At 70.1% G+C, this 55,750-nt stretch carries 53 protein-coding genes (2 of these 53 running past the window's edge); 26 read left to right on the plus strand and 27 right to left on the minus strand.

Features of this window, described 5'->3' with window-relative positions; translation table 11 throughout:
* The 3 genes in view from O9255_RS11825 to O9255_RS11835 are tightly spaced (at most 29 nt apart) and all read right to left on the minus strand, a layout consistent with a single transcriptional unit that may run on beyond the window.
* Positions 1-675: the 5' portion of an ABC transporter permease gene (locus O9255_RS11825; protein WP_297867065.1), read on the minus strand. It extends 588 nt beyond the left edge of the window; only the first 675 of its 1,263 coding nucleotides appear in the window; the start codon lies at positions 673-675; its stop codon lies off the left edge, out of view.
* 13 nt (positions 676-688) lie between these two features.
* Complete coding sequence (locus O9255_RS11830; protein WP_297867128.1) at positions 689-1,375, minus strand: ABC transporter ATP-binding protein; 687 nt, start codon at positions 1,373-1,375, stop codon at positions 689-691.
* Between the two features lie 29 nt (positions 1,376-1,404).
* Complete coding sequence (locus tag O9255_RS11835) at positions 1,405-2,652, minus strand: efflux RND transporter periplasmic adaptor subunit (RefSeq protein WP_297867066.1); 1,248 nt, start codon at positions 2,650-2,652, stop codon at positions 1,405-1,407.
* A 171-nt stretch (positions 2,653-2,823) separates the two neighbouring features.
* Here O9255_RS11835 and O9255_RS11840 point away from each other — a divergent pair, with 171 nt between their 5' ends.
* Entirely contained in the window at positions 2,824-4,047 is a 1,224-nt protein-coding gene (locus O9255_RS11840; protein ID WP_297867067.1) for a cation:proton antiporter, read from the plus strand.
* Between the two features lie 21 nt (positions 4,048-4,068).
* Here the strand turns inward: O9255_RS11840 and dxs are convergent, their stop codons facing one another.
* Positions 4,069-5,970, minus strand: coding sequence for a 1-deoxy-D-xylulose-5-phosphate synthase (gene dxs / locus O9255_RS11845; RefSeq protein WP_297867068.1), 1,902 nt, complete (start codon positions 5,968-5,970; stop codon positions 4,069-4,071).
* Positions 5,971-6,100: 130 nt separating this feature from the next.
* Positions 6,101-7,009, minus strand: coding sequence for a hypothetical protein (locus O9255_RS11850; protein WP_297867069.1), 909 nt, complete (start codon positions 7,007-7,009; stop codon positions 6,101-6,103).
* 209 nt (positions 7,010-7,218) lie between these two features.
* Here O9255_RS11850 and O9255_RS11855 point away from each other — a divergent pair, with 209 nt between their 5' ends.
* Genes O9255_RS11855 through O9255_RS11865 form a run of 3 tightly spaced genes read left to right on the plus strand, consistent with a single transcriptional unit; the run spans position 7,219 to position 20,326 of the window.
* Positions 7,219-15,930, plus strand: a complete 8,712-nt coding sequence (locus tag O9255_RS11855; protein ID WP_297867070.1) for an SdrD B-like domain-containing protein — start codon at positions 7,219-7,221, stop codon at positions 15,928-15,930.
* Positions 15,930-19,310: a hypothetical protein gene (locus O9255_RS11860; RefSeq protein ID WP_297867071.1), complete on the plus strand. Its 3,381-nt coding sequence runs from the start codon at positions 15,930-15,932 to the stop codon at positions 19,308-19,310. The genes O9255_RS11855 and O9255_RS11860 overlap by 1 nt, the downstream gene beginning before the upstream one ends.
* Before the next feature lie 14 nt (positions 19,311-19,324).
* On the plus strand, positions 19,325-20,326 hold the full coding sequence (locus O9255_RS11865; protein ID WP_297867072.1) for an OmpA family protein: 1,002 nt from the start codon (positions 19,325-19,327) through the stop codon (positions 20,324-20,326).
* Here O9255_RS11865 and O9255_RS11870 read toward each other — a convergent pair whose 3' ends face one another.
* Positions 20,327-20,983 (minus strand): HNH endonuclease, encoded by a 657-nt coding sequence (locus O9255_RS11870; protein WP_297867073.1) that lies wholly within the window; start codon positions 20,981-20,983, stop codon positions 20,327-20,329.
* Between the two features lie 93 nt (positions 20,984-21,076).
* Here O9255_RS11870 and pip point away from each other — a divergent pair, with 93 nt between their 5' ends.
* Entirely contained in the window at positions 21,077-22,018 is a 942-nt protein-coding gene (gene pip, locus O9255_RS11875; RefSeq protein WP_297867074.1) for a prolyl aminopeptidase, read from the plus strand.
* Positions 22,005-22,589 carry a hypothetical protein gene (locus O9255_RS11880; RefSeq protein ID WP_297867075.1) on the plus strand — a complete coding sequence of 195 codons (585 nt, stop codon included), beginning with the start codon at positions 22,005-22,007 and terminating at the stop codon, positions 22,587-22,589. Before pip ends, O9255_RS11880 begins: the two co-directional genes overlap by 14 nt.
* A 40-nt stretch (positions 22,590-22,629) precedes the next feature.
* Here the strand turns inward: O9255_RS11880 and O9255_RS11885 are convergent, their stop codons facing one another.
* Genes O9255_RS11885 through O9255_RS11895 form a run of 3 tightly spaced genes read right to left on the minus strand, consistent with a single transcriptional unit; the run spans position 22,630 to position 24,666 of the window.
* A complete protein-coding gene (locus O9255_RS11885; protein WP_297867076.1) occupies positions 22,630-23,184 on the minus strand; it encodes an NUDIX hydrolase in 555 nt (184 codons plus the stop codon).
* Positions 23,185-23,194: 10 nt separating this feature from the next.
* On the minus strand, positions 23,195-24,103 hold the full coding sequence (locus O9255_RS11890) for a 5'-3' exonuclease H3TH domain-containing protein (RefSeq protein ID WP_297867077.1): 909 nt from the start codon (positions 24,101-24,103) through the stop codon (positions 23,195-23,197).
* On the minus strand, positions 24,100-24,666 hold the full coding sequence (locus tag O9255_RS11895) for a nitroreductase (protein WP_297867078.1): 567 nt from the start codon (positions 24,664-24,666) through the stop codon (positions 24,100-24,102). The genes O9255_RS11890 and O9255_RS11895 overlap by 4 nt, the downstream gene beginning before the upstream one ends.
* 123 nt (positions 24,667-24,789) lie before the next feature.
* Between O9255_RS11895 and O9255_RS11900 the strand changes: the two genes are divergently transcribed.
* Both O9255_RS11900 and O9255_RS11905 read left to right on the plus strand, forming a co-directional pair.
* On the plus strand, positions 24,790-27,048 hold the full coding sequence (locus O9255_RS11900; RefSeq protein WP_297867079.1) for a DUF1631 family protein: 2,259 nt from the start codon (positions 24,790-24,792) through the stop codon (positions 27,046-27,048).
* 59 nt (positions 27,049-27,107) lie between these two features.
* Complete coding sequence (locus O9255_RS11905) at positions 27,108-28,205, plus strand: NAD(P) transhydrogenase subunit alpha (RefSeq protein WP_297867080.1); 1,098 nt, start codon at positions 27,108-27,110, stop codon at positions 28,203-28,205.
* A 21-nt stretch (positions 28,206-28,226) separates the two neighbouring features.
* Here O9255_RS11905 and O9255_RS11910 read toward each other — a convergent pair whose 3' ends face one another.
* From O9255_RS11910 to O9255_RS11925, 4 genes are all read right to left on the minus strand, one after another.
* Positions 28,227-28,670, minus strand: coding sequence for a DUF3106 domain-containing protein (locus O9255_RS11910; RefSeq protein WP_297867081.1), 444 nt, complete (start codon positions 28,668-28,670; stop codon positions 28,227-28,229).
* A complete protein-coding gene (locus tag O9255_RS11915) occupies positions 28,667-29,146 on the minus strand; it encodes a hypothetical protein (RefSeq protein WP_297867082.1) in 480 nt (159 codons plus the stop codon). The genes O9255_RS11910 and O9255_RS11915 overlap by 4 nt, the downstream gene beginning before the upstream one ends.
* The gene (locus O9255_RS11920; protein ID WP_297867083.1) at positions 29,143-29,688 is read right to left on the minus strand and encodes an RNA polymerase sigma factor; all 546 of its coding nucleotides are present in this window, start codon (positions 29,686-29,688) and stop codon (positions 29,143-29,145) included. The genes O9255_RS11915 and O9255_RS11920 overlap by 4 nt, the downstream gene beginning before the upstream one ends.
* Positions 29,689-29,769: 81 nt before the next feature.
* The gene (locus O9255_RS11925; protein WP_297867084.1) at positions 29,770-30,099 is read right to left on the minus strand and encodes a hypothetical protein; all 330 of its coding nucleotides are present in this window, start codon (positions 30,097-30,099) and stop codon (positions 29,770-29,772) included.
* Positions 30,100-30,246: 147 nt separating this feature from the next.
* Between O9255_RS11925 and O9255_RS11930 the strand changes: the two genes are divergently transcribed.
* Both O9255_RS11930 and O9255_RS11935 read left to right on the plus strand, forming a co-directional pair.
* On the plus strand, positions 30,247-30,534 hold the full coding sequence (locus O9255_RS11930; protein ID WP_297867085.1) for an NAD(P) transhydrogenase subunit alpha: 288 nt from the start codon (positions 30,247-30,249) through the stop codon (positions 30,532-30,534).
* Positions 30,534-31,985: an NAD(P)(+) transhydrogenase (Re/Si-specific) subunit beta gene (locus tag O9255_RS11935; RefSeq protein ID WP_297867086.1), complete on the plus strand. Its 1,452-nt coding sequence runs from the start codon at positions 30,534-30,536 to the stop codon at positions 31,983-31,985. The genes O9255_RS11930 and O9255_RS11935 overlap by 1 nt, the downstream gene beginning before the upstream one ends.
* A gap of 19 nt (positions 31,986-32,004) precedes the next feature.
* Here O9255_RS11935 and O9255_RS11940 read toward each other — a convergent pair whose 3' ends face one another.
* Positions 32,005-32,433, minus strand: a complete 429-nt coding sequence (locus O9255_RS11940; protein WP_297867087.1) for a hypothetical protein — start codon at positions 32,431-32,433, stop codon at positions 32,005-32,007.
* 134 nt (positions 32,434-32,567) lie between these two features.
* On the opposite strand from O9255_RS11940, the gene sufT reads away from it, so the two are divergent.
* Complete coding sequence (sufT, locus tag O9255_RS11945; protein ID WP_297867088.1) at positions 32,568-33,119, plus strand: putative Fe-S cluster assembly protein SufT; 552 nt, start codon at positions 32,568-32,570, stop codon at positions 33,117-33,119.
* A 31-nt stretch (positions 33,120-33,150) separates the two neighbouring features.
* On the opposite strand, the gene corA is transcribed toward sufT, so the two are convergent.
* The 7 genes from corA to miaB all read right to left on the minus strand — a co-directional run bounded on the left by corA (position 33,151) and on the right by miaB (position 39,793).
* A complete protein-coding gene (gene corA, locus O9255_RS11950) occupies positions 33,151-34,164 on the minus strand; it encodes a magnesium/cobalt transporter CorA (protein WP_297867089.1) in 1,014 nt (337 codons plus the stop codon).
* A 7-nt stretch (positions 34,165-34,171) separates the two neighbouring features.
* Positions 34,172-35,413, minus strand: a complete 1,242-nt coding sequence (locus O9255_RS11955; protein WP_297867090.1) for a DUF4105 domain-containing protein — start codon at positions 35,411-35,413, stop codon at positions 34,172-34,174.
* A complete protein-coding gene (locus O9255_RS11960; protein WP_297867091.1) occupies positions 35,397-36,251 on the minus strand; it encodes a transporter associated domain-containing protein in 855 nt (284 codons plus the stop codon). The genes O9255_RS11955 and O9255_RS11960 overlap by 17 nt, the downstream gene beginning before the upstream one ends.
* Positions 36,252-36,341: 90 nt before the next feature.
* Entirely contained in the window at positions 36,342-36,803 is a 462-nt protein-coding gene (gene ybeY / locus O9255_RS11965; protein ID WP_297867092.1) for an rRNA maturation RNase YbeY, read from the minus strand.
* 17 nt (positions 36,804-36,820) lie between these two features.
* The gene (locus tag O9255_RS11970; protein ID WP_297867093.1) at positions 36,821-37,486 is read right to left on the minus strand and encodes a haloacid dehalogenase-like hydrolase; all 666 of its coding nucleotides are present in this window, start codon (positions 37,484-37,486) and stop codon (positions 36,821-36,823) included.
* Positions 37,473-38,450 (minus strand): PhoH family protein, encoded by a 978-nt coding sequence (locus tag O9255_RS11975; protein WP_297867094.1) that lies wholly within the window; start codon positions 38,448-38,450, stop codon positions 37,473-37,475. Before O9255_RS11975 ends, O9255_RS11970 begins: the two co-directional genes overlap by 14 nt.
* Positions 38,450-39,793, minus strand: coding sequence for a tRNA (N6-isopentenyl adenosine(37)-C2)-methylthiotransferase MiaB (miaB, locus tag O9255_RS11980; protein ID WP_297867095.1), 1,344 nt, complete (start codon positions 39,791-39,793; stop codon positions 38,450-38,452). Before miaB ends, O9255_RS11975 begins: the two co-directional genes overlap by 1 nt.
* Before the next feature lie 72 nt (positions 39,794-39,865).
* Here miaB and O9255_RS11985 point away from each other — a divergent pair, with 72 nt between their 5' ends.
* From O9255_RS11985 to O9255_RS12010, 6 genes are all read left to right on the plus strand, one after another.
* A complete protein-coding gene (locus O9255_RS11985) occupies positions 39,866-40,849 on the plus strand; it encodes a lytic transglycosylase domain-containing protein (protein ID WP_297867096.1) in 984 nt (327 codons plus the stop codon).
* A 122-nt stretch (positions 40,850-40,971) separates the two neighbouring features.
* Positions 40,972-41,583, plus strand: coding sequence for a ubiquinol-cytochrome c reductase iron-sulfur subunit (gene petA, locus O9255_RS11990; RefSeq protein WP_297867097.1), 612 nt, complete (start codon positions 40,972-40,974; stop codon positions 41,581-41,583).
* Positions 41,583-42,830 carry a cytochrome bc complex cytochrome b subunit gene (locus O9255_RS11995; RefSeq protein WP_297867098.1) on the plus strand — a complete coding sequence of 416 codons (1,248 nt, stop codon included), beginning with the start codon at positions 41,583-41,585 and terminating at the stop codon, positions 42,828-42,830. The genes petA and O9255_RS11995 overlap by 1 nt, the downstream gene beginning before the upstream one ends.
* Complete coding sequence (locus O9255_RS12000; RefSeq protein ID WP_297867099.1) at positions 42,823-43,545, plus strand: cytochrome c1; 723 nt, start codon at positions 42,823-42,825, stop codon at positions 43,543-43,545. Before O9255_RS11995 ends, O9255_RS12000 begins: the two co-directional genes overlap by 8 nt.
* A gap of 215 nt (positions 43,546-43,760) precedes the next feature.
* Positions 43,761-44,399, plus strand: coding sequence for a glutathione S-transferase N-terminal domain-containing protein (locus tag O9255_RS12005; RefSeq protein WP_297867100.1), 639 nt, complete (start codon positions 43,761-43,763; stop codon positions 44,397-44,399).
* Positions 44,400-44,422: 23 nt separating this feature from the next.
* Positions 44,423-44,824, plus strand: a complete 402-nt coding sequence (locus tag O9255_RS12010) for a ClpXP protease specificity-enhancing factor (protein ID WP_297867129.1) — start codon at positions 44,423-44,425, stop codon at positions 44,822-44,824.
* A 19-nt stretch (positions 44,825-44,843) separates the two neighbouring features.
* Here O9255_RS12010 and O9255_RS12015 read toward each other — a convergent pair whose 3' ends face one another.
* On the minus strand, positions 44,844-45,182 hold the full coding sequence (locus tag O9255_RS12015) for a DUF3301 domain-containing protein (protein WP_297867101.1): 339 nt from the start codon (positions 45,180-45,182) through the stop codon (positions 44,844-44,846).
* Between the two features lie 134 nt (positions 45,183-45,316).
* On the opposite strand from O9255_RS12015, the gene O9255_RS12020 reads away from it, so the two are divergent.
* A complete protein-coding gene (locus O9255_RS12020) occupies positions 45,317-46,141 on the plus strand; it encodes an FHA domain-containing protein (protein WP_297867102.1) in 825 nt (274 codons plus the stop codon).
* Here O9255_RS12020 and nadC read toward each other — a convergent pair.
* Positions 46,113-46,976 carry a carboxylating nicotinate-nucleotide diphosphorylase gene (gene nadC, locus O9255_RS12025; protein WP_297867103.1) on the minus strand — a complete coding sequence of 288 codons (864 nt, stop codon included), beginning with the start codon at positions 46,974-46,976 and terminating at the stop codon, positions 46,113-46,115. The genes O9255_RS12020 and nadC overlap by 29 nt on opposite strands.
* The gene (locus O9255_RS12030) at positions 46,976-47,245 is read right to left on the minus strand and encodes a Trm112 family protein (protein WP_297867104.1); all 270 of its coding nucleotides are present in this window, start codon (positions 47,243-47,245) and stop codon (positions 46,976-46,978) included. Before O9255_RS12030 ends, nadC begins: the two co-directional genes overlap by 1 nt.
* Positions 47,246-47,311: 66 nt before the next feature.
* Between O9255_RS12030 and purE the strand changes: the two genes are divergently transcribed.
* Both purE and O9255_RS12040 read left to right on the plus strand, forming a co-directional pair.
* Positions 47,312-47,827: a 5-(carboxyamino)imidazole ribonucleotide mutase gene (purE, locus tag O9255_RS12035; RefSeq protein WP_297867105.1), complete on the plus strand. Its 516-nt coding sequence runs from the start codon at positions 47,312-47,314 to the stop codon at positions 47,825-47,827.
* Positions 47,824-48,963 carry a 5-(carboxyamino)imidazole ribonucleotide synthase gene (locus O9255_RS12040; protein WP_297867106.1) on the plus strand — a complete coding sequence of 380 codons (1,140 nt, stop codon included), beginning with the start codon at positions 47,824-47,826 and terminating at the stop codon, positions 48,961-48,963. The genes purE and O9255_RS12040 overlap by 4 nt, the downstream gene beginning before the upstream one ends.
* 37 nt (positions 48,964-49,000) lie before the next feature.
* On the opposite strand, the gene O9255_RS12045 is transcribed toward O9255_RS12040, so the two are convergent.
* On the minus strand, positions 49,001-49,738 hold the full coding sequence (locus O9255_RS12045) for a 16S rRNA (uracil(1498)-N(3))-methyltransferase (RefSeq protein ID WP_297867107.1): 738 nt from the start codon (positions 49,736-49,738) through the stop codon (positions 49,001-49,003).
* Positions 49,729-51,111, minus strand: a complete 1,383-nt coding sequence (locus O9255_RS12050; RefSeq protein WP_297867130.1) for an adenosylmethionine--8-amino-7-oxononanoate transaminase — start codon at positions 51,109-51,111, stop codon at positions 49,729-49,731. Before O9255_RS12050 ends, O9255_RS12045 begins: the two co-directional genes overlap by 10 nt.
* Positions 51,112-51,189: 78 nt before the next feature.
* Here O9255_RS12050 and nudE point away from each other — a divergent pair, with 78 nt between their 5' ends.
* The 5 genes from nudE (at position 51,190) to O9255_RS12075 (ending at position 54,429) form a co-directional block, all read left to right on the plus strand.
* Positions 51,190-51,747 (plus strand): ADP compounds hydrolase NudE, encoded by a 558-nt coding sequence (gene nudE, locus O9255_RS12055; protein WP_297867108.1) that lies wholly within the window; start codon positions 51,190-51,192, stop codon positions 51,745-51,747.
* A gap of 26 nt (positions 51,748-51,773) precedes the next feature.
* Positions 51,774-52,583, plus strand: coding sequence for a 3'(2'),5'-bisphosphate nucleotidase CysQ (cysQ, locus tag O9255_RS12060; protein ID WP_297867131.1), 810 nt, complete (start codon positions 51,774-51,776; stop codon positions 52,581-52,583).
* 1 nt (position 52,584) lies between these two features.
* Positions 52,585-53,412 (plus strand): nucleoside triphosphate pyrophosphohydrolase, encoded by an 828-nt coding sequence (mazG, locus tag O9255_RS12065; RefSeq protein ID WP_297867132.1) that lies wholly within the window; start codon positions 52,585-52,587, stop codon positions 53,410-53,412.
* Positions 53,409-54,047: an HAD-IB family hydrolase gene (locus O9255_RS12070; RefSeq protein WP_297867109.1), complete on the plus strand. Its 639-nt coding sequence runs from the start codon at positions 53,409-53,411 to the stop codon at positions 54,045-54,047. The genes mazG and O9255_RS12070 overlap by 4 nt, the downstream gene beginning before the upstream one ends.
* A gap of 64 nt (positions 54,048-54,111) precedes the next feature.
* Positions 54,112-54,429: a DUF962 domain-containing protein gene (locus O9255_RS12075; protein ID WP_297867110.1), complete on the plus strand. Its 318-nt coding sequence runs from the start codon at positions 54,112-54,114 to the stop codon at positions 54,427-54,429.
* Between the two features lie 9 nt (positions 54,430-54,438).
* Here O9255_RS12075 and O9255_RS12080 read toward each other — a convergent pair whose 3' ends face one another.
* Positions 54,439-55,020, minus strand: a complete 582-nt coding sequence (locus O9255_RS12080; protein WP_297867111.1) for a TetR/AcrR family transcriptional regulator — start codon at positions 55,018-55,020, stop codon at positions 54,439-54,441.
* 58 nt (positions 55,021-55,078) lie between these two features.
* Here O9255_RS12080 and O9255_RS12085 point away from each other — a divergent pair, with 58 nt between their 5' ends.
* Positions 55,079-55,750 carry the 5' portion of an SDR family NAD(P)-dependent oxidoreductase gene (locus O9255_RS12085; protein WP_297867112.1) on the plus strand. It continues 27 nt past the right edge of the window, so 672 of the gene's 699 nt are visible here — the first part of the coding sequence; its start codon is at positions 55,079-55,081; its stop codon lies off the right edge, out of view.

The following is a 55,750-nucleotide window of genomic DNA, read 5'->3' on the forward strand; positions in this document are numbered from 1 at the left end:
GCGCTCGCTCTCGCCCGGATCGGCCACCTGGACGACGAACACGCCGGCGAGGCCCCGTGCCCCGGGGACCCGACCTTCATCGAACTGGCCGTAGTTCAGGTACATCAGGTTGGCGCGCTTCTGCCACTCGGCGTCCTTGCCGTCGAAGATGCCGACGAGCCGCCACTCCCAAAGCCGCGAACCGTCGGCCTTGGTCCAGATGAAGCTGTTGAGCGGGATGATGTCGCCCACCTTCCAGCCGTTCTGCTCGGCGAGCAGGCGTCCGGCGATTGCGCCGTCCTGCGTCGAGGTGAAGTTGCGCCACGCGTCTTCCGGCATCACCCACTCGGGGTAGGTCTCGCGCAGGCGCCGCGGATTCACTGCGAACTGCGGGAAGAAGCTGCGGCCTTCGCCGTACTGGCCGCCGAAGAACTGCGAGTGGCTGACCGCCGTGACGCCGGGCACGGCTTCGATCTGCGGCATCAGCCGCATCGGCAGCGCCTGCGTGAAGCTGGTGCTGGCCTGCGTGATCAGCCGGTTGGCGCCGAGGAAATCGGCGGCACCGGAGAACAGCGAGTTCACCGCCTGCAGCAGGCCCAGCAGCGTGAACGCCGCCGCCAGCGAGAGGAAGGTGAGGGTGGTGCGCAGCTTCTTGCGGGTGAGGCCCGAAAGCACGAGCCCGACGTACTTCAGCATGGGATGCCCGCGCTCAGTGCGCGGCCTCCTTCACCAACGCGCCCTTGTCGAGGTGCACGGTGCGCTTGGCGTACTCGGCGGCCTTCGGGTCGTGGGTGACCATGATGATGGTCTTGCCGAATTCCGAGTTCAGGCGCTGCAGCAGGCGCAGCACCTCGTCGGCGGTCTTGCGGTCGAGGTCGCCGGTGGGCTCGTCGCAGATCAGCAGGGTGGGGTCGCTGACCAAGGCGCGGGCGATGGCCACGCGCTGCTGCTGGCCACCGGAGAGTTCGTTCGGCTTGTGGCCGGCGCGATCGCCGATGCCGACGAGGTCCAGCGCGATGCGTGCGCGCTTGGCCCGCTCGGAAGCGCCCATCTCGGTCAGCAGCAGGGGCAGCTCGACGTTCTTCTGCGCGCTGAGCACCGGCATCAGGTTGTAACTCTGGAAGATGAAGCCCACCGTTTCGGCGCGCCACTTCGCCAGTTCGTCGGCGCCGTAATCGTCGATGCGCTGGCCGCCGACCTTCAGGACGCCTGAAGTCGGCGAGTCGATGCCGCCGATCAGGTTCAACAGGGTGGTCTTGCCCGAGCCGGACGGCCCCATCAGGGCGACGAAATCGCCCTCGGGGATGTCGAGCTGGATGCCGTGCAGCACTTCGACGCGCTGCTTGCCGCGCACGTAGGTCTTGGTGAGGTCGCGGATCTCGACCAGAGGGAACATCGACGGCGTGCTCATGGCGGCGGGATCGCTCAGCGGCCGGCGGCGGCGTTGACCACCACGCGCGCACCGTCGGCGAGGCCCTTCGGCGGCGCGACGATCACCGCCTCGCCACCGTTGAGGCCGGCAGTGACGTGGCGTTCGGCGTTCGCTTCCTCGCCCAGCGTCACCTCGATGCGCTTCGCCACGCCATCTTCGACCACGAACACGGCGGGACGGCCGGGCTCCTCGCCTTCCGCGGCGGGCGCGGGCTGCACGATGGCGGCCTCCGGCACGAAGGCGCCGGTGGGCTTCGGCGCATCGGCATCGACCGGAGCGAGGAAGCTCACGCGCACGCCCATGTCGGGGACGATGCGCGGGTCCTTGCTGTCGAGCGCGATGCGCACCTTCACCGTGGCCTTGGTGCGGTCGGCGGTGGGCACGATGGCGATCACGCTGCCCGGGATCGTCCAGTCCGGGTAGGCGTTGAGCACGGCGTTCACCACCATCTTCGGCTGCACGCGGCCGATGTAGGCCTCGTTGACGTCGACGTTCACTTCCAGCGAATCCATGTCGACCAGCGTGCCGATGCCGGTGCGGGTGAAGCCGCCGCCGGCCGAGACCGGCGAGATCATCTCGCCCGGCTGCGCGGCCTTGGCCACGATCACGCCGGCGAAGGGGGCGCGGATCTGCGTGTTGTCCACGCCGATGGCGGTGAGCGCCCGCTGGTCGCGGGCAACTTCGACGGCTTTCTCCAGGCTGGCGAGGCGCGCCGCGCGGGCGTCGCGGTCGGCCTTGGCCTGGTCGAACGCCGACTGCGCGACCAGCTGGCGGCCGATCAGCTCCTGCTGGCGCTTCAGCGTGGTCTCGGCCAAGGCGAGCTGCGTGCGCGCTTCGGCAAGCTGCGATTCGCTCGATGCCTGCTGCGCGCTGGCGAGCTCGAGCTGGGCGCTGGCGTCGGTGGCGTCGAGGCGGGCCAGCAGCTGGCCTTCCTCAACCTTCATGCCTTCCTCGATCAACACTTCGGCCACGCGGCCGGTGACCTTCGAGGAGACCGTGGCGATGCGCCGGGCGGTGACGAAGCCGGAGGCGTCGAGCAGGGTGGGCGGGCCGGCGTCGGCCGCGCTGCGCGCGACCGAGGTGTCGACGGGCGTCGGCCGGCCAGACATCAGCACCGCGCCGACGGCGACCACCGTGACGATCGCGCCGAGCACGATCCACTTGCGGTTCGAGGTCGGGCGCGCGGCGCCGGGACGGCGGTCGATGCGCAGGTCGCGCAGGTGGTCTTCGGGACGGCTCATTCAACACCTCGGTTCAGGGCGATCGCAGCATGCGGCGCCCGGCATGAAGGCACTGTGCCAAGTCCCGGGGCGGCGCGTCACTGACGAAAGTCAGTCGTTGGTGTGCCGCGGCTGCCCCGGCCCACGGCCATGCCCTAGGATGACGCCTCTTCAAGCACCCTCCACCGCGCCATGACCGAGCTGATCCAGCCCAAGACCGCCTACCTGATCGTGATGCTCGGCATCTTCGCCCTGCCGTGGCTGGTCTGGCGCCTGGCGCGCACCGAGGACATCGCGCCGCTGGTGGTGGTGCAGATCGTCGCGGGCATCCTGCTCGGGCCGGGCGTGGCGGGGGCGGTGTTCCCCGAGGTGCACCAACAGCTGTTCCAACCCACGGTGGTGGCCAACCTCAACGGCCTCGCCTGGTGGGCGGTGATCATCTTCCTGTGGCTGGCGGGCATCGAGCTCGACCTGCGCTCCGCCTGGGCCGGCCGTCGCGAGACCGCCATCACCGCCGGCCTGGCGATGGTGATGCCGCTGCTGGTCGGTGCCGCCGCGGCCTGGGCCCTACTGCAATGGATGCCCGGCCTACTCGGTCCCAAGGCCACGGAGCTGCAGTTCGTCGCGGCACTCGGTATGGGCGCGGCGGTGACCGCGCTGCCGATCCTGATGCTGCTGATGGAAAAGCTCGGCATCCTGCGCACGCCGCTCGGGCAGCGCGTGCTGCGTTACGCCAGCCTCGACGACATCGCGATCTGGATCGTGCTGGCGCTGATCCTCGTCGATGGCGACCGCCTTCTGCATCAGGTGGGCTTCCTCGTGGCCTTCGCCGTACTCGCGCCCTTCGTGCGCCGTCGGCTGCGTGCCGTGGGCGAGTTCGACCGCTGGGCGCTGGGCCTGATGTGGCTGCTGGCATGCGCGCTGGGTTCGGACGCGTCGGGCCTTCACTTCATGGTCGGCGCCTTCCTCGCCGGCGTCATCATCGACCGACATTGGTTCGCCGAGGAGCGCTTCGACCTCGTCCGCAACACCGTGCTGGTCTTCATGATGCCGGTGTTCTTCCTCAGCACCGGGCTGCGCACGGAATGGGATGCAGGCGGCAGCGCCGTGTTCATCGCTGCGGGCGTGCTGCTGGTGGCCTCGGTGATGGGCAAACGCCTCGGCATCACCATCGCCGCGAAGATCCTCGGCTGGAAGCCCGGCGAGGCCTACCTGATCGGCTGGCTGCTGCAGACCAAGGCGCTGATCGAGATCATCTTCGCGACCATCCTGCTGGACAAAGGCATCATCTCCGCCGACGCCTTCACCGCGCTGCTGCTGATGGCGGTGGCGAGCACGATGCTGACCATCCCGATGGTGCGGCGGCGCTACGGCGCCGCAGGCATTCCGGAATCGATGAAGTCCGCCGGGCACTGACCCGGCGGCCTCGCGCGGGGCTCAGCCCGCGGCCTTGAGCTCGGGCGTGGCCAGCGCCGGCCAGCGCTTCAGCACGCTGGCGCGGATCGAGGCGGCGTCGAGGCCGGCTTCGGCCAGCAGCTCCTCGCGCGCGGCGTGGTCCTGGAAGCGGTCGGGCAGGCCGAGCAGCAGGGTGGGCTTGATGACGCCCTCCTGCGCGAACAGCTCCAGCACCGCCGAGCCTGCACCACCCATCACCACGTTGTCCTCGAGGGTGACGAAGCCGTCGTGCGTGGCTGCGAGCTCGAGCAGCAGCTCGCGGTCGAGCGGCTTCACGAAGCGCATGTTCACTACCGTGAGGCCGAGTTCGGCGCCGACCTGTTCGGCGGCCGGCACCAGCGCACCGAAAGCGAGGAGGGCGACGCCCTTGCCGCGACGGCGCACTTCGGCCTTGCCGATCGGCAGCGTGTCGAGGGTGGTGGGCACGGCCACGCCGGGGCCGGTGCCGCGGGGGTAGCGCACCGCGGCCGGGCCCTCGTGCTTCAGGCCGGTCGTGAGCATTGCGCGGCATTCGGCCTCGTCGGCCGGGGCCATCACCACCATGTGCGGCACGCAGCGCAGGAAGCTCAGGTCGAGATTGCCGGCATGCGTGGCGCCGTCCGGGCCGACCACGCCGCCGCGGTCGATGGCGAACAGCACGTCGAGCTTCTGCGTGGCGACGTCGTGCACCAGCTGGTCGTAGCCGCGCTGCAGGAAGGTCGAATAGATGGCGACGACGGGCTTCGCGCCTTCGCAGGCCATGCCGGCCGCCAGAGTGACCGCATGCTGCTCGGCGATCGCGACGTCGAAGTAGCGCTCCGGGAATTCCTTGCTGAAGCGCACGAGGCCGGAACCTTCGCGCATCGCCGGGGTGATGCCGAGCAGCTTGGGTTCGGCGGCCGCGGCATCGCAGAGCCAGTCGCTGAAGATGTCGGTGTAGGTCGGCTTCTTCGCGCCGCCCTTGCTGATGACGCCGAGGTCCGGGTCGAAGGGCGAGACGGCGTGGTAGCCGATCTGGTCGCCTTCGGCGCGCTCGTAGCCCTTGCCCTTGGTGGTGATGACGTGGAGCAGCTGTGGGCCCTTCTTGCCCTTCAGCAGCTTCATCGCCTGAAGCATCGCCGGAAGGTCGTGGCCGTCGATCGGGCCGGTGTAGTGGAAGCCCATCTCCTCGAACAGCGTCGAGGGCACGAACATGCCCTTGGCGTGCTCTTCCCAACGCTTCATGAAGCGCGCTGCCGGGCTCTTGCGCTTGTCGCCGAGGATCTTCTTGCCGCCCTCGCGCACCGCGTTCAGCGTGTTCGAGGACATGAACTTGCCGAGCATCTTGGTGAGGCCACCGACGTTCTCGGAGATCGACATCCGGTTGTCGTTGAGCACCACCAGCACGTCGGGTTCCGGGTCCATGCCGCCGGCGTGGTTCAGCGCTTCATAGGCCATGCCGGCCGTCATCGCGCCGTCGCCGATCACCGCGACGACCTTGCGCGGGTCGCCGGCGCGCTGCAGGGCCGTGGCCATGCCGAGCGCGGCGGAGATGCTGGTGCTGCTGTGGCCGACGCCGAAGGTGTCGAACTCGCTCTCGCTGCGCTTCGGGAACGGAGCGACGCCGCCCTTTTTCTTCACGCTGGTGATGCGCTCGCCGCGGCCGGTCAGGATCTTGTGCGGGTAGGTCTGGTGGCCGACGTCCCAGACGAGGCGGTCGTTGGGCGTGTCGTAGAGCCAATGCAGGGCGACGGTGAGCTCGATCACCCCGAGGCCGGCGCCGAAGTGGCCGCCGCTCTGGCCGACCGATTCAATGAGGTACGCGCGCAGCTCGTCGGCGACGGCGGGCAGTTCCGATTCGGGGAACTGGCGCAGGTCGGCGGGCAGGGTGATGCGGGAGAGGCGCGGGTAGCGCTGGGGGTCCATCGCAGGCATCGGCAACAATTCGGTCGCGAATTGTCCGCCCGCGGGGGGAGGGGGGGCAAGCCGACGATGGGGCGGGATTCAGGCCGGTGGGGGCGCCGTCAGGGCGCCCGGCGCTGGTTGTCGGCCCGGCTTACGCCGCGTTGGCGTGGCCGACAGCGAGGGCGGCGTTGATGTAATCGGCCACGTCGGCCTCGCTGGCCCCGGAGGCACTGGCGATCTCAGTGAGCGTCGCCGGGGCCTTCAGCATCACCGTGGCGATGCGGAAGTGCTTGGGGAACTCGCGTTCCGCCTGCGGCCATTTCCCCAGTTGGAAGCGGGTGCCGGGGGCGTGGTCCAGCAGCCGTCCGGCGCCGCCGCCCAGGGCGAGCAGCCAGGTCAGGCGCGACAGCGGTTGCGGGTCGCCGGCCGCGCGAAGCGCCGCGGTCGCGGCATCGCCATCGAGGGTTTCGATCGATTCGGCCGGCAGATCGGCGTGGCCGTAGTCGATCAGGGCCTTCAGCGATTTCCCCGGGGCGAACTGCTGCGAAGCAGGGTCGACCACGAGGCGCGGGAGGCCCCCGAACTGCACGGCGAAGGGGCCGGTGGCGCGCGCAAGGCGCGCGGCCAAGCGGTTCGCCGACGCCGGTGCCGCGACGGCGGGCGCCTCGAGGGTGGTGCGGGTCGGGCTCGGGGCCGACACGGCGGCGGGGGCGACGACGACCGCCGCCTCGGGCATCGGGGTTTCGACGGCAGGCGCACTGGCCGGAGGGCCGCCGGCGATGGCGAGCAGCACGGCGCGCAGCGCCTCGGCCTCCAGCGGCGCGTCGATCCGATAAGCGGTGTCGGCGCGTAGGGCCTGGGTGAGGCCGATGGCGACCTTCCCGGCGTCGAAGCCCTTCATCCACGCCATCTGGCCGTACATCGAATCGAGATCGATCAGCACGGCGTCGGCGCCGGCTTCGTCCGAGAGTGCCCAGTCGCCCAGGTGCAGGCCCTCGAACAGCGCGCGGGCATTGGCCTCGTCGGCGCGGTCGAAGCCGGAAAAGCTGAGTCGGGGCATGGATGTGTCCGTGAAGAATCTGCCCGGGAGTATCCCGAGGCCGACCCTTCAGGGGCAACGAACCAAAGGCCCATGAACCGTGACGGCAGTCGATTTTTCAGGTGAATTGACGGTTCACAGGTATTTAATTGCCTTCGCGGGAGGCCCTCCCCACACTCCGCCGCGCCGTCACCCCCGCATTCACCCTGCTTGATCCTCCGGTGTTCCCCATGCCCGTCTCTCCCGTGGCCGCCTTTGGCCGCGTCGCTCGTGCGCTGTCTCTCGTCCTGATTGGCGCTCTGGCCGCTTCGCCTGCCGTCGCCTACGACCTGCAGTTCGCCTTCATCCGCGACGACCAGAGCCCCGCTCCGAACGGTTCAGACCCGACGCCGGCCGGCGGCACCATCGTCTACGACGTGCGGATCGAGAACAGCGCGGGGGACAGCATCGCCAACGTGCAGACCGTGTTCGACGTGCCGGCGGGGACGACGCCGGTGTCGCTGCCGGGCAACTGCAGCCTTCGCGCCGGCCTGCCGGCCCAGGTGGTCTGCACCCACGGGACCCTGGTGGGCACGCTGGCCGCGCCCACCCCGGGCAGCCCGGTCGATTTCCAGCTGCGCTTCCAGACCACCGTGGCCGGCACCGTCACGCTCCGCGGCGCCATCGGCGTGGGCGTACCGCCGGCCTCGGCCCTGCCGCTCGCGGGCGGCGACCCCTTCTTCGGCACCGACACCAACACCGCGAACAACAACAGCTCGCAGGCGACGACGGTGACCAACGGCGCCGACCTCGCCATCACCAAGACGGATAGTCCGGACCCGGTGAACGGTGGCGACCGCATCACCTACACCATCAACGTCACCAACAACGGCCCGAACGACGCCGTCGGCGTCCGCGTGCTCGACACGCTCTCGAGTTCGACGACCTATGTGGGCGGCAGCGCGAGCGGCGCCGGCTGGATCTTCTCGCACGTCAGCGGCGTGCTGACGGCCACCCGTGCCGCCACGCTGGCGAATGGCGCGTCGGCCTCGTTCACCTACCAGGCCACGGTCAACGTGGGCTCGGGCAGCGTGGCGAACAGCGCGGTGGTCGACACCATTGGCGGCGGCGCGACGCCCGACTTCGACCCGAACAACAACACCGCCATCGCGAACACCGCGGTGAATCCCGGTGCGGATGGCAGCATCACCAAGCTGGTGTCGGCGACGCCGGTGGTGGAGGGCAGCACGGTCACGTTCACCCTTCGGCCGCGCAACGCCGGCCCGAGCGTCATCAGCACTGCCGTGGTGACGGACGCGCTTCCGGCCGGCTTCGCCGGCGTGGCCATCACCTCGAGCCCCAACTGGACCTGCGCCTTCACCGGTGCCGGGAACACCGGCCTCGAGTGCACGCGCGCGTCGTTCCCCGTGGGCGCCACCGACAACATCGTGTTCACGGCGACGACGGCGACCGGCGTGCCCGGCACCGGCCAGGTGTTCACCAACACCGGCGTGCTGAGCTCGGCCACGCCCGACCCGTCGCTGCCGAACAACAGCGGCAGCGTGAACCTCACGGTGCTGCCGGACGGCGCCGACCTGCAGATCACCAGCAAGTCGCGTGACCGCAGCATCGTCACCATCGGTGCGGGCGCGGCCTCGGAGATCCGCTCCACGATCGTGGTGCGCAACAACGGCCCGCAGGTGGTCAGCTCGAACCTCGTCGTCACCGACGAGCTGGAGCCCAGCGAAACCTTCGTTTCCTCCAGCGGCCCCTGGAGCTGCGCCGCCGCCGGCGCGCCCCAGGTCGTCACCTGCACCTTCACCGGCACCTATCCGGTACTGGTCGGCACCACGCTCGACGGCGGCAATGCACTGGTGATCGTCACCGAAGCCGTGGCCGCGGACACCGACATCGTCAACACCGCGTGCGTCGGTGGCAGCGGCGGCAGCGCCGAGCCGGTGACCCCCGGCCCCGACCTCGACCCGAACACCAGCAACGACTGCGCCGGCCCGGGCAGCGGCACCACCGCCACGACGCAGAGCGCCGATCTGGCCCTGACCAAGGCGACGTCGACGCCGACCGGCGGCGACAAGATCGTCTCGATCAGCGAGAGCAGCGTCACCTACACGCTGACGGTCACCAACAATGGCCCGGATGCGACGACCGGCATCGTCATCACCGATCCGCTGCCGGGTTTCCGCACCGGTGCGCCCGCTACGCCGGCGCCGACCTTCGACCTCACGGGTGCGGTGGGTTGGACCTGCAGCACCACCAGCGGCACGGTGACCTGCCGTTCGGGCCTCACGCCGCTGGCACCGGCCGCCAGCGCGACCATCGGCATCACGGTGCAGCGCCCGCTCAACGACAGCGCGGGCAACAACGCTACCTGCAACGGCGCCACCCAGCCGAACGCCTTCTGCAACACGGCGGTCGTCGCGACCGATCGCACCGTTGTCGGTGCTGTCGGCGACGCCGATTTCTCCGACAACACCGCGGAAGACCACGTCACCGTCGAGCGTTTCGCCAACATGCGGACGACGGCCAACGTCGCCAGCCCGAGCGCCACGGGCCAGGTCGGCGTGAACTCGACGTTCCGCATCGACTACCTCAACGCCGGGCCGTCGGTCGCCCGTGACGTGATCCATCGCGCGACGATCACTCTTCCGGCCAATGACACCGGCTTCGTGCTCACCAACGTGGTGAACAGCGCGGGCGTGGCCTGCGTCGTGACGCCTGGCGTGGGCGTGACCACTGCCGCCGGTGCCGGCGGCACGTCGTACGCGAACCTCAGCGGTGCCCCGAGCGAGATCGTCATCACCTGCGCCGCGCAGAACATGGCGAACCAGAACGCGCAGAACCTGCAGGTCACCCTGCGCCCGAACTTCGGCGCGGCGGGCCCGTACACCGCGGTGGGCAGCTTCACCTTCCCAGGCAACACCTCGACCGGCAGCGACGCGCAGGGCGCCTGGGAATACAACAGCGTGGCGAACGCGGGCGACGACGAGCGCAGCGAGACGCTGACGCTGACCGCCGACCAGATCAATCTGCTCACCAACAAGACCGACCTCGTCGACCCGATCGGTTTCGATCCGAGCGACTTCACCAACAACCTCATCACCTACCGCGTGTCGGTGCGCAACCTCGGCCCGTCCGTGGCCAGCAGCGTGGTGATTACCGACACCGTCACGCCGCTGGCCGGCAAGACGCTGCGCTACCTCGGTGCATCGACGTCCTCGTCGGGCCCGTTCGTGCCGGCCCGCTGCACGCAGACCAACGGCGTGAACCCGAGCCTCGGCGCGGCGATGGAATTCAGCTGCCTGATGCCGGGTGTCGGCTTCGCGCCGAACGTCGACGGCGTCATCGGCGTGAACCAGGTGTCCGAGCTCTTCCTCGCCTTTCAGTACGAGACGGCACCGAGCGGCAGCGGCGACACGCTGGCGAACACCGCCACGGCGTCGGCCGCTGAGACGGACACCGACCTCAGCAACAACACCGATTCCGAAGACACCACCATCCGTTCGCGCGCCGACCTGTCGGTGGCGAAGTTCGCGGTGCTGACGGCGCCGAACGCCGACCCGACGGTGGCGCTGCCGGCGAACACGCCGAGCGTCACGCTGCGCCAGCCCTTCTTCTACGTGGTCGAAGGCACCAACAACGGCCCGGGCCTGTCGATCTCGCGCGACCGCTCGGGCACCAACCCGTTGAACGGCACCGGCACCGTCGTCACCGACAGCCTGCCCATCGGCCTGCGCGTCACCGGCCCGGCCACCTGGCAGAAGGTCGGCGACACGCTGGCCGGCGCGTTTCCGGATGCGAACGGCAGTGGTACCTGCGCGCCGCCGGCGGCCATTCCCTTCACCGTGGTGTCGGGCTCGCAGACCCTCACCTGCAACGTGGGCGACTTGACCTTCCTCACCGGCACCCCCGGCCGCGTGCGCGTGATCATTCCCGCCGAGTGGGTGGCCTATCCCCCGGCCGGAACCGGCACCACCACGACGGTCACCAATGGCGCAGCAATCACCACCGAGCAGGTCGACCCCACGCCGGGCAACAACGGCACCACGCTCGATACCAACGTCACCCGCGCGACGCTCGCCGGCACCGTGTTCCAGGACCGCGACCGCGCCGGTGCGAACGGCGGCACGCCGCAGGCCGCCGGCCCCGAACCACGCATCGCCGGCGTGACGCTGACGCTCACCGGCACCGACACCTACGGCAACGTGCTCTCGGGCGTTACCGCCACCACCGACGCGAGCGGCAACTACAGCTTCGGCAACCTGGCGCCGTCCAATGCGGCGGGCTACACCATCACCCAGACGCAGCCATCGGGCTTCGCGAACGGCCCGGTGGATCCGCCGGCCTTCGGCACCGCCAATGGCCCGTCGCTGACCGCGGGCACGCCGGCCTACGTGCGCCCGGCGCTCAGCGGCGATTCCAGCTACACCGGCGTCGTGGTCGGCACCAATGAAGCCGGCGTCCGCTACCACTTCCCCGAGCTGCGCCAGCCGGTGCTCTTCGGCACCGTGTACGTCGACGGCAACTTCAACGACGTCTTCAACGCCGGCACCGACTCGACGATCAGTGGTGCCACGGTGCGCCTGCTCGATGCCGCCGGCACGACGGTGCTGGCCACCGCCACCACCAACGGTGCCGGCCTCTACCAGTTCGACTTCGCGGCCCTCGGCCTCGATCCCTCGGCCACGTACGTGCTCGAGGAGCCGCTGCCCGGTCCGGCCGGCACTTACCAGAGCCGTCCGAATGCCGTGAATCCCGGTCTCGTGGGCGGGGTCGCCTGCGTCGGCTGCGCCGCGGCACCGAACACACCGGCCGCAAGCACCGACCGCATCACCGGCATCAACCTCGGCAGCGGACTGGACGGCACGCAGTTCAACTTCGGTGAAGACCTCATCTCGGCGCCGGGTGGCCCGAGCCTGAGCGGCTTCGTCTACGTCGACCGCAACAACAACGGCAGCTTCGAGGCCGGCGGCGTGGAGGCGGGCGCGGGCATCGCCGGCGTCACCATCACCCTGAACGGCCCGGGCGGCCCGATCACCACGACCACCGACGCCAACGGCTTCTGGTCGTTCACCGGTCTCGTGGCGGGGGCGAACTACACCGTCACCGAAACGCAGCCGGCGGGCTACAACAACGGCCTCGAGAACCCCTCGAACGTCATCACCATCAACAACCTCTCCGTGACCGGCTCGACCGGCAACAACTTCGGCGAGATCGCGGGCAGCCTGGCGGGCGTCGTCTACCTCGACGCCAACAACAACGGCCAGCAGGACGTCGGCGAGAACGGGATCGCCGGCGTGCAGATGACGCTGAGCGGCACCGGCCCGAGCGGCGCGATCGTGCCGGTCACCGTGACCACGCAGGCCGACGGAAGCTACCGCTTCGCCGATCTCGTCGCCGGCACCTACACGGTGACGCAGCAGACCGCGCAGCCTGTCGTGGTCGGGGTGACCACGCTCGATGGCGATGTCGATGCCGGCAGCACCGGCGGCACCGATTCACCCACCGGCACCTCGCCGAGCCGAGTCAGTGCCATCACGCTGCCGGCCGGCGCGGACTCGACCGCGAACAACTTCGCCGAGATCCTGCCGGTGGCCATCAGTGGCCGCGTGTATCGCGATGCCGACAACGATGGCGTCATCGACGGGGGCGAAGCGGGCATCGGCGGCCAGACGATCCGCATCACCGGCACCGACGACCGCGGCCAGCCGGTGACGGTCGAGGTGACCACGCAGCCCGACGGCAGCTACACCGCCCCGTCGCTGCGTCCGGGCACCTACACCGTCACCCAGCCGAACCAGCCGGCCAACACCGCGAACGGCATCACCACGCCGGGTACGGCGGGCGGCACGGCCACCACGCCGGCCACGACACCGAGTGCGATCAGCACGATCAGCCTCACCACGCCGGGCGGCAGCTCGACCGGCAACCACTTCGGCGAGATCCCGAACAACGCCTCGATCGCCGGCCGCGTCTGGTTGGACCGCGACAACGACGGCGTCATCGATGCGGGTGAGAACGGCATCGCCTCGGTGTCCGTCGTGCTCACCGGCACCGACGTCAACGGTACGGCGGTGAACCGCACCGTGCAGACCGACAGCAGCGGCCGCTACGCGTTCGACGGCCTGCTGCCGGGCACGTACACCGTCACCGAACCGGCGCAGCCGAGCGGCACCGCCAACGGCCGCACGGTCGCGGGCAGCACCGGCGGCACGGCGACGACGGTGGCGACCACGCCGAGCGCGATCACGGCGATTCTGCTCGGTGCGAGCCAGGCCTCCATCGACAACAACTTCGGCGAGGTGCCGGTGTCGTCGATCGCCGGCTCGGTCTACAACGACCGCGACAACGACGGCGTCCGTGACGCCGATGAGCCGGGCTATGCCGGCATCGTGGTGCGCCTCACGGGTACCGACGACCTCGGCAACGCCGTGAGCATCGAGCTCAGCACCGATGCCGATGGCCGCTACCGCTTCACCGGCCTGCGTCCGGGCACCTACACCGTGACCGAACTCGCGCAGCCGGCCGACACCAGCAATGGCCTCACCACGCCGGGCAGCACGGGCGGCACGGCGACGCCGGTCAGCACGGTGCCTTCGGCCATTGGCGGCATCGTCATCGGCCCGGGCGTCGACTCCATCGACAATAACTTCGGCGAAATCGGCGACACGCCGGACGTGGTGGTGAGCAAGTCGGCGACCCCGACGCGCTTCGCCAGCAACGCCGCGGGCAGCTACACCATCCGCGTTCGCAACCAGGGCCAGCGCCCGACGGTGGGCGAGATCCTCGTCCGCGACCGCCTGCCCGCCGGCATCCGCCTGACGGCCATGCCGACCGGCACCGGCTGGGTCTGTTCCGGCGCCGCCAACGACGATCGCTTCGAATGCCGCAGCAATGGCTTGATCGGCGCGGGCAGCACCAGCCCCAACGCCATCACCGTGCCTGTGCGCGTGGCCGCAGGCATCGTCAACGGCACCACGCTCAACAATGCCGTGCTGGTCAGCGGTGGCGGGGAGCCGGACTTCCGCGGCCCGACGCCCGCCGAGCGCGATGCCTTCGACGGCAATGTGGGCCAACTGCCGGTCTGCGATCCGGCGATCACGCAGAACGCCTGCCGCACGCCGACGGTGATCGTGCAGTCCGCCGCGCTCTCGGGTTCGGTCTGGTACGACATCGGCAGCAGCATCGCGCTGCGCGACGGCGGTGATCGTCCGCTGCAGGGTTGGACGGTGGAGCTCGTCGACCCGGCCACCGGCCGCGTCATCGCCACGCAGGCCACCGGCCCCGACGGCCGCTACCGCTTCGCCGACCTCACGCCGGGCCTGCCCTACGTGGTGCGCTTCCGCGAGCCGGGCGGCGTGCTGTGGGGCTTCCCGGTGAACGGCGAAACCACGCCGAATTCGCCGGCGCGCTGCGACCGCGATGCCGCCATCGCCAACGGCACGGCCAGTTCCTGCGTGCGTCGCAACGAGGCCGGCATCACCGAGATCGAGGTCGTGCTCGCGCCGGGCCAGGAGCTCGTCGAGCAGAGCCTGCCCGTCGATCCGAGCGGCGTGGTCTACGACGCGGTGACCCGCCAGCCGGTGCCCGGCTCGGTGGTCACGCTGGCGCCGGTCGGCACGTGTGCGGGTTACGACCCGAGCACGCAGGTGCTCAACGCCGCGGGCGGCGGCTACCGCGTCAGCGGCAGCAGCATCGCCATGACGGTGGGTGCGGACGGCCTCTACCAGTTCCTGTTCGCCCCGACGGCGCCCGCGCGCTGCACCTTCCAGCTCACGGTCACGCCGCCGGCGACGCACACCTTCGTCTCCACGCTGATCCCGCCGCAGGCCGGCACGCTCAATCCGCCGGGCGGTCCGACCGACACCTTCCGCGTGCAGCCGCAGCCCACCGCGCCGACGGTGGTTCCGGGCACGGGAACGCAGTACTGGCTGGTGGTCTCGAGCGGTTCGACGGCACCGAACATCGTGCACAACCACCTCCCGCTCGACCCGCGCGTCGCACCGGGCCTGTCGATCAGCAAGAGCGGCGACCGCCAGATCGCCGAGGTCGGCGACACCGTGCTGTACACGCTCACCGTGCGCCAGACGGCCGGTTCGGCCCTGCCGCAGCTCTCGGTGCTCGACGTGCTGCCGCCGGGCTTCACCTACATCGCCGGCACGGCGCGCATCGACGGCGTGGCCGCCAGCGATCCGGTCGGCGCCCCGGGCCCGCGCCTCGGCTTCACGGTTGGCTCGATCCCGGCGGCTGGCCAGCGCGTCATCACCTACCGCGTGCGCGTCGGCGTGGGCAGCCAGCAGGGCGACGGCGTGAACCGCGCCACCGCCGTGGGCTGCGGCATCACCGGCGGCTGCCTGGTGCCCGGCACGCTGGTGCCGGTGGGCGGCAGCATCGTCTCGAACGAAGCGCAGTACCGCGTGCGCGTCACCGGCGGTGTCTTTGCCAGCGAGGCCTGCGTGCTCGGCAAGGTCTTCGTCGACTGCGACCGCGATTCGCTGCAGGGCGAGGAGGAGCTCGGCATTCCGGGCGTGCGCCTGTACTTCAGCGACGGCACCTTCGCGATCACCGACGTCGAGGGCAAGTACAGCTACTGCGGCATCGAGCCGCGCAGCGCCACGCTGAAGGTCGACGGCTCGACGCTGCCCCGCGGCGCCGTGCTGACGACCAGCAGCAACCGCAACCTCGGCGATGCGAACAGCCTGTTCCTCGACCTGAAGAACGGCGAATTGCATCGCGCCGACTTCATCGAAGGCAGCTGCTCGAACCGCGTGCTGGAGCAGGTGCGCGCGCGTCGCGGCAACGGCGAGGTGCGCGCCCCGGAGAGCGAGCCGGCACAGCCCGGCCTGCGCTTCGAAAGCAAGCCCGCCGCCGCCCCCCAGCAGGCCACCGACGGCGCGAACCAGCCGGCCGAACAGCCGCGCGCCCGCAACGACGGAGGCGCCCGCTGATGCGCCGCCAGCACTCTTCCGGTAACGACACGATGGTTTCCACACTCCCCCGCGCGCGCCATGCGCTGGCCTTCGGCATCGCCCTGGCCCTCGTCGGCGGAGCCACGGCCGCCTCGGCGCCGCAGCGCTTCACGCCGGTGCTGGGCGAGGGCGCCGCCCTCTATCCGCAGTCGCCGGCCAGCACCGGGACGCCGCCGCGCGCCATCGATGCCGCGCAGGGCGACATCGACAACCTCGTGGTCGAGGTGGCGGGCAACGACCTGCCGGCCGACGGCCAGACCGCGACCACGGTGCGCGTGCGTCTGCTGGGTGCCGATGGCCAGCCGCTGCGTGGCGAACGTTTCGCCACCATCGAACACAGCGGCGGCCGCGTGCTGCTGGCAGGCGCGAGCACGTACGAGGGCGGCCCCGGCCGTCGCGATGCCGACCGCGCCACGCCCGGCGTGCAGCTGAAGGTGGTCGATGGCGTGGCCGAGTTCCAGCTGCTCGCCCCGCACGCCCCGCAGGACGTGCTGCTGCGCGTGACGGCCGGCAAGGCGACGGCGCAGGGCGTCGTCAGCTACGTGCCCGAGATGCGCGAGATGCTCGCCACCGGCTTCGTCGATGCGGTCGTGAGCTTCCGCGACGGCGCCAACGTGGTGCAGCCGGCCCGCAGCGACGACGGCTTCGAGCGGGAGATCCGCCGCTGGGAGCGCGACTTCAACGGCGGCAAGGCGAACGCCGCGCTGCGCACCGCGTTCTTCCTCAAAGGCAAGGTGAAAGGCGAATACCTGCTCACCGCCGCCTTCGATTCCGACAAGGACACGAAAGCCCGGCTGCTGCGCGACATCCGCCCCGACGAGTACTACCCGGTCTACGGCGACAGTTCGCTGCTCGGCTTCGACGCCCGCAGCGCCGACCGCCTTTACCTGCGCGTCGACAAGGGCCGCAGCTACCTGCTCTATGGTGATTTCCAGACCACCGACGGCCAGCCCGCGATGGCGCCGCTGGGCGCCGGGCAGGGCCCGCTCGCGCAGCGCAGCCTCGGCCTCTACAACCGCAGCGCCACCGGCCTGAACTGGCACGTCGACACGCCGCGCGTGCGCGGCAATGTGTTCGCCATGCACGACGACCTGCGTCAGGTGATCGAGGAGTTCCCGAGCCAAGGCAGCGGCCCCTACGGCCTGCGCAACAACGCCGTCTACGAAGGCAGCGAGCGCGTCGAGGTGGTGGTGCGCGACCGCAACCAGCCCTCGCGCATCCTCAGCGTGCGTCCGCTGCTGCGCTTCGTCGACTACAGCTTCGAGGTGTTCTCGGGCCGCATCCTCCTGAACCAGTTCCTGCCCGCGTTCGACACCGACCTCAACCCGGTGTCGCTGCGCGTCACCTATGAAGTGGACCAGGGCACCGAGGCCTTCTGGGTGGCCGGCGCCGATGCGCAGGTGAAGCTTGGCGAGCGCGTCGAGCTCGGCGGCAGCCTCGTCGACGACCGCAATCCGTTCGCGGAAAGCGATCTCGGCAGCCTCAACGCCGGCGTGCAGCTCGGCGAGAACACGCGGCTCGTGGCGGAGTTCGCGCGCAGCCGCGGCGAGGTCAACACCAATCCGATCAACCAGTTCGCTTCGCCCGCGCTTCAGGGCGTGAGTGGCCGGATCGAGGGCGACGCCTGGCGCGTCGAACTCGACCACGACGGCGAGCGCTTCGACGCCCGCCTGTTCGCCGGCGCGTCGGACCCCGAGTTCAACAACCCGGCCTCGCCCCTGTACGGCGGCCGCGGCGAAGCCTCGCTCGACCTCGGCTACGCGCTGGGCGAGCGCGTCGATCTGTATCTCGAGGCCCTGCGTAGCACCGACCGCAACGCGGAAGGCGGCGAGCGCGAGGGGGCCAACCTCGGCGCGCGCTGGCAGGCCACCGAACGCCTGACCCTCGACCTCGGCGTGCGCAAGCTGCGCGAGACCGTCGGCCGCTATTCGCCGTGGAGCACGGCTGCGCCCTTCGGCGACCGCTTCGGCCTCGGCGGCAGCATCGCCACGGGCAGCGCCGGCGGCGCGCTGGGCTTCGGCCAGCAGCCGCTCGATCCGCAGACCGGCCTGCCCTTGATCTGGAATGGCGTCGGCCAGGCGCCGCTCTCCGACCTCCCGATCGGCACCCAGCTCGACAGCACCACGCTGCGCCTCGGTGCCGGCTGGCAGGCCAGCCAGCGCCTGATGGTGGGTGGCGAAGTCGAAGCCGATGTCGCCGGCGAGGACCGCGAGCGCGTGGCCCTCGGCGTCGACTACCAGTGGCGCGAGCGCCAGCGCCTCTACGCCCGCGCCGAGCGGCAGACGGGCCTTTCCGGCCTGTACGGCGTGAGCACCGCGGGCCGCCGCGCAGACACCTTCGTGTTCGGCGTCGACTCCACCGTGCTGCGCGACACCCAGCTGTTCAACGAGTACCGGCTGCGCGACGCCATCGCCGGCCGCGATGTGCAGGCCGCCAACGGCATCCGCAACCTGTGGGAGATCCGCGAGGGCCTGCGCCTCACCACCGCGTTCGAACACGTCAACGTCATCGACGGCCTCACCGGCGATGCCACGGGCGCGTCGTTCGGCCTCGACTGGACGGCCAGCGAGCTGTGGCGCGCGGCGACGCGCGTCGAACTGCGTCGCACCGACGACAGCGAGCGCACGCCGGGCGACGAGGCCTTCGACACCGGCCTCTGGCAGCTCAGCGTCGGCCGCAAGATCGACCGCGACTGGACCCTGCTGGCGCGCAACTACTTGCTGCGCACCGACTACGCGGCGCGCGGCGATGTGCTGCAGAACCGCACGCAGGTCGGCCTCGCTTACCGCGACACCGACACCAACCGCGTCAACGCGCTGGCCCGCTACGAGTACAAGCTCGAGGACGACGACAGCGGCCTTGGCGTGACGACCGGCCTCGGCCTCCCGCCGGTGCTCGGTGGCGCCACGCGCGACAGCGTCCGCAGCCGCGCGCACATCGTCTCGACCCACGCCGACTGGCACCCGAGCCGCCCGTGGTGGCTGACTGGCCGCTTGGCCGCGAAGTGGCAGGACGACCGCTTCACCAGCCCGGACGGCCGCGTCGTCGATGACGACTTCAACGCCTGGCTGGCCTCGGGCCGCGTGGTCTACGACGTCACCGAGAACTGGGACCTCGGCCTGCTCGGCGCCACCTTCCGTGGCGACGACGGCGCCAACCAGTACGCCTATGGCCTCGAGGTCGGCCGCCTGCTGCGGCAGAACCTGTGGCTGTCCGTCGGCTACAACTGGGCCGGCTTCGAAGGCGACCCCGACCTCGCCCGCTACGAATACACGCAGGACGGGTTCTACGTCCGCCTGCGCTTCAAGTTCGACGAAACCCTGTTCATGGCCGACCCCTACGCGTCGGACCGCGACTGACCAAGGACCCCACGATGCGCCTCACTCTCCCCACCGCCATCGCCGCCGCGCTGTCGCTCGCTGGTAGCGCCTTCGCCGCCGACGTCGCGCTGCGCCCCGAAGGCGAGCGCACCAGCGATGCCGCCATCCATGCCGACCACGGCGCCTACGCCGGCGTGCAGCAGCGCATCCAAGCGCTGAACGAAGGCGGCCGCCCGGTGCGCGATTACCATCTCTCGAAGGCGCAGTGCTGGCTCGACGTGAGCTTCCACGAGTACACGCGCAACGACCGCAGCGACTTCACCCAGGCCGCGCTCGACGAGTCGGTGAAGCTCGTCGCCGCGATGGAAGCCCAGGCCGAGCCGCTGCCGATGGACACGCCGCTCGTCAACGGCGCCGCGCGTTTGCGCCCCGACCTGTGGGAGCGCTTCGGCGCCCTGAAGCAGCACGTGGGCTTCCGCTGCGCGCAGCAGCTCGTCGCCTGCGGCGAAGTCGAGCTGGTGCATGCCGGCAACGAGTACAACCAGCAGCAGTGGCGCCACGCCAAGCCCTACGTGCAGATCGCCGAGGAAAACCTCGGGGAAGCGACGGCCGCCGCCGAGGCCTGCGTGCCGCCGCCGGCGCCGGTGCGGGTGGAGCGCATCGTGCTCAACGCCAGCGCGCTGTTCCGTTTCGATCGCAGCGCCGAGGCCGACCTGCTGCCGCAGGGCCGCGCGGAGCTCGACGCCCTCGCGGCGAAGCTCGGCGAGGCCTATGCGAGCGTCGAGTCGATCACCCTCGTCGGCCACACCGACCGCCTCGGCAGCGAGGCCTACAACGATCGACTGTCGCAGGCCCGCGCCGACACCGTGAGGGCCTACCTGCAGGGGAAGGGCATCGCGGCCGACATCACGGCCATTGGTCGCGGCGAAGCAGAGCCGGTGAAGGAGTGCCCGGGCGGCGACGTCGCCACCCGCGCGCTGACGGAATGCCTGCAGCCGAACCGCCGCGTCGAAGTGACCATCACCGGGACGCCTCGCGAGCGCGCGGCGGACTGATCAGCCCTGCGGCCGCGCCCGCTTCGGCAGGTGCGCCGTCAGGAAGGCCATCTGGTCGGCCAGGATGTGGCGGTTCGAGAGGATCAGGTGCTCGACCCAGCTCGGCCGGAACGGCACGGCCAGCAGCGGCATGCCGGCTTGCTGCGGCGTGCGGCCGCCCTTCTTCGAATTGCAGTGGATGCAGGCGGCCACGACGTTTTCCCACACGTCCTTGCCGCCCTTCGAGCTCGGGATGACATGGTCGCGCGTCAGCGGCAGCCGGCGGCCGTCCCCGCCGCAGTACAGGCAGATCCACTGGTCGCGGGCGAACAGCGCGGTATTCGTCAGCGCCGGGGTGGGTTCGGGCACGCGGGCGCTGGCATGGCCCTTGGCGGCGATGATCGGTGCGATGTCGAGCACGCTCTGCCGCCCGGTCCAGCGGTTCACGCCGCCACGCACCTGCAGGCAGGGATCGCCCAGCGTCCAGGCCACCGCGCCGCGGGCGTACAGGCATGCGGCGTCCTGCCAAGTCATCCAGTTCAGGATGCGGCCGTGGGCGTCGAGACTGAGGAGGCGGGGGGCCGGGCCGGCCGGGAAACGCTGGGGGGCAGAACCCCGTGCCGGGGTGCTATCGACCCTGGCCAGCACGACGGCCTGATGCGGCGTAGCGGGCTCCATTGAGGCCTGAGCATACGCGCCCTGCGTGACAGTTCAAGCACGCGCGGGCGGGGTCTCGCCCCGTATCCTTGCCCTCCCGCACCGGAGTGACGCATGGCCGCCCTGTACCCCGACATCGAACCCTTCGACACCGGCACGTTGCAGGTCGACGCGCGGCATCGGTTGTACTACGAGCAGTGCGGCAACCCGAAGGGCAAGCCCGTGGTGATGCTGCACGGCGGCCCCGGTGCCGGCTGCGGCCCGAAGATGCGCCGCTTCCACGACCCGAAGCACTACCGCATCGTCCTGTTCGACCAGCGCGGCGCCGGTCGCTCCACGCCGCACGCCGACCTCGTCGACAACACCACGCCGGCCCTCGTCGCCGACATCGAAGCGCTACGCGCCCACCTGGGCATCGATCGCTGGCAGGCCTTCGGCGGCAGCTGGGGCTCGACGCTGGCGCTGGCCTATGCGGAAACCCATCCCGAGCGCGTCACCGAGCTCGTGTTGCGCGGCATCTTCATGCTGCGCCGCTGGGAGCTCGAGTGGTTCTACCAGGAGGGCGCCTCGCGCCTCTTCCCCGATGCGTGGCAGCAGTACCTCGACGGCATCCCCGCGGTCGAACACGGCGACCTGATCTCGGCCTACCACCGTCGCCTCACCCACGAGGATCCGGCCGTTCGCCTCGCCGCGGCGCGGCGCTGGAGCGTGTGGGAGGCCGCGACGAGCTTCCTGCGCCAGGACCCGGACTTCATGTCCGGCCACGAGGAAGAGGCCTTCGCGCTGGCCTTCGCCCGCATCGAGTCGCACTACTTCGTCAACGGCGGCTTCTTCCAGCACGACGACCAGCTGCTGCGCGACGCGCACCGCATCCGCCACATCCCCGGCACCATCGTGCACGGCCGCTACGACGTGGTGTGCCCGGTGCAGAACGCGTGGGACCTGAAGAAAGCCTGGCCGGAAGCGACGCTGCACATCGCGCCGACCTCGGGGCATTCGGCCTTCGAGCCGGAGATCGCCAGCCTGCTGGTCGATGCGACGAATGGGTATCGATAAACGTATCGCGCGAGCATCAAGCCGCGATTGGCGCTGGTCAGCCGTCGTTCTTCTCCTTACGTCCATGGCGTTTGCCGCCGATCCGAACCAAGTGCGCGACGACGAGATGGCTGCAGTGACCTATCGCGACGCCGTGACGTTTTCGATCCCGTCGTCATGGCGGTTCGAGGATCAGCGCGGCGTGCAAGGGGTGTTCTACGAGGACCTTCCCGACTCCGGGACGCTGCGGGTGAGCGTGTTCCAGTGGGAAGGAAAGGACGAAGCGGACCGTAATCGCATGCTGGAGAACGCGCTCCTTCCAGGCGACGTCGATACCTTGGCTCGTGGCGTATACCTGAGGAAAGAGGTGAAGGACGCCGTGGAGAGCGGTGAGGCGCTTCGCCTCCATCGCTGGATCGTCGCTCTTGCGTTACCTGAGAATGTTTGTCGCATTGTCGTCTTCACCCACACCGTGACGGCAGCTCAGGAGCACGAAGAGGGCATCGTGGCCGAGCTTGCGCTCGTCGAGCACGCGGTGAGGAACGCCCAATTCAGCTATTCACCGCGACTCCCGTTGATCGATGAGCCCTAGCTTCGCGGCGGGCGCCCAAGCGATCGCGGTTTCCTGACCCTCAGCCGGCGCGGCTGCCATCCGGATTGCGCTCGATGAACCACAGCCCGGCCCAGAGCTTCGGGTCCATCGCATAGCCCTCGGCCATTTTCGCGGTCAGCCAGCGTGCGGCCTCGTCGACCGGCACCTCGTGCACGGTGATGTCCTCGGTCTCGTCGCCGCCGCCCGCATGCACGCGGGTGAGTCCGGTGGCGCGGCAGAAGGCGATCATCTCGCTGCTCATGCCGGAGCTCGTCGGGCCTTCCATCAGCACCTCGACGTGGCTGGCCTGCCAGCCGGTTTCCTCCAGCAGCTCGCGCGCCGCCGCCGATTCCAGCGTGTCCTCGCCGAGGTTGTCGCCGACAAGGCCGGCGGGCATCTCGATGGTGCGCTGCTGCAGCGGTACGCGGTATTGCTCCACGAACAGCAGCTTCCGCTCCGGGGTGACGGCGACGATGATCACCGCCTTGCCCTCGGCGTGCGTGCGCTCGGCGTATTCCCACGTGCCACGCGTGCGGATGCGCAGCCAGCGGCCTTCCCAGGCGACCTGCGCCGGGCCTTCGTGCTTCGGGTTCATGGCGCTCCCTTCAAGTCGGCATCCTCGCGGCGTCCTGCAGGCGGCGGCGCGTCATCGGGCCGATGCGCAGGCGCTCGCACAGCCGGTCGATGGCGTCGCTGTCCGGTGCGCGGCGGCGCGCAGCGTCGAAGTCGCCGGGCAGCGGGGCATCGCGGACGATGGTGGCGAGCCGGCGCGAGAGCAGGGCCGATTCGCGGTGTTCGCGCAGACGCACCGCATGCTGGGCGGCACCGCGCAGCTTGAGCAGCGGCACTTCGTCGAGCTTGTCGAGCAGGGCGTCCATCGACCCATAGATCGCGAGCAGTGTGGCGGCGGTCTTCGGCCCCACGCCGGGCACGCCCGGAATGTTGTCGCTGGCGTCGCCGGTGAGGCCGAGGTAATCCGCCACCTGATGGGCGTGGATGCCGTAGCGTGGCTTCACGCCGGCGCAGTCCCAGCGCTCGTTGCGGGCGAAATCCCACTGCCAGTCGCCCTCGTCGAGCAGCTGCGCCATGTCCTTGTCCGCCGAGACGATCACCACCGCATGGCCGTCGCGACGCGCCTGCGCAGCCGCTGTGCCGATCAGGTCGTCGGCTTCGTATTCCACATGGGCGAGCACAGGCAGGCCCATCGCCTCGCCGAGCGCCTTGCAGTGCGCGAACTGGCGCTTCAATTCCTCGGACGCCGGATCGCGATGCGCCTTGTAGGCCGGGTAGATCGCGTTGCGGAAGCAGGAATCCAGCGCTTCGTCGAAGGCCAGCGCCAGGCGCTCCGCGCGCGTGCGCTCGATCAGCTCGCAGAGGAAGCGCGCGAAACCGTGCACGGCGTTGACCGGCCAGCCGTCCTCGTCGCTGGCGTCGATCGGCGTGCCGTGCCAGGCGCGGAACACATATAGGCTCGAATCGACGAGGTGCACGGCGTTCGCCGCGGGAGGCGTCACGGCGACCATTCCGTCAGTTTCGCGTCTAGCGCCGGGCGAAGGCGCTCGGGCGCCTCGCCCTGCGCGGTGCCGATATGGATGAAGCCCAGCAGCAGTTCATGCGGCGCGAGCCCCAGCCCGTCGAGGATCTCGCGGTCGTAGGCGGCCCAGCCGGTCAACCATTGCGCGCCAAAGCCGAGACCCTGCGCGGCCTGCAGCAGGGCGAAGCACACGACCCCGCCGGACATGAGCTGTTCGACCACGGGCACTTTGTGGCCTTCGACCGGGGTGCCGATGACGGCGACGATCAGCGGCGCGAAGCTGAACCGCTCGCGGTCCTTGTCGATGGCGGCCTGCGGGGCGTTGGGGTCGAGCGCCTTCGCGCGGGTGGCGAGGCGTTCGCCAAGGCGGTGCCGGGCGTCGCCTTCGATGGTCAGGAAGCGCCAGGGGGCGAGCTTGCCGTGGTCGGGCACGCGCATGGCGGCCTCGAACAGGGCGCGGCGCTGGGTCGCGTCGGGGCCGGGGGCGCCAAGCTGGCGGCTCGGGACGGAACGGCGCTGCATCAAGGCGGTGAAAAGGTCCATCCGCCGATTGTAGCGAGGCCCCGTCCGGCAGCGCCCAACTGCAGGCACCGTCACGGTTTGCAAGTGTTAACACCCCCACTATCCTCTACAGATTCCCCCCAAGCCCTCCCGACGATGACGCCCGTGAGTTCCCGACCGCCCACCTACGACGAACTGCTGCGCTACACCCGCCGCTCGGTGGTGGAGCAGCTGTCGTCGCTCGTGCACGCGGTGCTGGGTAAGGCGGACGACTGGATGTTCGACCTCGCTCAGAAGGAAGGTGAAGGCGCCGATCCGTTCGCGCGCTCGCCGCGCCTCGAGGCGATGAACACCCTGCGGAGCACGCGCGCCACCATCGAGCGCCAGTTCGCCCGCCAGTACGAGGCCTTGTTCGACGAGTTGATCGAACCGAAGCAAGGCTCCGCCGATGGCCTTCGCCTCAGCCTGGTGGAAGAGCAGGAGCTTGAGCAGCAGCTCGCCTCCGACCTGATCGTGGAGGCGCTGCAGCGGGCCCACGGCCACTCGCTGGACGCGCTGGCCAAGGCACTGGCGAAGATCATGGGCGTCGAGTCGCTCGCGCCGCGCCAGAACCCGCTCAGCCCGCTGAATTTCGGCCACGCGCTGCACCGCGCGGTGCAGGGCATCGAACTGCCGAACATGCTGCAGGTGGTGCTCTACAAGTACTACGAGCGCGAGCTGCTGGCCCGCTTCAACGAAGTGCTCGATCCGCTGATGCAGCGCTTCATGGCGGCGGGCCTCGTGCCGCGCCAGGGCATCGGTCCCGGCGCTTCGATGCGTCCGGGCGGTGGAGCGGCGCGCCCCGGCAGTGCGCCGCCGCCGACGAATTCCGGCGCTGCGACGCCGTCTTCCGAGCACGACGCCGGGGGCTATGCGCAAGGCCACGGTCATGGACACGGCTACGGCCATGGCCACGGCCATGCGGCGCCGACGTCGCAGGAAGACGCCAACGTCTTCAGCCTGCTGCGTGAGATGCTCCGCGCCCTGCGCCCGCAGCCGTCCGGCGGCCCGGCCAGTGGCGCCGTGGGCCACGGCCTGCCCGAACGTCGCGCCCTGCAGACCACCGAGATGCTCTCGGTGCTCTCGCTGATGCAGACCGAAGTGCCGCCGTCCGTACTCGAGACCATGGAGCGCCACGAGGCCTCGCTCTCCGTCCTGTTGAAGCGAGACCTGCTCGAAAGCGCCCGCCGCATCGGCTTGTCGCCGGAGCAGGTGCGCATCAGCCCGGACGAAGAAGACGCGGTCGACCTCGTCGGCATGCTCTTCGACGTGCTGTTCGACGAACACGATTTCGAGCAGCGCGCGCGCAACCTCGTCAGCCGCCTCGTCGTGCCCTACGTCAAGGTGGCCCTGCTCGACCGCCAGATGTTCATGTACCGCACGCACCCGGCGCGCCGGCTGCTCAACGCGGTCACCGAAGCCTGCGAGGGCAATGGCGGGCAGAGCGCGCACGAGCGCGAGATGCTCGGCAAGGCGGAGCAGGTCGTCGACACCCTCGTGGGGGATTTCAACGAAGACGTCGCCATCTTCGAGACGCTCGAATCCGAGCTGCGCGGTTTCCTCGAGCAGCACCAGAAGCGCGTCGAGCTGGCCGAGAAGCGTGCCGCCGAGGCGCAGCGCGGGCAGGAGCGCCTCGAGCACGCCCGCGTCCAGGCCGGTGGCGAAGTGTCGAACCGCGTCGACGGCCGCAAGGTGCCGGCGGCGCTGCGGGAGTTCCTCGCACGCAGCTGGTCGCACCATCTTTCGCTCGTCGCGTTGCGCGAAGGCACCGAGTCGGTCGCCTGGTCGGCGGCCCTGTCGCTGGCCGACAAACTGCTCGACCTGCTGCCGGGCGGCAAGGCCGGGGGCATCAGCATTCCCACGGCGATGCAGGGCTTGAGCGCCGATCTCGTCGCCGTGCTCGGCAGCTCGGGCGTGCACGGTGATGCCGCCGATGCGGTGATCAAGGCCATCGCTGACGGCGTCGAAGCCCAGCGCCGCGGCGACGCCGTGGCCGCGCAGCAGGCCGCCGCGGTGCTCCGCGTCGCCCCGGAGCCGCCGCCGCTGCCGCCCCAGCCGCGCCTGAAGATCGTCGGCGGCACCGATGCCGTTCCGGACTTCGATCCGGACGACCTCGCCCAGCTCCGCGACCTCAAGGTCGGCGACTGGATCAGCCTGGCCGGCGAAGACGAGAAGCTGGCCCCGGCCAAGCTGGCCTGGATCTCGCCCATCTCGAACCGCCTGATGTTCGTGAACCGCCGCGGCGTCCGCATGCTGGTCGCCTCGGTCGAGGAACTGGGCGCCTTGAAGAAGCTCGGGAAGCTCCAGTTGCGCGACGCGCAGGGCGGCGCCTTCGAGGACGCCCTGCAGCGCATGGTCGGCCGGTTGAAGCAGGACATCGCCTGAGGCACGACAGCGCCTGAACCGTGGGCTAGCATCGGGGCTCCCTATTCGAGGACGCGCCGATGCCGGTCACCGTGGTCTGCCTGAAGGAAACTGCCGCTGGCGAACGCCGCGTCGCGATCACCCCCGAAACGGCCAAGAAGCTCGCCGCCCTCGGTGCGCAGGTGCGCGTCGCCCGCGATGCCGGTGCTGACGCTGGATTCCCCGATGCCGCCTACGAGGCCGCCGGTGGCGCGGATGGCGCCACGGCGTTGGCCGAGGCCGATCTGCTGCTCTGCGTGCAGTCGCCCGATGCCGCCACCCTGTCGAAGCTGAAGCCCGGGGCCGTCGTCGTCGGCATGCTCGCCGCCCATGCCCCCGGCGACCGCGAGGCCGCGCTGAAGGCGCGCGGCGCCATCGCCTTCGCCATGGAGAAGCTGCCCCGCACCACGCGCGCGCAGGCGATGGACGTGCTCAGCTCGCAGGCGGGCATGGCCGGCTACAAGGCCGTCCTGCTCGGCGCGCAGCTCGCGCCGCGCTTCTTCCCGATGCTCAGCACCGCGGCCGGGACGATCCGTCCGTCGAAGGTGCTGGTCGTCGGCGCCGGCGTCGCCGGACTGCAGGCCATCGCCACGGCGCGCCGGCTCGGTGCGCAGGTGGAGGGTTTCGACGTGCGCCCGGAGACGCGCGAGCAGATCGAATCGCTCGGCGGCAAGTTCCTCGACCTCGGCGTGTCCGCCGCGGGCAGCGGCGGCTACGCGCGCGAGCTCAGCGCCGAGGAGCGCGCCCTGCAGCAGCAGCGCCTCGCCGACCACCTGAAGGGCATCGACGTGGTGGTGTGCACGGCCGCCGTGCCGGGCCGCGCCGCACCGAAGATCATCACCGCCGCGATGGTGGCCGGCATGAAGCCGGGCAGCGTGGTCGTCGATCTCGCCGCCGAGACCGGTGGCAACTGCGAGCTGACGACGCCGGGAGAGAACGTGCAGCACGGCGGCGTCACCGTCGCCGGCCCGCTCAACCTCGCCAGCAGCGGCGCCGTGCATGCCAGCGAGATGTACGCCCGCAACCTGCTGAACTTCGTCAGCCTGTTCCTCAAGGACGGCGCGATCACGCTCGACTGGAACGACGAGCTGATCGACAAGAGCTGCTGGGTGCGCGCCGAGGCCGCCGCGACGGCCTGACCGGCGTTTCCGGCCCGTCGCTCAGCGCGGCGGGTCGTTGGCGGGCGGCGGCGCCACGCCGGGGCCGCCGGCCTCCAGCCATGCCCGCCGTTGCGCGGGGCTCAGCGATTCCCAGGTGCGACGGGCCGCGTCCCGCTCGGCGGGCGGCAGGGACTGGAAGCGCCGCCAGACCTCCCGCAAGCGGACACGTTGTTCCGGATCGGCTTGGCGGAAGCGCTCGGCACCGGCCCGCGCGAGGCGCTTCTGCTCCGGTGTCAGGCTGGCCCAGAAGCGGGCGCGATCGAGGTAGCGCTGCTGCTGTTCGGGCGTGGCGCGCTCCCAGCGCTCCCGTGTCGGCTCGATGAGTGCCGCCCGGTCCGCCTCGGAGAGCGACTCCCACGAACGCGCCGCGGGCGCCTGCGCCGAGGCGACGGCCGCCGTTCCGGCGGCGAGGATCAGGAAGCTTAGGGCGAGGGTCCGGGTCATAGCGTGAGTCCTTCATGCGGGCCTGCGGCGGGCGGGGCCAGGGGGTCGTTGGGGCTGGCCGCGTCGTCCGGCACGGTGGCGAGCCAAGCGTAGAACTCGGCGTCGTCCTCGAGTTCCACCAGGGCGGTATCGGCGAAACGCGCGGCCTCGGCGGCCCCGGCGTCTAGGGCCATGGGCGCGCCGGGATCGGCCTGCGGCACCGTCGCCGGGGTCGAGGCGGCCATGCCGTCCGAGCCCGCCGGCAGCGCGGGGGCGGGCCCATCGGTTCGCGGCAACCACAGCACCACGGCCAGTGCCGCGGTGGCGACGCCGCTGGCCGGCCACCACCAAGCCCGCCGAGATCGCGTCGGCATCGTCGTGATCGCCTCGCGACGCCGGGCACGCAGTGCCGTGGCCGTGGCGCCGTCGAGCGCCTCGACCTGGGCATCGAAAAGGGCACGGGCCTGAGGCAGGCGGCCGTCGTCGGGGGTGTTCATCGCCAATCGTCCAGTTGGGTCCGCAGCGCGGCCTGCGCGCGGAACAGGTGGGTTTTCACCGAACCCTCGGTACAGCCCATCGCGGCGGCGGTCTCGCCGCCGGAGAGCCCCTGCAGCTCACGCAGCAGGAAGGCCTCGCGCTGGCGCCGCGGCAGGGCGCGCAGGGCTTGGCCCAGCGCCTTCCAAGCGCGCTGCCGCTCGTCGGCTTCGGCCGGGCCGGGCGCCGTGTCGGCGATCTGGGCCATCGGGTCCTCGGCCTCCTCCTCGTCGCGCACGCCGAAGACGGCGAGCACGCGGCGGCGCACGGTGTTGCGGCGGTGCCGGTCGGTAATCCGGCTGCGCAGCACGCTGAAGAACAGCGCCGGCCATTCCGATTGCGGACGGTCGCGGTAGCCGAGGAAGGCGATCATCGCGTCCTGCACGGCGTCCAGCGCGTCCTCGCGGTGCCCGAGCGCCAGCTCGGCCATCCGGAACGCGCGGCGCTCGACGCTGGCGAGGAAGCCGTCGAGCGCCATCTCCGGCGGGGCCGCGTTCGGGCTCAAGGGGCGTGCGGGTCCGTGGCCATCCATGGGGACGATAACGCAGCGGTTCGCATTCGGTTGACGGGAGAGAGGACGGAAAGCTCAGCCGCGACGGCCCTGGCGGCGCTGGCCGATCCGGTCGGCCCGGCGCTCGAGCCGGTCGCCGCGGGCGTCGAGCCGGCCATCGATGCGGTCGCCGCGGTCATCGAGGCGGTCGGCGCGGTGCTCGTGGCCGCGGGCGTCGGCCACGTCCGCGCGATGGTCGAGGCGCCCGTCGATGCGGTCACCGCGGGCGTCGAGGCGGTGGTCGACGCGATCGCCGCGGGCTTCCCAACGGTCGGCGACGGGGCCGGTCGCGTGCGCGGAAGCGGCGGACGCTGCGATGAGGAAGGCGGTGGCGAGGGCGACGCGGGAGAGGGCGGAATGGCGCATGGCGGGGCTCCGGGATGACGGCGGTTGCCGTGTCCGCCATAACGCCATGCCATCCCCGCGCGTTGACCGCTCGCAGGTGATGTTCATCCCGTGGTTAAGATGGGGCCCGGGACAGGAGCCCATCGGGCTCGCCACATGGGGAAACGGATGGACGGGTTCGTCGCGCTGTATATCGTCATGCTGGCCGCGTTTTGCGGCCATGAAATCATCTCGAGGGTGCCGGTGATCCTGCACACGCCGCTGATGTCGGGATCGAACTTCGTCCACGGCATCGTCGTCGTCGGCGCCATGGTCGCTCTGGCCCATGCCGACACCACCACCGAGCGCGTGATCGGCTTTCTCGCCGTGCTGCTCGGCGCCGGCAATGCCGTCGGCGGTTACGTGGTGACCGAGCGCATGCTCGAGATGTTCAAGTCGAGCAAGGGAGGCGCGTAATGGACAACCTGCTCGACCTGCTGGCCAAGGCCAGCTACTTCGTCGCCGCGGTGCTGTTCATCGTCGGCCTCAAGCGCATGTCTTCGCCGGTGACCGCGCGGCGCGGCATCCAGTGGGCCGGCGTCGGCATGGTGCTCGCCACGCTGGTCACCTTCGTCGCGCCCACCACTTGGGGCTCGCACGGCGTCGACCCGATCAACCTCGGCCTGATGCTGCTGGCGCTGGTGCTGAGCGCCGTGTTCTGGGTGTGGGGCAAGCGCGTGCCGCTCACCGACATGCCGCAGATGGTCGCCATCTTCAACGGCATGGGCGGCGGTTCCGCGGCGGCCATCGGCGCCGCGGCGCTGGTGAGCGCCTCGGGCCACACCGGCACCTGCGACGCCACGTCGATGGCGGACCACGCCTGCCTGAGCCCGACCATGACGGTGCTCGCGGTCGTTGGCGCGCTGATCGGCGCGATCTCGTTCTCGGGCTCGGTGATCGCCTGGGCCAAGCTCGACGGCCGCATGGACAAGCGCTACACCTTTCCGGCGCAGCAGATGGTCAATGCCGCGCTGATGGCGGGCGCGGTGCTGAGCGGCGTGCTGCTCGTGCTTCAGCCGACGCCGGCGATCCTCGTCATCGCGATCTTCTTCGCTCTCGCCCTGATCGTCGGCATCGCGATGACGCTGCCGATCGGCGGCGCCGACATGCCGGTGGTGATCTCGCTCTACAACGCCCTGACTGGCCTTGCGGTGGCCTTCGAAGGCTACGTGCTGCAGAACGAGGCGTTGATGATCGCCGGCATGGTGGTCGGCGCGGCGGGCATGCTGCTCACCCAGCTGATGGCGAAGGCGATGAACCGCTCGCTCGCCAGCGTGCTGTTCGGCAGCTTCGGCGCCACCGGCGAAGCGCAGGCGATCAGCGGTTCGCAGAAGCCCATCGAGGCCAGCGACGTGGCCGCGATGATGGCCTACGCCGAGCGCGTGGTGATCGTTCCGGGCTACGGCATGGCCGTGGCGCAGGCCCAGCACAAGGTGTGGGAGCTCACCCAGGCGCTGCAGAAGCGCGGCGTGCAGGTGAAGTTCGCCATCCATCCGGTCGCGGGGCGCATGCCCGGCCACATGAACGTGCTGCTCGCCGAGGCTGGCGTGCCCTACGACATCATCGCCGACATGGACGACATCAACCCGGAGTTCCCGATCACCGACGTGGCCCTGGTGATCGGGGCCAACGACGTGGTGAACCCGGTGGCCAAGACCGACCCGGCTTCGCCGATCTACGGCATGCCGATCCTCGATGTCTCGCTGGCGCGCAACGTGATCGTCGTGAAGCGCGGCAAGGGCACCGGCTTCGCCGGCATCGAGAACGCGCTCTTCTACGCCGACAACGCGCGGATGCTTTACGGCGATGCGAGCGGAGCGATCGCCAAGCTCATCGGCGGCATGAAGGAACTCGACGGCGGCCATTGAGCCGCCGCGTCGCGCGCGATCAGCGGTTCCACCACAGCGTCAGCGCCACGGCCGCAGCCAGCCACGCGAGGTTGCCGAGCCCCAGCCAGGGCTCGGCGATCACGCCGAACAGCACCGGCCCCAAGCGCAATGCCGACTCCCAGGGCAGCAGGCCGAACGCCGGGCCGACCACGCCGGCGGCCATCAGCCACAGGCTCGCGGCGGTGGCGAGCCCGAGGAAGGCCAGCGCCCAGGCGGCGCGACCCCGGCCGGCCGGCACCCGCAGCAGGGACAGCAGCACGCTGGCATCCGCCGCCACGATCACGGCCATCCAGGCGGCGGGCGCGTCGAACCACAGGGCCACCGCGCCCCACAGCGCCACGATCAGCGGCAGGGCCAGCGCGAGTGCGAGGCAGGCCCCGAGATGCCGGGGCGGCTGAATGGGCGGGTTGGCGACAGCAGTGTTCAAGCGGGACGGCCGGAGAGGGCAGGGCTGCGCAGCGTAGCGGCATGGCACGGGCCGCGCCGTGTCTTCGCGACGCCCTCGCGCCGATTCCCGCCAGCCCGGTAGAATTAGCCCCGATTTGGTCCTGATTCCCGCCGATGTACAGCCGCTCCAGCGAACCCGTCAGCTTCTCCCGTGATTGCACCGTGGTTCTGGTGCCGCAGGGCGAGCGCGTCACGTTGCCGGCAGGCAGCGTCGGCTACATCACACAAGCGCTCGGCGGCTCGTTCACCGTGTTCGTCGAAGGCAACCTGTTCCGCATCGCCGGCGAAGACGCCGACGCGATCGGCAAGGAGGCCCCGGAAGCGCTCGCGCTGTCCGAGGATGCGGGCGACGACGAGGTCGAGAAGCTCGTGTGGGAGCAACTGCGGACCTGCTTCGACCCCGAGATCCCGGTGAACATCGTCGAACTGGGTCTCGTCTACACGGTGGAGCTCGGCCGTCGCGACGACGGCGAACGCAAGGTCGACGTGCGCATGACGCTGACGGCGCCCGCCTGCGGCATGGGCGACATCCTCGTCGACGACGTGCGCAGCAAGGTCGAACGCATCCCGACGGTGGTCGAGGCCGATGTCGAACTCGTGTTCGATCCGCCGTGGAACCAGTCGATGATGTCGGAAGCCGCGAAGCTCGAAACCGGGATGCTGTGACGCACGGCCGGCGGGTGGCTCGAACCGCCGCCTACAGCCAGCGTGCCTTCTTCAGCACGCGGTAGAGCACCAACACCGCGATGACGAGGCCGCCGACGAGGATCGGGTAGCCAAAACGCGCTTTCGTCTCCGGCATGAAATCGAAGTTCATTCCATACCAGCTGGCGACCAGGGTAGGTACGGCCAGCAGCGCGGCCCAGCCCGCGAGGCGCTTCACCACTTCGCCTTGCTCAGCGGCCACCAGCGACAGGTTCACCGACATCGCCGCGGTGAGCATCTCCCGCATGGTGTCGGTGGCTTCCGCCACGCGGGCCACGTGATCCTGCACGTCGCGGAAGTAAACCTGCAGCTCGTCGCGCACCAGGTGCGGGTAGAAGCGTGTGAGCTGGGCCAGCACGTCGTTCAGCGGCGAAACGGCCAACCGGAGCGTCGTGAGGTCGCGCTTCAGGTCATAGAGTCGGCGGATGGTGTCGCGCTTGAAATGCTGGTCGAAGATGTCGGCCTCGATCGTCTCCAGCTCCTGGCGGTACTGCTCGACGATCGGGAAGTAGTTGTCGACGGCGTAGTCGAGCACCGCATACGGGCCGTAGCCGGGCCCGAGGCGGAACAGCTCCGGGTTCTGCTCGGCGCGTTCGCGCGCCGCGGCGTAGGGCAGGGAGGCGCCGTGGCGCACCGTGATCAGGTAGCGCGGCCCGAAGAACACGTGCGTTTCGCCGACGCCGATGTCGCAATTCGCGCTCGCCTGCGCGGTGTGCATGACGATGAACAGCGCGTCGCCGTAGGGCTCGATCTTCGGACGCTGGTGCGCCTTCAGGGCATCCTCGACCGCCAGCGGGTGCAGGCTGAACTCCTCCTGCAGCTTGTGCAGCAGTTCCTCGTCCGGCTCGTAGAGCCCCACCCAGACGAAGCTGCCGTCGTCGACCGCCAGTACGTCGGAGATCGCATCCAGCTCGAGGTCGGCGACCTTGCGACCGTCAAGGTAGTGGATGCAGGAGCGCACCATGTCGGCGCGCGTTTGCGGATGAACGGGGATGACGGGGCTCATGCCCGCATCATCGGTCCGCGGTCGTCGTGGCGGCAAGCCGGCGGAAATGACGTGCCAGCGCCCAGTGCAGCGGCAGCAGCAGCACCACCCACTCGACGTTCGCCTGCTTCATGAAGGGCATCAACTTCAGGAAGGCCCCCGCGGCGGCCAGCGCCAGCACCAGCACGATCACCACCCCGAACAGCCGGCCCGGCGGTCGGCCGCGCATCGCGCGGAAGGCGCCCGGCAGCAGCAGCCAGGCCAGCGGCGAGAGCAGGAAGAGGTTCTCGTTGCCCCAGGCGAAGTCGTGGCCGCTGCCGAACCACAGGAAGAGCATCGTCGTGCCGGCGAGCCCCGCGAGCAGCCAGAAGCCGCCGGCGAAGGCGGCCACCGCACGCGGCGCGCGACGACCGAGCCAAAGGAGGCCGAAGGCCAGCGCGAACCCCGCCACCGCCGCTTCGAAACCCAGCTGCGGCATTTCCGCCGGTTCGGGCGCGAGGCGATGCGGCAAAACCTCGGCTTCCGAGGCGACGATCGCGCGACCATCCGCGCGCTCAACCGTGCGCAGGCTGTCGGCGAGCCGCATCGGGATGAAGGCTTCGTCCCAGCGCGAGAGCGGGCGGTCGGCCTTCGCCGCGAGGCCGAGGTGGAAGCCCGTGCCCATCCACACCGCCGGCGAGGCGAGGCGCACGGCCTCGCTGCGATGCGAGTTGCCCTCGGAGCTGGCCGTGAGCGTGCGCTTCAGCAGGCCGCCAAGCGCGGCGTCGAGCGCATCGCGCACGCGGGTCGAACAGTTGTCGGTGAAGTAGCGGTAGTCGTAGACGGCGTTCTCGGGGCGCGCGTTCACCTCGAGCATCGCTGCCAGCGCGCCGGCTTCCTTGGCGTCGAGATCGAGCCACTGCACCGAGACGCCGCGGCCGCTGGCGCGGTAATGGGCGAGATCGGCCTCGAGTGGCAGAGCGACGAGGCGGTAGCGCATCGTGCCGGCGACGAAGCGGGCGAGGAAATCGGGTTCGCCGGGGTCGAAGTAGCCGAAGTTGTAGCTGGTGGGTTCGCGGCCGTCCTGCGGGTCGATGACGATGGCGTTGTGGCCGAAGCGCTCGAAGAACACCTCGCCGGGCGCCATCGTGAGCACGCCGACACGCGGCGCGCCCAGGGCGGCACCGGCGAACAGGGCCAACGCAACGAGCGCCCAGGCCACGACGCCCCGAGCCGCCAAACGCCACCTGATCAGCGTGGCCACGGCGCCGGCCTCAGCGGATGGCGTCATGGAGCCTCACGCGCAGGCTGTGCACGCGGCGCTGGTCGGCATCGACCACGGTGAAGTGGAAGCGGCCGCTCTCGAAGGCTTCGCCGGGCTCCGGCAGGTGGCCGATGCCGGCGACGACGAGACCGCCGATGGTGTCGAACTCGTCGTCCGGGAACTCGGCACCGAAGCGCTCGTTGAACTCGTCGATTGGCGTCAGCGCCTCGACGACGAACTGCCCGTCCGACTCGGCGGCGATGCTGGTGGAGGCGTCGGCCGCGTCGTCGTGCTCGTCGTCGATCTCTCCGACGATCTCCTCGAGCACGTCCTCGATGGTGATCAGGCCCGCCACGCCGCCATGTTCATCGACGACGATGGCCATGTGGTTGCGCGAGGCGCGGAACTCCCGCAGCAGCACGTTCAGCCGCTTGCTGTCGGGGATCAGCAGGGCCGGGCGCAGCAGTTCGCGGACGTCCTGCACCGCGCTGTCGGCGACGATGCCACGCAGCAGGTCCTTGGCGAGCAGGATGCCGAGGATCTCGTCGCGGTCCTCGCCATGCACCGGGAAGCGGGAATGGCCGCTCTCGACGACGTGTTTCATCAGGTCGAGCAGCTTGCCGTCGACCGGCAGCGAGACCATCTGGGCGCGCGGCACCATCACGTCGGCCACGGTCATCGTCGAAACGCTGAGCGCGCCTTCCAGCATGCTCAGCGTGTCGCCTTCGATCAGCCGGTTGCTGCGGGCGTCGCGGAGGATCTCCAGGAGGTCCTCGCGGGTTTCGGGTTCACCCGAGAAGGCGTGCGACAGGCGTTCGAGCCAGGAGCGCTTCTCGGGCAGGGGACTAGAGTCGTCCTCGGACATTCGTTTCGGTGCATTGCCCCCGAAGAGGGGCGCGAACGACGGAGTGTAGCCGATGGCCGTGACGGGCCCGGTGGAGGGCCGTCCGCGCCCTCAGCGCTCGGCGTAGGGGTCGGGGATTCCGAGGCGGGCGAGGATGGTGCGCTCGCGGGCTTCCATGGCGTCCGCTTCCGCTTCGGAACGCTCGTGGTCCATGCCCAGCAGGTGGAGCACGCCATGCACCACGAGGTGGGCATGGTGGTGGGCCAGTGGCTTGTCCTGCCCCAGTGTCTCCAGTGCAACCACCGGGGCGCAGATGACGAGGTCGCCCAGCAGCGGCGAGCGGACGCCCGGCGGCAATTCGACCGGGAAGCTCAGCACGTTGGTCGCGTAGTCCTTGCCGCGGTAGTCGCGGTTCAGCGCGCGGCCCTCGTCGGAATCGACATAGCGCACCGACAGTTCGATGGCGCGGCGCTGGCCGGCGAGCGCGGCCTCGACCCAGCGGCGCACACTGGCGGCGGCGGGCAGGCCCTTGCGCGGGAGTCCGTAGCTGACATGGACGGTCGGAATGGGCATGGCGGTTCCGGGGGCACTCAGAGAAGGGGCAAGACCGGCAGGTCGGCATCCACGAGGCGCGTTCCCAGCGCCTGACGGACGATCAAGCGGCAGCGGGCGGAGGCGTTCACCAGGACGGCCTCGTCGGCGGCGCGCAGCAGAGGCAGGTCGATCGCCGCATCGGAGACGGCCCGCACGTAGGGCGGCGGAAAGCCTTCCTCGGCGAGGGCGCGCAGCTTCGCCTCGCCGGTGCAGTGGCGCGCCACGCCGGCGCCGCCCCAACGGGGGCGCAGGCGCGAGGCGACCAGGGTCACGCCGGGATAGACGCCGAGGCGCCGCAGGGCCACGCGTGCGAGCGGCTCGAAGGCGCCTGTCGCGACGACGACGCGATGCCCGGCCTTCACGTCCGCGCGCAGCCAGGCGAGTTCGCGCTCGCGGGGACGCATCGATCGCGTTTCGGCGAAGCGCTCGGCCATCGCTTCGAGGGCGTCGATACGGCGCCCCAGCGCCCCGAAGAACAGGAAGATCGACACGCCGGCGCGTCGCGTCGCCTCGAATCTCATCAGCGCGAAGCCCAAAGGCGCGAACGGCAGCACCAGCGCACGCCGCCAGCCTTGCAGCAGGTGGTGGATGAAGGCGGCGCCGATGTCGCCTTCGACGAGGGTGCCGTCGAAGTCGTAGACGACGACCTCAGCCGGCGGCATCGGCGTCGCGGCGGTCGTAAGCGCGCACGATCTTCGCCACCAACGGATGGCGCACCACGTCCTTCGCTTCGAAGAACTGGAAGCTGATGCCCTCCACGCCCTTCAGCACCTCGACCGCGTCGCGCAGCCCGCTCTTCTGGTGCTTGGGCAGGTCGATCTGCGAGAGGTCGCCGGTGATCACCGCGGTCGTGCCGAAGCCGATGCGGGTCAGGAACATCTTCATCTGTTCGACGGTGGTGTTCTGCGCCTCGTCGAGGATCACGAAGGCGTCGTTGAGCGTGCGGCCGCGCATGTAGGCCAGCGGCGCCACCTCGATGACGTTGCGCTCCATCAGCTTGGCCACTTTCTCGGTGCCGAGCATTTCGTAGAGCGCGTCGTAGAGCGGCCGCAGGTAGGGGTCGACCTTCTGCGAGAGATCACCCGGCAGGAAGCCGAGCTTCTCGCCGGCCTCGACCGCCGGGCGCACCAGCAGGATGCGCTGCACGCGCGAATCGTTCAGCGCTTCCACGGCGCTGGCCACGGCGAGGTAGGTCTTGCCGGTGCCGGCCGGGCCGATGCCGAAGTTGATGTCGTGCGTGGCGATGGCGTGCAGGTAGGCCGCTTGGTTGGCGCCGCGGCCCCGGATCGTCCCGCGCTTGACCTTGATGGCGACGTCCTGCGGCGCGAAGCCGAGGTCGCGCTCGACGGCCGATTCCTCATCCGCGCCGAGGCGCAGGTGGATGGCTTCCGGCGTCAGCACTTCGGTCTCGGTGTCGGCCCAGAGCTGGCGCAGCAGGCGTTCGGCCAAGGCCGTCGCCTTCGTCGGACCCGACAGGCGGAACACGCCGCCGCGGTTCGCGATCTGCACGCCGAGGCGCAGCTCGATCTGGCGCAAGTGGGCGTCGAGCGGGCCGGCGAGGTTGGCCAGGCGCTCGCCGTCCTCGGGCTCGAGCGTGAAATCGCGCGGCGCGGCGGCGTCGGCCATCAGGCGGCCGCCGTCTCGCGGGTGACGATGCGGCCGCGCAGCGAGTTGCTCAGCGCCTCGGTGATTTCCACGTCCACGAATTGACCAACCAAACGCTGCGGTCCAGCGAAGTTCACGAAGCGCATGTTCTCGGTGCGGCCCGTCACTTCATTCGGGTTCTTCTTCGAGGGGCCCTCGACCAGCACGGTCTGCACCGTGCCCACCATGGCCTGCGAGATCTTCCGCGCGTTCGCGGTGACCGTTTCCTGAAGGCGTGCCAGGCGCGCGCTTTTCACTTCCGAGCTCGTGTCGTCCGGCAGGTTCGCCGCCGGCGTGCCGGGGCGCTTGGAGTAGATGAAGCTGAAGCTCTGGTCGAAGCCGATGTCCTCGATCAGCTTCATCGTCTGCTCGAAGTCGCGGTCGGTCTCGCCGGGGAAACCGACGATGAAGTCCGAGCTCAGGCAGATGTCCGGCCGCGCCTCGCGCAGCTTGCGGATCTTGGCCTTGAACTCCAGCACCGTGTGGTTGCGCTTCATCGCGGTCAGCACGCGGTCCGAGCCTGACTGCACCGGCAGGTGCAGGAAGGAGGCCAGCTTCGGCACGTCGCGGTAGGCCTCCACCAGCGAGTCGGTGAACTCCATCGGATGCGAGGTGGTGAAGCGGATGCGGCCGATGCCTTCGAACTCGGCGATGGCGCGGATCAGGTCGGCGAGGTCGGCGGTGCCGCCATCGTCCGTCGCGCCGCGGTAGGCATTGACGTTCTGGCCGAGCAGGGTGACCTCGCGCACGCCCTGGTCGGCGAGCTGGGCCACTTCCACCAGCACATCCTCGAAGGGCCGGCTCACTTCCTCGCCGCGGGTGTAGGGCACCACGCAGAAGGCGCAGTACTTGCTGCAGCCTTCCATGATCGAGACGAAGGCGGTCGGCCCTTCCGCGCGCGGTTCGGGCAGCTTGTCGAACTTCTCGATCTCCGGGAACGAGATGTCGACCTGCGGCTTGCCGGTCTCGCGCTTGGCGTCGATGAGTTCGGGCAGGCGATGGAGCGTCTGCGGGCCGAACACCACGTCGACGAAGGGCGCGCGCTTGATGATCGCCTCGCCTTCCTGCGAGGCCACGCAGCCGCCGACGCCGATCACGAGGTTCGGGTTGTTCTTTTTCAGCTCCTTCCAGCGGCCGAGCTGGGAGAACACCTTCTCCTGCGCTTTCTCGCGGATCGAGCAGGTGTTGACCAGGATGACGTCGGCTTCCGCCTCGTTCTCGGTCAGTTCGAGGCCGTGTTCGGCGGCGAGCACGTCGACCATCTTGGTCGAGTCGTACTCGTTCATCTGGCAGCCGTGGGTTTTGATGAAGAGCTTGCCGGGCATACGGTGCGTACTCCGTTCCGGTGGATGGGGCGCGGATTGTACGCCCGGCCCTGCTGGGGGACACTTCGCGCCATGCGTCCCCTCCGCGCCCTGAAGCCCGCGTCGCCCGCCGCCCTCGCCGGGTGGGTTGCGCTTGCGTTGGCCTTCGGCCCGGGCGGGGCTTCGGAGGCACAGGCCGGAACGCTCTACCGCTGCGTCGGCGCGGATGGCATCTCGCATTACGGCAGCCGCCGGCAGTCCGGGATGAGCTGCACGGTGGCCGCCAGCTACCGCCCGGACCCCCGTCCTGCCATCGCCCCCACGCCGGCGCCCGCTGCCGCTGCCGCTGCGCCGAGCCCAGCCGATTCCGCGCCTTCCCCGGCGGCCACCTCGGCCCGCCGCGTCGAGTTCCTGGCCAGCCCGGGGGCCGCACCGGCGCCCACGGCCGGCAGCACCCGCGGCGCGCGGGTCACCCGCGGCGCCGTCTACACCTACATGAAGGACGGCGTCACGCATTACACGAACGTCCGGCCGCAGAACGCGGGCTCGGCCGTGCGGACGCTCTTCACCTACGTCGAGACCTGCTACGCCTGCAGCACCCTGCCGGGCGTCGATTTCTCCAATGTCCGTCTGAATACCGCGGCCTATGCCGCCGAAATCCGCGCCGCAGCGGCGCGTTTCGGTGTCGACGAAGCGCTGGTGCGGGCCATCGTCCACGCCGAGTCGGCCTTCAACCCCAACGCCGTCTCCCACAAGGGGGCGCAGGGCCTGATGCAGCTGATCCCGGCCACGGCCGACCGCTTCGACGTGGCCGACCCCTTCAATCCGGCCCAGAACATCGCTGGCGGGGTGCAGTACCTGGCCTGGCTGCTCGACCGTTTCGACGACAACATCACGCTGGCCGCCGCCGGCTACAACGCCGGTGAAGGCAATGTCGACCGCTACGGCGGGGTGCCGCCCTTCGACGAAACCCAGCGCTACGTGGGCCGCGTAGCCACCCTTCACGCCCGCTACCGCGAGGCCCTCGGGGCGGCCGGGTCGGTCGCGGTTCCGATGTCGGGTGCAGGCGCCCCCTAGGCCTCGCGCCGTCGTCCGGCGGCGTTGTCGGTCAAATGGGCGTTCGGCTACACTTCGGCCTTGCTGCGAGGGCTCGTTCGGGCCCGTCGCATCCTCACGTACAGCGAAGTTCGGAGAGCCGAATGGCCAACGAAGGGGTCAACAACGGGCGTCGTCGGTTCCTGACCGCGACCACCGCCGTGGTCGGTGCCGCAGGCGCCGCCGCCGGCGGTTATGCCTTCCTCAGCACCTGGAAGCCCAGCGCTCGCGCGCAAAGCGCCGGTGCCCCGGTCGAAGTGGACATCAGCAAGCTCGACCTCGAGCCGGGTGCCCGCATGATCGTGCAATGGCGTGGCAAGCCGGTCTGGATCTTCAAGCGCACCGGTGAGCAACTGGGCGCGCTTCCGACGCTCGACGATCGCTTGGCCGATCCGAAGTCGGACAACGTCGACCAGACCCCGGCCTTCGCCAAGAACGAGACGCGGGCCATCAAGCCCGAGATTGGCGTGCTGGTGGGTATCTGCACCCATCTCGGCTGTTCGCCGCTGTTCGTGCCCGAGCTGCAGCCGCAGGCCTTCGACAGCGATTGGAAGGGCGGCTTCTACTGCCCCTGCCACAACTCGCGCTTCGACCTTGCCGGCCGCGTCTTCAGCGGGATGCCGGCGCCGTCGAACCTCGAAGTGCCGCCGTACCATTTCGACAAGGCCAACGCGAACCGCGTCGTGGTCGGTATCGCGCCGGAGGAAGCCGCCTGATGAACGCCAAGATCGAAAATGCGGTCAACGGCGCGGTGGACTGGTTCAACCAGCGCACCCCGGGCCTGATCCCGTTCTACAAGAAGCACATGTCGGAGTACTACGCTCCGAAGAACTTCAACTTCTGGTACTTCTTCGGTTCGCTGGCGCTGCTGGTGCTGGTCAACCAGATCGTCACCGGCATCTTCCTGACGATGCACTACAAGCCGAGCGCCGCCGAGGCCTTCGGTTCCGTCGAGTACATCATGCGCGACGTGGAGTGGGGCTGGCTGATCCGCTACATGCACAGCACCGGCGCCTCGCTGTTCTTCGTTGTCGTCTACCTGCACATGTTCCGCGCGCTGATCTACGGGTCGTACCAGAAGCCGCGCGAGCTGGTCTGGGTGCTCGGCATGTTCATCTTCCTCACGCTGATGGCCGAAGCCTTCCTCGGCTACGTGCTGCCGTGGGGCCAGATGTCGTACTGGGGCGCGCAGGTGATCATCAACCTGTTCTCGGCGATCCCGGTGATCGGCGGCGACCTCACCGAGTTCATCCGCGGTGACTTCCTCGTCTCGGATTCGACGCTGAACCGCTTCTTCGCCCTCCACGTCATCGCCCTGCCGCTGGTCATCCTGCTGCTGGTCGTGCTGCACCTGGGTGCCCTGCACGAGGTCGGCTCGAACAACCCGGACGGCGTCGACATCAAGAAGGTGAAGGACAAGGCCACCGGCAAGCCGCTCGACGGCATCCCCTTCCACCCGTACTACACGGTGAAGGACCTGGTGGGCGTCGGCGTCTTCCTGATCATCGCCAGCTTCATCCTGTTCTTCGCCCCGACCTTCGGCGACCTCTTCCTGGAGTTCGACAACTTCAACGAAGCGAACCCGCTGGTCACGCCGGCCCACATCAAGCCGGTGTGGTACTTCACCCCCTACTACGCCATGCTGCGCGCCGTTCCCGGCAAGCTGCTCGGCGTGATCGTCATGGGCGGTGCAGTGATGATCTTCTTCCTGCTGCCCTGGCTGGACCGCAGCAAGGTGCGCTCGCTGCGCTACCGCGGCTGGATCAGCAAGCTGATGATCTCGCTGTTCTGCATCTGCTTCGTGGTGCTGGGCTGGCTGGGCCTCCAGTCGGGCTCGGAGATCCAGACCCTGATCGCCCGCATCTGCACGGTGTTCTACTTCGGCTTCTTCCTGACGATGCCGATCTGGACCTCCATCGACAAAACCAAGCCGGTTCCTGAGCGGGTGACCTCGCATGCTTAAGTCGCGCATTTCCGCCCTCTTCGCGGCGGCCGTCCTGCTCGTGGCCCCGGCCTTCGTGTCGGCCGCTGGCGAGGTCCACCTCGAAGACGCCCAGATCGACCTGCAGGACAAGGCCTCGCTGCAGCGCGGCGCCGGCCTGTTCATGAACTACTGCGCCGCCTGCCACTCGCTGCAGTACATGCGGTACTCGCGGCTGGCCGAGGACCTCGAGCTGACCCCGGAGCAGGTCGAGCAGTTCCTGATCAAGGGTGACGCCAAGATCGGTGAAGTGATGAAGACCGGCCTCGCCAAGGGCGACGGGCAGGCCTGGTTCGGCAAGGCTCCGCCGGACCTCTCGACCACCGCCCGCGGCAAAATCGGCCAAGAAGACTGGATCTACACCTTCCTGAAGTCCTTCTACGTCGACGAGTCCCGCCCGATGGGCTGGAACAACACCGTGCTGGCCGGCGCCAGCATGCCGAACGTCCTCTGGGACCTGCAGGGCAAGCAGCGCAAGACCGAGGAAGGCTTCGTCATCCAGGAGCACGAGCGCGGCCGCCTCTCCGACGCCGACTACGACCGCGCCATCCTCGACATCACCGCGTTCCTGACCTACGTCGGCGAGCCGGCGCGCCTGCAGCGCGAAAGCCTCGGGGTGTGGGTCATCCTGTTCCTGTCCTTCTTCACGCTGTTGGCTTACCTGTTGAAGCAGGAATACTGGAAGGACATCCACTGACGTCCCACCCGTCCGGGGCCGCCGCGCCATGGCGTCCTCGGCCCGGTGCCAGAGTGAAGGCCGCCCCTCGGGGCGGCCTTCGCGTTTCGGGGGCAGGGGACGCTGCAGGGCGGCCGGGCGGCCCGGGCCCTTGCGGTTCGCCGGCCATTTACGGCACGTTAGGGATTGTTGGGCCGTCGGCGAGGGGTCGAGGGCCGCGTCGAAGGGAAGTGCCGATGGCTGCAAGCCCGCGTTTGCGCAACACCTTGACCCTGTTCTCCGCAAGGGATTGCGTCCTCTGCCACCGCGTCCGCCTTGTGCTGGCCGCGAAAGGGGTCAATTACGACCTTGTCCCGGTCGATCCGGCGCACCCGCCGGAGGATCTCATCGACCTGAATCCTTACCACTCCGTGCCCACCCTGGTGGAACGCGAGCTGGTGCTGTATTCGGCCTCGGTGGTCACCGAGTACTTGGACGAGCGCTACCCGCACCCGCCGCTGATGCCGATCGATCCGCTGTCGCGGGCCCGGTTGCGCTTGGCCATGCTTCGCCTCGAGCACGAATGGGTGCCGCACGTGCAGGCGGCCCAGCAGGCTGGCAGCAAGGCGCAGGCCGACAACGCCCGCAAGCAGCTGCGCGACCTCGTCTTGGCCGCCCTGCCGCTGTTCAAGGCCTCGAAGTTCTTCCTGAACCCGGAAATGAGCCTCGCCGACTGCGCGATGGCCCCGATCATCTGGCGCCTTCCGTCGCTCGGGATCGTGCTGCCGAAGGAAGCCAAGCCGATCGATGACTATGGCCAGCGCATCTTCCGGAACCCCGGCTTCATCCGCAGCCTCACGCCGGAAGAAAAGGCGCTGCGCGAGATCCCCGCATGAGTGAGGGCGGCACGCCGGCCTTGATGACCTCGAACCGCCCCTACCTGCTGCGGGCGATGCACGAGTGGATCGTCGACAACGGCATGACGCCCTACCTGCTGGTGGATGCCCAGCACGACGGATTGCAGGTGCCCCCCTCGGCAGTGAAGGACGGCCGCGTCGTGCTGAACGTCGCCGGCCGCGCCGTGGCCCACCTGCAGCTGGGCAACCGCGAGGTGAGCTTCATGGCGCGATTCGGTGGCGTGAGCCATTCGGTCATCGTGCCGGTGTCGGCGGTACTCGCCGTCTACGCTCAGGAGACCGGCCAGGGCATGGGCCTCCCGCCCGATGAGGGCGAGGTGGCGCCGCCGCAGGACGCGACGGACGGGTCCGGACCGGCGCCGGAGCCGCCGAAGCGCGGCGGCCACCTTCGGATCATCAAGTAGGACGACGGCCCCTCCGGGCTCAGACGCCGCCGGGCCCCACGTAGACGAGGGGCGGACGCTCCGGGCCGATCAGGCCGACGACACGCTCGCCCAGCAGGCTCACGCGGCCCAGCTGGCGCTCCTGGCCGCTCGCCGAGAACTCGAAGTCGAAGTCGCGCTGCCAGCCCAGGCGCCCCTCGTCGTTCCGCGCGAGACGCTTCCGTACCCGCTGGACGTTCTGGTCGAGCCAGATCACGCCGGCCTGTTCGCAGGCGCGCTGGGCGACGCGGGTGGCGGCATCGGCGGCACGGCGGTCGGCCCACCAGTTCCAGGCCAGGGCGACGACGGTGAGGAGGAAGGCGAAGCTGAGCAGGTCCATCCGCGCAATGTGGTGGTGGACGGGCCGCGACGCAAGGCGGACCGGCGGGGGAGGGTGACGAAGCCCTTCCCGCTCGCGCACACTGTCCGCCGCGACCGTGCCTTCACGGTCCCAGCCAATCACGGGGGAGAGGGATGAAGCTGGTTTTTCCTAACGGCGAGCACGCCACGGCCTTGCTGGCGACGGGCGTGAACCGCATCGGCAGTGATCCGGAAGGCGCCGTGGTGATCGGCGGGCCGGGCATCCTGCCCCGGCATCTCGAGATCCACATCACCAGCACCGGCGCCAACCTGCAGCTGCCGGAAGGCGCAGGCGCCGTCACCGTGAACGGCAAGCCGGTGAAGGAGCTGATGGCCCTGCGCACCGGCGACCAGGTCGGTTTCGGCGCGGTGGTGGCGAAGTTCGTCGCCACCGAGCCCGCGAAGACCGTCGCCGGCAGCTCGCCGTTGCCGCCTTCGGTGGTCGCGGCGGCACAGGCGATGGCGCTCGACGGAGACAGCGGTGCCACGCGCGTGCGCGCGGCCGCGCCCAAGTTCGTGCTGCGCGGCGTCTCCGGCAACACCTTCGGCAAGATGTACGGTGTGACCGGGCCGATGACCATCGGCCGCTCCGCCGAGTGCGACATCGCGATTCCGGTGGAGGAGATCTCGCGCCGCCATGCGCTGGTGAAGCCGAATGCCTCGGGCCTGCAGGTCGAGGACCTCGGCTCGTCGAACGGCACCTTCATCAACAACAAGCGGGTTCAGGCCGGCCAGTTGAACCCGGGCGACGAACTGCGCCTCGACCAGGTGCGGCTGATCCTCGTGGCGCCGGGCATGGAGATCCAGCAGATGCAGCAGAAGGCGCCCGCGGCGGAAGTCGCGTCGTCCGGCGGCAATGCCGGGCTGATGAAGGCGATCGCCGGCGTGGTGATCGTCGCTTCGCTGGCCGTTATCGCTTGGCTGGTGCTGGGGCGCTGAGCCGCAGCGAGAGGTCGATGGCGCGCACGTGCTTCGTGAGCGCCCCGACCGACACGTAATCCACGCCGGTCGCGGCGATGGCCGGCAGCCGCTCGAGCGAGACGCTGCCGGAAACCTCCAGCGGGATGCGGCCGGCGGCGCGGCGCACGGCCTCGCGCATCATCGCGTCGTCGAAATCATCGATCAGGATGCGGGTGCAGCCGGTGGCGAGCGCCTGATCGAGTTCGTCCAGCGATTCCACTTCGACGATCAGGGGCAGCGCCGGATGCAGGGCACGGGCGCGCTCGACGGCCGCCGAGATCGAGCCCGCCGCGGCGATGTGGTTCTCCTTGAGCATCACCGCGTCGAACAGCCCGATGCGGTGGTTCACGCCGCCTCCGACACGCACGGCGTACTTCTGCGCCAGACGCAGGCCGGGCAGGGTCTTGCGGGTGTCGAGCACCCGCGTGCGCGTGCCCGCCAGCGCCGCCGCATAAGCCGCCGTGGTGGTGGCCGTCGCGGAGAGGGTCTGGAGGAAGTTCAGCGCGCTGCGCTCGGCGCTGACGATGGCGCGCGAGCGGCCCTCGAGGGTGCAGAGCACCGTGCCGGGCTCGACGTGCTGCCCCTCGTTGACCCGCCACGTGATGCGGATGGATCGATCGAGGGCGCGGAAGCAGGCATCGAACCACGGGCCGCCGGCGATGACCGCGGCCTCCTTGCAGACGACATGGGCGGTGGCCGGGACGTCCTCGAGCAGCTGCGCCGTGGCGTCGCCGGGGCCAAGGTCTTCGGCGAGGGCGGCCCGCACCGCGGCCTCGATGGCCTCCGGCGGCGGCAGCGCGAGAGCGGCCGCCATCAGCGCGCGGCGAGGCCGTCGATGCCGGCGGTCTGCAGCGCCTCCTCGACCAGCAGCACCGGGATGCCGTCGTCGATGCGGTAGACCTGCTTTCCATCGCGGCTGGCGAGGGCATCGGCGAGGGATCGCGTTTCGGTGCGGCCGTCGCCGCGAAGCAGTTCACCGCGGGTGATCGCGGCGTTCAGCGCGTCGCGCTGTGGGGAATCGAGGCGATGCAGCGGCTGGTGGGAGGCCGGGCAGACCAGGAGGTCGAGGAGCTTGCGATCCATGGGCGGCGGGGCGCTGAGGGTTGCGGAAGATGCGTCTAGAATACGGTTTTGCCGGAGAGGCTCGCCATGGCGACGGGTGAAGGTCAGGGGGAAACCGCCGTGAAGGTGGGCATCGTGATGGGCTCGACGTCCGATTGGGACACGATGCAGCACGCCGCCGACCGCCTGATGCGCCTTGGCGTGCCGCACGAGGTGCAGGTGGTGAGTGCGCACCGCACCCCGGATCTGCTGTTCCAGTACGCCGAAACCGCCGCGGCGCGCGGCCTGCGCGCGATCATCGCCGGCGCCGGTGGCGCGGCCCACCTGCCGGGCATGCTCGCCGCAAAGACCGCCGTGCCGGTACTGGGCGTGCCGGTGCAGAGCAAGGCACTGAACGGCTTGGATTCCCTGCTGTCGATCGTGCAGATGCCGGCGGGCATTCCCGTCGCCACCTTCGCCATCGGCCAGGCCGGTGCGGCGAACGCCGCGCTGTTCGCCGCGGCGATGCTCGCGCATGACCACGCCGACGTCGCGGCCGCGCTGGAACGCTTCCGCCGCGAGCAGACCGAGGCCGTGCTGGCCAAGCCGGACCCGCGCGCATGACCACGGTCGGCATCTTGGGCGGTGGCCAGCTGGCGCGGATGATGGCGCTGGCCGGCGCGCCGCTCGGCCTGCGCTTCCTCGCGATGGACACCAGTGCCGACGCCTGCGCCGGCCAGTTCGTGCCCATGGTGGTCGGCGATTGGCGCGACGAGGCTGCGCTGGCGGAATTCGCCTCGCGCGTCGATGTCGCGACCTTCGATTTCGAGAACGTGCCGGCCGAGAGCGCCGAGTGGCTGGCTGCGCGCATCCCGGTGTTCCCGGCGCCGCGGGCGCTGCGCATCGCGCAGGATCGCCTCGCCGAAAAGACCCTGTTCAACGAGCTGGGTATCGGCACGCCGGCTTTCGCCGCGGTCGACACGCGTGCCGGGCTCGACGAGGCCGTGGCGCGCATCGGCCTGCCCTGCATCCTCAAGACGCGCCGGCTGGGCTATGACGGCAAGGGCCAGTTCCGCCTGAAGACGGCGGCGGATCTCGATGCGGCATGGTCCGCGCTGGGGCCGCAGGCGCCGAAAGTGGGACTGATCCTTGAAGCCTTCGTGCCCTTCGAGCGCGAAGTCTCGGTGGTGGCGGTGCGCGGCCGCGATGGCGAGTTTCGCGCCTTGCCGCTGACCGAGAACTGGCACCGCGACGGCATCCTCTCGGCCTCGATGGCGCCCTGCGCCGACGGCGCTGCGCTGGAGCCGCAGGCGGTGGCCTATGCGCGGAAGGTCGCTGAGGCGCTCGACTACGTGGGCGTGTTCGCGCTGGAACTGTTCGTCCGCGACGGGCAGCTGCTCGCCAACGAGATGGCGCCGCGCGTGCACAACTCCGGTCACTGGACCATCGAAGGTGCCGAGACCTCGCAGTTCGAGAACCACCTGCGCGCCGTGCTCGGCCTGCCGCTGGGCAGCACGGCGGCCGTGGGCCACAGCGTGATGCTCAACTGGGTGGGTGCCATGCCGGAGGCCGCGCCGGTATTGCGCAGCCCGGCCGGGCACTGGCACGACTACGGCAAGAGCTCCCGCGAGGGCCGCAAGGTTGGCCACGCGACGCTGCGCGCCGACGATCGCGCGACGCTGCGAAGCGAGTTGGAGACGGCCGTCGAGGCGCTCTCGCGGCGCGAGGAATTCAGCGGCGTGATCGCGCGCTTGGGCTGAGCCTCAGGCCCAATCGCCCGGCCGAGGCCGTCAGGCCTCAGGCCCAATCGCCATACAGGGCCTGCAGGGCCGCCAGCACCGCCAGCCCGGCGGTCTCCGTGCGCAGCACGCGCGGCCCGAGCTGCACGCCCTCGAAGCCACCCTTCTTCAGCAGACGGTGGTCGCGCTCGCCGAGGCCGCCTTCCGGGCCGATGACGAGCACGACGGGTTGGGTCGGTTGAAGGTCGAGGGCCTTCAGGGCGCGGCCCTGGTGCGGATCGAGGATGAGCTTGCGCGCGTCGGCGGGCAGGTCGGCCAGCGCCTCGTGCAGCGCGCGCGGTTCGGCCACCGTCGGCACCCGGGCGCGACCGCTCTGCTCGCAGGCCGCGGCGACGACGCCCCGCCAATGCGCGATGCGGCGTTCGGCGCGATCGGCATCGAGCTTCACCTCGGTGCGCTCGGTCATCACCGGTTGGATGGCCTGAACGCCGAGTTCGGTGGCCTTCTGCAGGATCAGGTCCATCTTGTCGCCGCGGGCCACGCCCTGAAGCAGGGTGATGGCCAGCGGCGATTCGTTGTGGCGTGCCTCGACCGCGCCGACCGTGACCTCGACCGCCTTCTTCTCGCTGCCGGTGATGCGTGCGGCGTAGTCGTGGCCGTCGCCGTTGAACAGCGTCACCGCATCGCCCTCGCGGAGCCGGAGCACGCGCAGCAGGTGCAGGCTCTTCTCTTCGGGCAGCCGCAGCACGGCGTCGGCCGCCAGCGGCGCCTCGACGTGGCAGCGGATCACGCGCATCGGACGTAGGCCTCGATGGCGGCGGCGGTGGCGCGGTCGAGCACGGCGATGGCCTCGTCGTCGATGCAGTAAGGCGGCATCCAGTACAGCACGTTGCCCAAGGGGCGCAGCACGGCGCCGGCGTCGAGGCCGGCGCGGTAGGCGGCCAGTGCGCGCTGGCGCGGATGGTCGGTGTATTCGCGGCGGGTGGCGCGGTCCTCGACCAGCTCGAAGGCGAGGATCATCCCGGTCTGGCGCAGGTCGCCCACGGCCGGGTGGTCGGCGAAGCGCGCGGCGGCAGTGGCGAGCTTCGCGGCCGTGCCGCGGTTGGCGGCGATGGCGCCGGTGCTCTCGAACAGGTCGAGCGTGGCGTTGGCGGCGGCGCAGGCCACCGGGTTGCCGGCGAAGCTGTGCGAATGCAGGAAGGCGCGCGTGCGGTCCTCGCTCCAGAAGGCCTCGAAGATGCTGTCGTGGGTGAGCACGGCGGAGAGCGGCAGCGCGCCGCCGGAGAGGCCCTTGGAGAGGCAGAGGAAATCCGGGGTGATGCCGGCCTGCTCGCAGGCGAACAGCGTGCCGGTGCGGCCGAAGCCCACCGCGATCTCGTCCGCGATGAGGTGCACGCCGTGGGCGTCGCAGAGCCGGCGCGCCTCGGCCAGATAGGCCGGGTGGTGCATGCGCATGCCGCCGGCGCATTGCACCAGCGGCTCCAGCACCAGCGCGCTGATCGTCGCCCCATCGCGCTCGAACAACACCGCGAGGGCCGCGGCCGCGCGGCGGGCGCAGGCCTCGGCCGACTCGCCGGGTTCGGCGTGGTAGGCGTCGGGCGAGGGCGCGAACACCGGTTCGAGCAGCAGCGGCGCGTAGATGCGCCGGTACAGCGGGATGTCGCTCATGGCCAGCGCGCCGAGCGTTTCGCCGTGGTAGCCGTTCTGCAGCGCGACGAAGCGCGTGCGCTGGCCGTCGCCGCGGTTCTGGTGCGCATGGAAGCTCATCTTCAGCGCGATCTCGATGGCCGCGCTGCCGTTCTCGCCGTAAAACACCCGGGAGAGCGGGGCATGCGTGGCACTGCGCGGTGCGATCGCCACCAGCCGCTCGGCGAGGCGCAGGCCGGGCTCGTGGGCGAAGCCGGCGTAGATCACGTGCTCGAGCTCGGCGGCCTGTGCCCCGATGGCCTGCGCGATGTGCGGATGCGCGTGGCCGAACAGGTTGGTCCACCAGCTGGAGATGCCGTCGAGGTAGCGGCGTCCGTCGAGGCCCTCCAGCCAGGCGCCGCGGCCGCGGCGGATCGGCAGCAGCGGCAGTTCGCCGCGATGCTCGCGCATCTGCGTGCAGGGGTGCCACACGACGGCGAGGTCGCGGGTGAGGAAGGCCTCGACATCGCCCTCTGCTAGCATCGGCGCGATGGAAATGTTCTGCGTCATGCCGCGAATGATGGTGAGCCGCCGCCGGTCTGTCCATGCGCGGGGCCGGCCATGAGCCGCCCCCTGCCGACCATCCACGGCCGCGAGGAGGTCGATGTCGGCGCCTACCGGCTGGAACGCGTCGACCTCGAGTTCAGCAACGGTGAGCGCCGCCGCTTCGACCGCCTGAAGAGCAAGGGTCACGGCGCTGTGATGATCGCGGCCCTGCCCGACCCCGAGACCGTGCTGTTGATCCGTGAGTACGGGACCGGCACCCACCGCTACGAGCTCGGCCTGCCCAAGGGCAAGATCGACGCCGGCGAGACCGGCCTGGAGGCCGCCGCCCGCGAGATGCGCGAGGAGATCGGCTTCGGCGCCGAGCGGCTGACGCACCTGAAGTCGATCACGTTGGCGCCCACCTACATGAGCCACGAGATCCAGCTGGTGGTCGCGGAAGGGCTGTTCCCCGAGAAGCTCGACGGCGACGAGCCCGAGCCCCTCGAAGTGGTGCCCTGGCGCTTCGACCGCCTTCACGAGCTGATGCTGCGCGAGGAGTTCTCCGAAGGCCGCTCGATCGCCGCGCTGTTCCTCGTGCGCGAGTGGCTGGCCCGCGGCAGGCCGACGCCGTGAGTGCCGCCTCAGGAGCGGGTGCAGCGGTGCGCTACGCCGCCCTGCGTGTTCCGGCCATCGCGCTGGCCGAGGCCGCGGGCCGCGCGATCATGGCCGTCTATGCCCGGGATTTCGCCGTTGAAGCCAAGGACGACCGCTCGCCGCTGACCGAGGCGGATCTCGCCTCGCATCGCTTGCTGGTCGCTGGCTTGGAAGCGCTGACGCCGGACATCCCGGTATTGTCGGAGGAATCCGCCGCGCTGGACCCGGCCGAGCGCCGTGCCTGGCCGCGGCTGTGGCTGGTCGATCCGCTCGACGGCACGCGCGAGTTCGTCAAGAAGAACGGCGAGTTCTGCGTCTGCATCGCCCTCGTCGAACACGGCGTGCCGATGCTCGGCCTCGTGCATGCGCCGGTGACCGGCGTGACCTGGTCGGCGCTGGCGGGGCAGGGGGCGTGGCTCCGGGAGGTTGGTGGTGACGACATCGCGCTCGCCGCGTGCGTGCCGTCGCCTGAAGCGCAGGCCGGCGTGGGCCTGCGCGTCGCCGCCAGCCGCTCCCATCTCGATCCGCGCACCGCCGCCCTGCTGGATCGCCTGCCCGGGGCGGAGCGCGTGCCCATGGGCTCGGCGCTGAAGTTCGGCCTGCTGGCCGAAGGCCGGCTCGACCTCTACCCGCGCTTCGGCCCCACCTCCGAATGGGACACCGCGGCCGGCCAGTGCCTTGTCGAAGCGGTCGGGGGCGCCGTGCTCGACCTCGAGGGCCGCGCGCTGCGCTACAACCAGCGCGACACCCTGTTGAACGGCGACTTCATCGCGGTGGCCGATGCGCGGCTGGCGTGGAGGGATTGGCTTGAGTGACCTGAGCGACGCGCCGCGCGAGCGCATCGAGACCCTGCTTGCGGTGATGGCGCGGCTTCGCGACCCCGAGCGCGGCTGCCCCTGGGACGTGAAGCAGGATTTCGCCAGCATCGCGACCTACACCATCGAGGAAGCCTACGAAGTGGCGGAAGCCATCGATCGCGGCGACCTCGGTGACCTCAAGGACGAACTCGGCGACCTGCTGCTGCAGGTGGTCTTCCATGCCCAGATGGCGAACGAGCAGGGCGCCTTTGGCTTCGCCGAGGTCGTCGCGGCCATCAACGACAAGATGATCCGCCGCCACCCGCACGTGTTCGGCGAGGCCTCGGTCGAGGATGCCGATGCGCAGACCGCGGCTTGGGAAAAAATGAAGGCCGCGGAGCGCGCCGCGAAACGGCGTGACATGGATGCGCCGCCTTCGGCGCTCGACGACGTGCCCAAGGCGCTGCCGGAGTGGCATCGCGCACTGAAGCTGCAGAAGCGCGGCGCCAACGTCGGCTACGACTGGCCCGATGCCACGCCGGTGATCGCCAAGCTCGAGGAAGAACTCGAGGAAGTGCGCGAGGCGCTGGCGATGCCGCCCTCGCCTGAGCGGCAGGACGCGCTGGAGGATGAAATCGGCGATCTGCTGTTCGTGGCGATGAACCTCGCGCGCAAGGCCAAGGTCGATCCGGGCACGGCCTTGCGCCGCGCGAATGCCAAGTACGAGCGCCGCTTCCGCCAGATGGAAGCGCTGGCGCGCGCGCAGGGGCGCGAGTTCGCCGCGCTGCCGCTGGACGAGCAGAGTGCGCTCTGGAACGAGGCCAAGCGCATCGAGCGCGGCGGATGAGCGAGGGCGACACGGGGTCGCTACCGCGCCTGGCGCTGTTCGACTTCGACGGCACGCTGACCACGGTCGAGACCTTCCCGCTCTTTGTGCGTTCCGCGGCACCCCAATGGCGCGTTCGCCTTGGGGGGCTGGTGCTCGCGCCCATGGTGCTCGCCTACCGTGCGGGTTGGGTGTCCGGCGTCGTGATGCGCGCGGCCATCGTGCGGCTCGCGTTCTCCGGGATGGCACGTGACCACTTCGACGCGCTCGCCCGTACCTTTGCCACCGAGCGGTTCCCGGCGCTGATCCGGCCGGAAGTGCTTGCCAGGCTGCGGGCCCGTCGGGCCGCTGGGGATCGCGTCGTCGTCGTTTCCGGAAACTTCGAGGCGCTGCTTCGGGAATGGTGCGAGGCCGAAGGCGTCGAACTTCTGGCCTCGGCGCTCGAATGCCGGGATGGACGCTTGACCGGCCGCTACGACGGACCGCAGTGCGCCGGTGAGGCGAAGGTGGAGCGCATTCGCGCCCTCGTCGGTGATTGGCCGCGAGAACGCATCGAGGCGCATGGCGACACCGTGGAAGACCTGCCGATGTTGGCCCTGGCGGCGACCGCCACCTACCGCGGTGCACCATGGTCGAACGGCGACGCAGTGCGCTGATTCATGCCGCCTCGACGCGCCACGCTTAGCCTCGACGGCGCGCCGCCTCCCGACAAGACCTGACATGACCACGCCCACGACCGGTTTCGCCAGCTTCCGCGAGTTCTACCCGTTCTACCTCGGCGAGCACAGCAACCGCACGTCGCGGCGGCTGCACGTGATCGGCTCGACGGGCGTGCTGGTGATCCTCGGCCTCGTCGTGGCGCAGGTGCTCTCGCCGTGGTGGCTGTTCGCCGTGCCGGTCTGTGGCTACGGCTTTGCCTGGGTGGGGCACTTCTTCTTCGAGCACAACCGGCCCGCGACCTTCAAGCACCCGTTCTACTCGCTGATGGGCGACTGGGTGATGTTCAAGGACGTGCTGACGGGGAAGATCCCGTTCTGAGTCGAACGCTCAGGTCTGCAGTCCGTCGAGCAGGCGGTCGAGCACCTCGCGGGCCCGTTGCCAAGCCGCGAGAGGGTCGTCGTGGGTCGCGATCCAAAGCGCAGCGTCGATCATCGCGCCATTGAGCATCCGCGCCAGCGCCTCGGGGTCGGTCCGACGCAGGGCGCCTTCGTCCATCAGCTCGGCCAAGCCATCGATGATCGGCTGCAGTGAGCCCGCGGCATCGATGTCGCGATGGCGCTGCCCGAGCACGGCCGGTGCGTCGCGCAGCATCACCCGCTGGTACTCCGGCTCGAGGGCGAGGTCGAGGTAGGCCTGGCAGCACTCGCGGAAGCCGGCCCAGCCGCCCGGCCCCGCCTCATAGGCCGCATCGAGTCGGGCGTTCGTCTCGACGTCGATCTCCCGGACCACGGCCTCCAGCAGCCCTTCCTTGCCGCCGAAGTGGTGGTAGAGCGCACCGCGCGTCAGGCCGACTTCGGCGCACAGCGCCTCCATCGAGGTCGCCGCGTAACCCTGCGTGGCGAAGCTGCGGCGGGCGGAGTCGAGCAGGGCCCGGGTGGTCCGGGCGATGCGGTCGGCGTTGCGGCTCATTCACATACACCATGCATGTAGTTGCATACGATGTGTATGTTAATCGGAGAGCGTCGTCGTGGAGCGAACAAAAACGATCGTGGTGGTGGGCGGCAGCCGGGGCATCGGTGCGGCGGTGGCTGCCTATCTCGAGTGGCAGGGCCATCGCGTGCTGGCCGTCTCGCGTGGACGAGCCGCAGCGGGCGAGTGGGTGGCCGCCGATCTCCTCGAGGACGCGGGCCTCGAGGCCGTCGTGCGCGCCGTCGGCGAGGGGCCGCTTGACGCGCTGCTGTACCTCGGTGGCGCGTGGGAGCACGGAGCGTTCACCGTCGACTACGACTTCATGGCCTCGCCGCGCGCGGAGACCCGGGCGGTCATCGGCATCAACCTCGTCGCGCCGATCCTGCTGGCCCAAGCCCTCGCCCCGGCGCTGTCGCGTGCGCCAGCCCCGCGCGTGGTGCTGCTCGGTGCGTGGTTGGATCCGCCGGGGGCCTATCCTGAGGTCGCGAACGCGGCATCGAAGGCGGGCCTCCACGGTGCCGCGCGCGCGCTGGACGCGTCGCTGGCGCGCTTCGGCATCGGCGTCACCGTCATCGACCCGGCCAACGTCGCGACCGACGAGGTCGAGGCGGACATCGCCGAAGGACGCTTCGGCACGCAGCGCCCGATCCCGTTGGCCGACGTCTGCCGGAGCATCGACTTCGTGTTGTCCCTGTCCGCCGCCACGGTGCCGGCTCGCCTCGTGCTCGCG

Source organism: Silanimonas sp. (assembly GCF_027530345.1).
In the GTDB taxonomy this organism is placed as follows: Bacteria; Pseudomonadota; Gammaproteobacteria; order Xanthomonadales; family Xanthomonadaceae; genus Silanimonas.

Coding starts and splice junctions, on each gene's coding strand:
- O9255_RS11830 (WP_297867128.1), bottom strand. CDS start 1,375: ATGTTCCCTCTGGTCGAGATCCGCGACCTCACCAAGACCTACGTGCGC.
- O9255_RS11835 (WP_297867066.1), bottom strand. CDS start 2,652: ATGAGCCGTCCCGAAGACCACCTGCGCGACCTGCGCATCGACCGCCGT.
- O9255_RS11840 (WP_297867067.1), top strand. CDS start 2,824: ATGACCGAGCTGATCCAGCCCAAGACCGCCTACCTGATCGTGATGCTC.
- dxs (WP_297867068.1), bottom strand. CDS start 5,970: ATGGACCCCCAGCGCTACCCGCGCCTCTCCCGCATCACCCTGCCCGCC.
- O9255_RS11850 (WP_297867069.1), bottom strand. CDS start 7,009: ATGCCCCGACTCAGCTTTTCCGGCTTCGACCGCGCCGACGAGGCCAAT.
- O9255_RS11855 (WP_297867070.1), top strand. CDS start 7,219: ATGCCCGTCTCTCCCGTGGCCGCCTTTGGCCGCGTCGCTCGTGCGCTG.
- O9255_RS11860 (WP_297867071.1), top strand. CDS start 15,930: ATGCGCCGCCAGCACTCTTCCGGTAACGACACGATGGTTTCCACACTC.
- O9255_RS11865 (WP_297867072.1), top strand. CDS start 19,325: ATGCGCCTCACTCTCCCCACCGCCATCGCCGCCGCGCTGTCGCTCGCT.
- O9255_RS11870 (WP_297867073.1), bottom strand. CDS start 20,983: ATGGAGCCCGCTACGCCGCATCAGGCCGTCGTGCTGGCCAGGGTCGAT.
- pip (WP_297867074.1), top strand. CDS start 21,077: ATGGCCGCCCTGTACCCCGACATCGAACCCTTCGACACCGGCACGTTG.
- O9255_RS11880 (WP_297867075.1), top strand. CDS start 22,005: ATGGGTATCGATAAACGTATCGCGCGAGCATCAAGCCGCGATTGGCGC.
- O9255_RS11885 (WP_297867076.1), bottom strand. CDS start 23,184: ATGAACCCGAAGCACGAAGGCCCGGCGCAGGTCGCCTGGGAAGGCCGC.
- O9255_RS11895 (WP_297867078.1), bottom strand. CDS start 24,666: ATGGACCTTTTCACCGCCTTGATGCAGCGCCGTTCCGTCCCGAGCCGC.
- O9255_RS11905 (WP_297867080.1), top strand. CDS start 27,108: ATGCCGGTCACCGTGGTCTGCCTGAAGGAAACTGCCGCTGGCGAACGC.
- O9255_RS11910 (WP_297867081.1), bottom strand. CDS start 28,670: ATGACCCGGACCCTCGCCCTAAGCTTCCTGATCCTCGCCGCCGGAACG.
- O9255_RS11915 (WP_297867082.1), bottom strand. CDS start 29,146: ATGAACACCCCCGACGACGGCCGCCTGCCTCAGGCCCGTGCCCTTTTC.
- O9255_RS11925 (WP_297867084.1), bottom strand. CDS start 30,099: ATGCGCCATTCCGCCCTCTCCCGCGTCGCCCTCGCCACCGCCTTCCTC.
- O9255_RS11930 (WP_297867085.1), top strand. CDS start 30,247: ATGGACGGGTTCGTCGCGCTGTATATCGTCATGCTGGCCGCGTTTTGC.
- O9255_RS11935 (WP_297867086.1), top strand. CDS start 30,534: ATGGACAACCTGCTCGACCTGCTGGCCAAGGCCAGCTACTTCGTCGCC.
- sufT (WP_297867088.1), top strand. CDS start 32,568: ATGTACAGCCGCTCCAGCGAACCCGTCAGCTTCTCCCGTGATTGCACC.
- corA (WP_297867089.1), bottom strand. CDS start 34,164: ATGAGCCCCGTCATCCCCGTTCATCCGCAAACGCGCGCCGACATGGTG.
- O9255_RS11955 (WP_297867090.1), bottom strand. CDS start 35,413: ATGACGCCATCCGCTGAGGCCGGCGCCGTGGCCACGCTGATCAGGTGG.
- O9255_RS11960 (WP_297867091.1), bottom strand. CDS start 36,251: ATGTCCGAGGACGACTCTAGTCCCCTGCCCGAGAAGCGCTCCTGGCTC.
- ybeY (WP_297867092.1), bottom strand. CDS start 36,803: ATGCCCATTCCGACCGTCCATGTCAGCTACGGACTCCCGCGCAAGGGC.
- O9255_RS11970 (WP_297867093.1), bottom strand. CDS start 37,486: ATGCCGCCGGCTGAGGTCGTCGTCTACGACTTCGACGGCACCCTCGTC.
- O9255_RS11975 (WP_297867094.1), bottom strand. CDS start 38,450: ATGGCCGACGCCGCCGCGCCGCGCGATTTCACGCTCGAGCCCGAGGAC.
- miaB (WP_297867095.1), bottom strand. CDS start 39,793: ATGCCCGGCAAGCTCTTCATCAAAACCCACGGCTGCCAGATGAACGAG.
- O9255_RS11985 (WP_297867096.1), top strand. CDS start 39,866: ATGCGTCCCCTCCGCGCCCTGAAGCCCGCGTCGCCCGCCGCCCTCGCC.
- petA (WP_297867097.1), top strand. CDS start 40,972: ATGGCCAACGAAGGGGTCAACAACGGGCGTCGTCGGTTCCTGACCGCG.
- O9255_RS11995 (WP_297867098.1), top strand. CDS start 41,583: ATGAACGCCAAGATCGAAAATGCGGTCAACGGCGCGGTGGACTGGTTC.
- O9255_RS12000 (WP_297867099.1), top strand. CDS start 42,823: ATGCTTAAGTCGCGCATTTCCGCCCTCTTCGCGGCGGCCGTCCTGCTC.
- O9255_RS12005 (WP_297867100.1), top strand. CDS start 43,761: ATGGCTGCAAGCCCGCGTTTGCGCAACACCTTGACCCTGTTCTCCGCA.
- O9255_RS12010 (WP_297867129.1), top strand. CDS start 44,423: ATGACCTCGAACCGCCCCTACCTGCTGCGGGCGATGCACGAGTGGATC.
- O9255_RS12015 (WP_297867101.1), bottom strand. CDS start 45,182: ATGGACCTGCTCAGCTTCGCCTTCCTCCTCACCGTCGTCGCCCTGGCC.
- O9255_RS12020 (WP_297867102.1), top strand. CDS start 45,317: ATGAAGCTGGTTTTTCCTAACGGCGAGCACGCCACGGCCTTGCTGGCG.
- nadC (WP_297867103.1), bottom strand. CDS start 46,976: ATGGCGGCCGCTCTCGCGCTGCCGCCGCCGGAGGCCATCGAGGCCGCG.
- O9255_RS12030 (WP_297867104.1), bottom strand. CDS start 47,245: ATGGATCGCAAGCTCCTCGACCTCCTGGTCTGCCCGGCCTCCCACCAG.
- purE (WP_297867105.1), top strand. CDS start 47,312: ATGGCGACGGGTGAAGGTCAGGGGGAAACCGCCGTGAAGGTGGGCATC.
- O9255_RS12040 (WP_297867106.1), top strand. CDS start 47,824: ATGACCACGGTCGGCATCTTGGGCGGTGGCCAGCTGGCGCGGATGATG.
- O9255_RS12045 (WP_297867107.1), bottom strand. CDS start 49,738: ATGCGCGTGATCCGCTGCCACGTCGAGGCGCCGCTGGCGGCCGACGCC.
- O9255_RS12050 (WP_297867130.1), bottom strand. CDS start 51,111: ATGCTAGCAGAGGGCGATGTCGAGGCCTTCCTCACCCGCGACCTCGCC.
- nudE (WP_297867108.1), top strand. CDS start 51,190: ATGAGCCGCCCCCTGCCGACCATCCACGGCCGCGAGGAGGTCGATGTC.
- O9255_RS12070 (WP_297867109.1), top strand. CDS start 53,409: ATGAGCGAGGGCGACACGGGGTCGCTACCGCGCCTGGCGCTGTTCGAC.
- O9255_RS12075 (WP_297867110.1), top strand. CDS start 54,112: ATGACCACGCCCACGACCGGTTTCGCCAGCTTCCGCGAGTTCTACCCG.
- O9255_RS12080 (WP_297867111.1), bottom strand. CDS start 55,020: ATGAGCCGCAACGCCGACCGCATCGCCCGGACCACCCGGGCCCTGCTC.